Raw genomic sequence first — 44476 nt, 5'->3', positions numbered from 1 at the left:
GATGTCTCCGCACGTCTGTCAACCATGTCCCCGGTCTATACACGGCGGCAAAGAAAAGTAGGTGCCCCCCCGCACAGGGGGAACGCTAATAGACCACTAACAATTCAAGGAAAGGCCAAAGCCCTAAGAACACAGACAATAAGCGCCGCGCAGGCAAAAAAACCATCAATCTATAGCCCTCCCTGCAGTCTCCCTCATAAACGGCAACGGCAACAACGACACCACCCCACACCCAATCAAATACCAGGCAGGCGCCAAATTACTCCCCGACACCTGAATCAACCAGGTAGCAAAAAACTGCGCAAACCCACCAAAAATCGAAACCCCTAAACAATAAACAATCGACATCCCGGTAGCGCGAATCTCCCGCGGAAACATCTCCGGCAACATGACGATATTAGGCACCGCGGTAAACGCGACAAACACAGCCAGCACAGCAACAACAGACAACAAAACCGGCACCGTGGGCAAAGCATTAATAATCATGAAGGCCGGATACACGGCAACAATCAACATCACCCGCGAAATCCACAAAACGCGTTTGCGCCCCACGCGATCAGATAACGATCCCGCAAATGGCGAGCAAATCACCGTCACAATCGCCGCCGTCCAAGCGGCCCACAACGCCGACGACATCGGGAAATGCAAAATCCGAATCGCGTAGGTCGACAGATAAAACAGCACGATGTAGTTCGCGGCCGTGCCGCCAATCGTCGTCAACACACCCGTCGTGATCACGCGCGAATGCTCGCGGAACAACTTGCGAACCGGCTGCGCATCAGGCGCCTGGGCCGCAGAAACCGTACCGTCTTCCACGCCCGGCAAGGTTTCGTCCAGATGCCGCCGGATGTAAATGCCAATCGGACCCATCGCCATGCCGATCACAAACGGCACACGCCAGCCCCAGCTCTCCAACGCGGCAGTGGACAGCGCCGCCGCCAACGCAACACCCAGCAGCGAGCCACAAACCGTGTTCAAGCCCTGGCTCACGAACTGCCAGCTTCCGTAAAATCCACGCGTCTTATCGCTGCCATATTCAAGCAACAACGATGTCGATGCACCAATCTCGCCGCCCAGCGCGAAGCCCTGAATCAAGCGCGCAAGGATCACCAGTAGCGGCGCGGCGATGCCGATCGCCGCGTACGTCGGCGCGAACGCGATGATCGCCGAGCCGAGTGTCATCAGCCACAGTGTGAGACTCATTGCGGCCTTGCGGCCGGCGCGGTCGGCATAGGCGCCGAGCACAATGCCGCCCACCGGACGCATGATGAATCCCACGCCGAACGTGCCGACCGCCAGCATCAGTTGCGCAAGCTGCCCTTCCACCGGGAAATACAGCTTGCCGATGATCGTCGCGAAGAAACTGTAGATCGTGAAATCAAAAAACTCGAGACCGTTGCCGAGCGTGATCGCAGCAATCGCCTTGGCGTGACTCGTGCGTTTGGCCGGCGGCATGGCCGACACGTCACCGAGATTCAACGCGTCGGTGCCTGCGGGTTGCGGTGTAGCGGAATAGTCCATCTGTCTCTCCATGGTGTCCTTCCTGCCAATGCGCGGACCTGCAGCCTTGCGCGCCTGAAAGCGATGGACGGTCTGACTGGCCCCAACACGGCCTTGATGGCCCCGCTGGTCTTCGTGACCCTCGGAGCCTTGCATGGCCTCAGTTCAACGCGATGCCGCCTGCCTCAGACGAGGAACGTCTGCGCAAGCCGCACCCAATACGCCGCGCCGGTAGCGAGGCAGTCGTCATTGAAGTCATAGCCCGGGTTGTGGACCATGCAACCGCCCTCGCCGTCGCCATTGCCGATGATCAGGTAGCTGCCCGGGCAACGCTCCAGCAGGAACGCGAAGTCTTCACTGCCGGTCAACGGTTGCATGTCGGCGATCAAGCCGTCTTCGCCGAGCCAGTCGAGCGCGACCTGCCGTGCGAGACCGGTCATCTGCGCATCGTTGACGAGCACCGGATAACGTCGTTGATAGTCGACGTGCGCACGCGCGCCGAACACCGCCGCCTGTCCGCAGGCGACCGCCGTGATGCGCTCCTGCAAATAGTTGCGAACCTCAGGCTTCAGCGCGCGCACGGACAAGCGCATCTCCGCGGTTTCAGGAATCACGTTCGGTGCTTCGCCGGCGTGGATGGCGCCGACCGTGATGATCGCCATGTCGAGCGGCGCAATGTTGCGCGATACGATCGACTGCAAGGCCAGCACGATCTGCGCGCACACCACCACGGGATCGACCGCCTTGTGCGGCACCGCGCCATGACCGCCGCGGCCGGTTACCTTGATGATCACCGTATCGGATGAAGCCATGAACGAGCCCGGCAGGAAGCCGAACTTGCCGGTAGGGAAGCCCGGCATGTTGTGCATCGCGAAGACCGCGTCGCACGGGAATTTGTCGAACAGGCCGTCTTCGAGCATTTTCTTCGCGCCGGCCTGACCTTCTTCGGCGGGCTGGAAAATCAGGTTCAACGTGCCGTCGAAATTCTTTTCCTGCGCCAGATGCTTGGCGGCCGCCAGCAGGATCGCCGTGTGGCCGTCATGGCCGCATGCGTGCATCTTGCCGGGAACGGTGCTCGCGTACGGCAGGCCGGTGGTCTCGTGAATCGGCAGTGCGTCCATGTCGGCGCGCAGGCCGAGTTTGCGCGTGCCGCTGCCTACTTTCAGTTGCCCTACAACACCGGTCTGACCCAGCCCGCGATGCACGGTGTAGCCCCACTCCTGCAAGCGTTCCGCGACCAGGTCGCCAGTGGCGAACTCTTCGTAAGCCAGTTCGGGCTGCGCGTGGATGCGGCGGCGCAGCGCGATCATTTCGTCTTCGAGTTCGGCGATGCCCGCCGGGATGGCCATGGTGTTCACGATGTTGTCTCCGTCGATGAAAGCGTGAACCGAGCATAACCACGCCGATTTTCCAGCGGCAGGCGTAGAATCGTTGCGCCAGCAACCAGCGGTTGCCACCCATGTACGGGTTTTCCAGATGAAACTGCATCAACTCAGCACCTTAGCGGCCATTGCGGATACCGGCAGTATCCGGGCCGCCGCCCGTTCGCTCGACCTTTCGCCGGCCGCCGTGACCAAGGCCATGCGCGAACTGGAGGCCGATCTGCAAGCGCCATTGCTGGTGCGCGGCGCGAGCGGCGTCGCGTTCACGGAGTTCGGCCGCGCGCTGGTCGTGCATGCGCGGCTGGTGCTCGGCCAGTTGCAGCGCGCGGAAGCAGAGATCGAGGCGATGCGCGGCGCGGCGGCCGGCAAACTGTCGATCGGCGTCACGCCGTGGGTGGCGCTGACTTTTCTGCCGCCCACAGTGCAGCGGTTCCGGCAGCACATGCCGGAAGTCCAACTGGAATTTTTTGAGGGGCTGCTGGGCGTCGTGCAACCACGCCTGCGTGACGGCAGCCTCGACTTCTCGATCGGCCGTCCGCCGCCCGCTTCGCCGCAATCGGAGTTTCACAACGTACCGCTGTTTTCAACGCATTCGGCGGTGTGCGCGCGGCGCGATCATCCCAAGGCGGGTTGCCGCACGCTGCTCGAACTGGAAGACGCCGAATGGGTGCTGAACTGGGACCCGGCAAGCCGCGAGTCGATCTCGGACAATCTGTTTCGCAAGCGCGGCATGAAGGTGCCGCACACGATCCATCTTGCGCACTCGCTCTCGGTCGTGCTCGGCCTGCTCGCACGAACGGACATGGTCAGCATTTTCCCGTGGCCGCTCGTCGAAGTGCTCATCGCAAAGGAGAACCTGTGGGCGCTCCCCTTGCGCGAGACGGTGGATGAAACCATCGTCAGTATCACGTCACGCCGCGGCGCGCCGACGAGTCCGGCGGCCACGTGTTTTCTGGAGTGTTTGCGCGAAGTCGTCGACGAAGGCTCGCGCTCGCAAGACCCTGAACTGCGCCGCCTGTTTCATTCGATCGAACTGCTGCTGTAGTGATGTGGTGGGGGTGGCGGACCCGCGGCGCTGTAAGCTGAATCGCATGCATGCCCGCTATGCTTCGAGTGCGCAGCGGCGCGTCGCCCTGCCGTTATCCCGAGCGACCGTGATCCAGAATCCTGACAACGAAGCCGACCGCAAGGCACAGCCTCCGGGCACGTCAGCGGAGTATGCCGACGACAGCGCCTCGCTCGATCCGTCCCATCACCGCGCGCTCGCTGAAGCGCGACGCGCCGACGGCGACGAACTGGCCGCGGTCGCGCATCTGATCGCCGCCCACACGCTGGACGCCTACACCGCTGCGGCACCCAACGCCAGTGCCGCGAATCTCTGCGATGTCGCGACCGGATATTTCATGAAAAGCGATCATGAGATCGCCGAATACTGGTACCGCCTCGTTCTGAAGCTTGATCCGCATGTCGCCGTTGCTTGCCAGAATCTGGCCGCCATCCTCGCAGGCAGCGGACGCGCGAGCGAAGCCGCCGCATATCGGGAACGTGCCTACCGGATCCAGCGTGTCTTTATCGAGGGACGCGGCGCCGGGCAGCGCCGTGTGCTGATCCTCTGCGCGGCACACACCGCCGGCAATGTGCCGTTCGATGCTCTACTGCCCAGCACGACCTGCTGTCGCATCAAATACGCGATCGACTACGCCGCCGACGAAGAAGACCAGCAGTTGCCGCCCTACGACCTCGTGTTCAACGCGATTGGCGATGCGGATATCGCCGCCCCGCTTTCCGGGCGACTCGCGCGCTTCGTCTTGCGCTGTGCGCGGCCCGTGCTCAATCCGCCCGACGCTATCGCCCGAACCCAGCGGCATCGTACCGCGAGCCTGTTCGACGGATTGCCGGACGTGCAGGCGGCGCCTTGCGTACGCAGCGAAACCGCACCGGCTTCACGCAATGCGCTTGACGCGCTGCTCGCGGCGGACGGCATCGACTTTCCGGTCCTCGCGCGTCCTGCCGCGACACACGGCGGCGAGGGGCTGACCTTATGCGAGAGTCCCACCGCGCTTGAATCGTGGCGCTCGGCACAAACCGACATTTGCTACCTCGCAGCGTTTCGCGACTATCGCAGCGCCGACGGCTTCTACCGCAAATACCGGATCATTTTTGTCGACCGGGAGCCGTTTCCCTACCATCTGGCGATTTCGCCACACTGGATGGTGCATTACTACTCCGCCGACATGGAACAGTATCCGTGGAAGCTGGAGGAAGAGCGGCGCTTCCTCGACAATCCGCACACTGCGCTCGGCGAGCGCGTCATGAATGCGATCGCGGCGATCGGCAGACGGCTCGATCTCGACTACGGCGGAATCGACTTCACGGTGCTGCCCGACGGACAGGTGCTGGTCTTCGAAGCGAACGCGACCATGCTGGCCCACTTCGAGCGCGCAACCGGCACTCTCGCCCACAAGAATCCGTACGTGCAGCGTATCGTCGATGCATTCGAACGGATGATGTCGCGCCACTCCGCGACCTGAAGGTTCATCCGAAGGTTCGTCCGTTACTGGCTGGATAGATGCTGCTGAAGATACGGCACGAAGCCGTTTTGCGTCGGACCGATCTGCTTGACGCAATCATCGTAGTCGGAGCCCATCGCGCGATCCTGGCCGTACATGCCACGGCACTGCGCGTACAGCGTGATCGTCGCCCCGCTGCCCTTGGTCACGCGCGTGGCCGAATAGACCGCATGTCCCGAGCGGCTCGGCACGTCGGTCTCGATCGCCACCGCGTCCGCGCGGACGATCGACGTGTAAGAATGCGCCGCCACGTAGTCCTTCGTGAGCGACCAGGCCTTGTCACACTGCGCCTGATCCGCGCACCCGACAGCGGCGTTACGCTGGGCGCTATCGAGCAGGCTCTCTGAGCGGGTAAAGTCGCGCGCCTGAGCTTCCTGTTTTTCTGTGGATGAACAGCCGCCCAGGGCAAGCGCAGCAAGCGCAATAGCGATAGTCTTTTTCACTGGTTCAAGATCCGATGGCGAATTCCGGCAAAGATTATAGACGCCCGCCAACAGCGTTCGCAGATTGGAACCGCCATCGAAAAACTGCCGGTGCGTTGGGGTCTCTCACCGCCCGGCCGTCGCGCAGCGTCAACTTGCGTAACCCACCACGCCTTTGATCTCCAGAAAATCTTCCAGACCGAACTCGCCGTACTCACGGCCGTTGCCCGATTGCTTGAAGCCGCCGAACGGTGCATCGGGGCTGTAGTCCGCGTAGTTCAGATAGATCGTGCCGGTACGCAGGCGCTTCGCCACGGCATGCGCATGCTCGATCGAGGCGGATTGCACATAGCCCGCGAGGCCGTAGAGGCTGTCGTTGGCCATCGCGATCGCGTCATCTTCCGAGTCGTAGCCGAGAATCGACAGCACCGGGCCGAAGATCTCTTCGCGCGCGATCGTCATGTTCGGCGTGACGTTGCCGAACACCGTCGGGCGCACGAAGTAACCATCCTTCAATCCCTCAGGCCGGCCCGGGCCGCCGGCCACCAGCGTGGCGCCCTCTTCGACGCCCACACCGATCAGCCGCTGGATCTTGTCGAACTGCTGCTCGCTGATGACCGGCCCGAGGTCGATGCCCTTCGCATCCGCGGGACCGACGACCAGGGCTTCAGCCGCTTCTTTCGCATAGCCCAATGCCTCGGCGAGGCGTGCGCGCGGCACGAACATGCGCGTGGGCGCATCGCACGACTGGCCGCTGTTGTCGAAACATGCACGGGCGCCGCGCATCACCGCCTGCTTCAGATCGGCATCTTCGAGAATCAGGTTGGCCGATTTGCCGCCCAGCTCCTGGTGCACGCGCTTGACCGTATCCGCCGCGGCCTTCGCGACTTGCACGCCTGCACGCGTCGAGCCGGTGAACGACATCATGTCGATGTCCGGATGACGCGACATCGCCTCGCCCACCGTTGCGCCTTCACCGTTGACGAGGTTGAACACGCCGGCCGGCACACCCGCCTCGTCGAGGATCTCGGCGAAGATGATGCCGGAGAGCGGCGCCAGTTCCGAAGGCTTGAGCACCATCGTGCAACCGGCCGCGAGCGCGGGCACGACCTTGGTGGCGATCTGCAAGGCCGGCCAGTTCCACGGCGTAATCAGCCCGCACACGCCGACCGCCTCCTTGCGAATCAGAATGCTGCTCTTCACGTACTCGAATTCGAACGTGTCGAGCGTGCGGATCATCGTTTCCAGATGCGCGACGCCGGTCCATGCCTGAGCATCGTTCGCATACTGCAGCGGTGCGCCCATCTCGCGGCTGATCGCGTGCACCATGTCGTCGTAGCGCTTGCGGTAGACGTCGAGAATCGCTTGCAGCAAATCGATTCGCTGCGCGATCGTGGTCTCGCTGTAGGCCGGAAAGGCACGCTTCGCCGCAGCCACGGCACGGTCGACATCGGCCGCGCTGCCGAGCGAAATCTGCGCGAACGCGGTAGCCGTGGACGGGTCGATCACGTCGAGCGTGGCAGCGCCTGCCGGGTTTTGCGGATCGACCCATTGTCCGTCGATATAAAACTGTTTGGCGTGTTGCATGGGCTTGTCCTTTACATGAATGGTTGGGTCAGACCTTGGGCCGAGAAAGCGCCCGGGAGCGGTATCGAATGCTTTACATCGACGCCGCTCAATCTGAATGTCTTCAAATCGAAATTCATCGCTACGCAGCTTTGGCTCAGACTCCGGTTCTGCTTCGATTCCGTCTTCGAATCACTTGTTTTCGACCACATAACCAGGAGAGACACATGAGCACCATCACTTTCACCCGCATCGACGCTAAAGGCCCCGGCGCTTCCGGCCTGAACCCCGCCCTGCACGATCCCGCCGACGTCATTCTCGAAGGCGCCACGGCGCCGCACGCCCTCAACGCCTTCTCCGACGCGAGCAACATGCTGTCCGCAGGCGTATGGCAATGCGATGCGGGCACGCTGAAGCTGGCCGACCTGCCGATCCACGAAGTCTGCGTGCTGATCGAAGGCGAAGTCGTCATTACCAGCGACGACGGCCGCAGCGAACGCTATGCCGCCGGCGACGCCTTCATCCTGCACAAGGGCTTCTCGGGCACGTGGCATATGCCGGTGGCGACCAAGAAGTACAGCATCGTCTACTGCGGTTGATTCATACTGCATCGCAGCGTTGCTTCAACAAGAACCGCACCCCTTAAGGTGCGGTTTTTTTATTCTGGCGGCAATCAAAAAAAACCGCCGGACACATCGACACCTACCGCAGCAACTACATCGGGAAGCCCAGCGCCTTGATCGAATTGATCCAGAGACGCCGCCAGCCGCCGCGATCGTCGGCCCCGTCGAATGCGTTGAAGGTAATCTTCGCGGCGATCCAGCGCAATGGTTCCGGCGGAATATACGACGGCCCCTTGCGCGAAATATCCAGCGACGTAATCAACGTCTCGCGATTCCACAGCATGTCGAGCCCCATCTTCGCACCAAAGCGGCTGCCCGCCACGCCGAACCCCGTATAGCCCGCGACGAACACGCTCTTGCCACCGTGATAGCGGCGCGCGAACACGGCGCCACGCGAGCAGTAGTCGATCGGACCACCCCATGCATGGGTGAAGCGCACGTCGTCCAGTTGCGGGAACGTACGGTAGAAGGCTTCGGCGAGCTTGTAGTATGTGCTCTCGTCACGATCCGCGGCCGGATTTGGATCGCCGCCGAAGTGATAGCTCACACGGCCGCCGAAAATGATCCGGTTGTCTTTGGTGAGACGGAAATAATTGAGCTGCGTGCGCGTATCGTAGATGCCCTGGCGATTGTTCCAGCCGATCCGTGCCATCTGCTCGTCGCTCAACGGCGCAGTCGCGATGATGTGATCGCGCACCTGCATCACGCGGCGCTTGATGTCGGTCACGCCCACATCCGCCGTGCCGGTGCCAAGCAGCACGCGTGGCGTTTCGATGCTGCCCGCCTGGGTGTGCACCATCATCGTTGCGCCGCGATCTTCCATGCGCGTGATCGGCGAGTGTTCGTGCAAACGCACACCGAGTTTCAGCGCGGCGGCCTTAAGGCCCCACGCGAGTTTCGCCGGATGAATCGTGCCGCTGCGATTGCGCGACCACATCGCGGCTGCGAACAGCGGTGAATCGAGTTGTTCGCGGGCGCCTTTGCTGTCGAGCAAAACGACATCATGCCCGTGGGCTACGTGCAGTTCGTAATCGCCTTTCAGATGATCGAGGTGGCCCGGATCGACCGCGACCGTCATCTCGCCATTCCATTCGACGTCCGCTTCAATGCCGTAACGCGTCAACGACTCCTTGAAGCCGTCGAGATTCTCCTGGCCCAGCTTTTCCAGCACGTCGAGGTCTTGTGGAAAGACGCGCGTCGCATTCGGCAGACCATGCATCACCGACGTGGAAATGATCCCGCCCGGACGGCCCGATGCGCCGTAAGCCACCTTCCCTGCTTCGACCAGCACGACGTCGAGTGATGGGTCTGCTTCTTTCGCCTGAATCGCGGCCCACAAACCGGTGAACCCACCGCCAACGATCACCAGATCCGCGGAAGTCGGTCCGATCAATTCCCGTTCGACAGCCGGTGCACGCGGATTGTCCAGCCAGAACGGAAACAGCTTTACACCTTCAAACGCGCGCTTTACTGACTCGCTCATTTTGTTTGCCTACTCAACTTGAATACCATTGCATTTACTGCGCGACTGTTGCTTCGGTGCGGTCTTGGTGACACTTGAACGCAGCTTCTAATGCCACCTCGATGCTGCGTTCGGCGCCGTGTCCCTGCGCCTTGCATTGAACACCTCGAACCGCACGATTCAACCCGCGTCCTGCGTGTCCAGCACTTCTTCGCGTTCACGTCGTACGGCGTGCTGCTGCGGTTGCGTCTTCATTTGCGCGCCGCCGGCCTTAAGCCTGGTCACCGGCACCACCGGATGCACCGTCGCATTGCGCTGCGGACCGCTACGCAACCAACGTCGGCCAAGCGGCCCATACACGCCATCCGGTTCAGGAAAGCACTGCAGCAACGCGATGTACAACGCGCAGGCCAGCGTCAACGAAACCGGCATGCTGATGTCGAGACCACCGGCGAGCTGCCCGAGCGGACCGACGAACTGATCCGGCAGATTGACGAAGCACAGGCCGACCACCGCGCTCGGAATCCACGCGCCCATCGCGCGCCAGTTCCAGCCGTGCGTGAACCAGTAGTGACCGCCACGGCCGCCGCGATTGAATACCTGCAGATCGTCGGACAGATAGAAACCGCGTCGCGTCACGAAGCCGATGATCATGATCACCATCCACGGGCAACTGCAGACGTTGATCAGCACCGAGAACGTCGACACGCTTTCGACCAGATTAAAGGCGAAACGGCCGAGAAAAATGAAGCCGATGGCGAGGCTGCCGATCAGCAGCGTGGCGCGCACGCGGTTCAGAAACTTGGGGAACATGCTCGACATATCGAGCCCGGTGCCGTACAGCGCGGTGGTGCCCGTCGACATCCCGCCGATGATCGCAATCAGACACACCGGCAGAAAGAACCAGTTCGGCGAGATCGCCAGCAACCCGCCCACGTAGTTATTCGAGGCGATAAAATCCGGCGCCTTACTGGCAATGATTGTCGCCGTGGCGAGGCCGAAGAAGAACGGCACGAAGGTGGCCAGTTGCGCGAGCATCACCGCGAGGATCGTGCGCTTCTTCGGCGTGTTCTGCGGAATATAACGAGCCCAGTCGCCGAGCGTGCAGGCGAACGACACCGGATTGCTCATCGCAACCAGCACGGCGCTCACGAACGCCGGCCAGAAACCCACCGAACCGAGCGCCACCTTGCCGGCGTACGCGCTATTGAACGGCCCGGCGAACGCCACGATGCCGACCACGAACAGCAGACTCGCGGCCCACACGGCGATCTTGTTGACCCACAACATGAAGCGGAAACCGTAGACGCAAACGGTCAGTACCAGCACCGCAAAGAGACCGTACGCGAAGCTCAGCGTCATCCAGTTGACCGGCAGGCCGAGCAGATGATTCGCGCCGCCCACGAGCGCGTCGCCCGAACTCCACACCGCCAGCGAGAAGAACGCGACGGCGGTCAACACCGCCAGAAAGGAGCCGACGATCCGGCCATGAATGCCGAAATGCGCCCCCGACGAAACCGGATCGCTCGTACCGTTGCGCGGACCGAACAGGCCCATCGGCGCAAGAATGCACGAACCGATCACCACGCCAAGCACGATCGAATAAACGCCCGCCTTGAACGACAGACCGAGCAGCACGGGAAAACTGCCGAGCACCGAGGTGGAAAAGGTATTGCAACCGCCGAACAGCAAGCGGAACAGATCGATCGGCCGCGCATAACGCGAGCGATCCGGAATGCGTTCAAAACCGAATGTTTCGACTTGAGTGATGCTGTTGCTGCTCATTGTCTCCAACTCCTGTAACGGCCAGGTCAATCACAATGGCTCGCCACGAGGATGCGGCGTCCACTTTTCTCGGATATCTGGACGTCACTGTAAAGACAATCGGCGCGGGCAAAAATATCGCCCGCCCAACCTTTACTTCGATCGCGGGCGATGTAAGCTGAAATGCCCGTCCTATAAGGCTCTACGAATGAAACTGGAGACCGCGCGAGGACCTCCTCCGGGCTTGCTCTAACGCAAACGTCGAAGCGAATAGCGAGAATCCGCGCCTCAAATCGGGCTCGCTTCGCGCGCATCACGCGCCTGGCGGCGCCGTTTCGCGGCGGCGACAGTCGGCAGCGGGATCGGCACCGCGCCTGACATACCGTGCTCGATCAGAAAATCGCGGAACAGGCCAGCGACATGCGGCAGGCGTTTGTCGGACACATGCATCACGTACCAGTCGCGCTCGATTGGATTCGCGGGCAAAGGCAATAACGCCAGCAGACCCGCCTGAAATTCCAGCGAACACGCATGCAGCGACAGAAACGCGATGCCCAGCCCCGCCTCGACCAGTTGCTTGATCGCTTCGTTGCTCGAGAGCTCAGACCCGATATGCAGCTTGTGACCGGCGAGCCGAAACAGATTCTCGACCGTCGAGCGCGTGCCGGAGCCCCGCTCCCGCACGAACAGATTCGCGGTTTGCAGATCGTCCAGCGACAAGCGCTTTTTCTTCATCAACACGTGGGCAGGCGAGGCGACGAACGCCATCGGATGCTTGGCGAACGCCGTGGCCACTGTGCGCAATTCACGCGGCGCGCTACCCATCACCGCAAGATCGATCTCGTGCGTGGCCAGCATGCGGATGATGTCGGCGCGATTGCCGACCTTGAATTGCACCTTCACTTGCGGGCGCGATTCCGTGAAGCGCACCAGAAAAGGCGGGATCAGATATTCGGCGGTGGTGATCGCGCCAATGCGCAGTGTGCCGCCCTGCTCGCCATGCAAGGCGGCGAGATCATCCGCCGCGCCGTTCCACAGATCGAGGATTTCCAGCGCATAGCGCGCGAGGATTTCGCCCGCTGCAGTCAACTGCACGCCACGGCCCACCCGCTGCAATAGCGGCGCACCCGCTGCCTCTTCGAGCAGGCGCACCTGAAGCGACACCGCCGGCTGCGTGAGCTTCAATTCTTCCGCTGCGCGCGACACGCTGCCGAGCTTCGCGACCGTATGCAAGGCTTTCAATTGACGAAACGTGGCGGCTTTTAACATAAGTGAAAACCTATATGTTGTGCAGAAACATTAAATTGTGCTGCGGTTTCAGCCGATTCTATACTGGCCCTGACAGATGAGGCGAACGAATACCGGACATAGCCCCGAGACGCCTTCGCCGGCTCGGCACAGATAACTTCAGGAGGATACGGATCATGGCTGCAATCGATCAGCAGGGAGCCTCTACCGCGCAACGCAGGGAGCAAGGGCAACAAGCGGCGGCGCATCGCGTCGTGATCGTCGGCGGTGGGGTCGGCGGCCTTGGGCTCGCTACGCGACTCTCAGAAACGCTCGGACGCGCCGGTCTCGCACAGATCGTGCTGGTGGATCGTTGGCCGACGCATTTCTGGAAGCCCTTGCTGCACGAAGCCGCGTCGGGCCAACTCGACCCGGCCACGCATCAATTGCAATACGCCGTGCAGGCGCAACGGCACGGCTTTGAATTCGAACAGGGCGAACTCGCCGCGCTCGATCGCACGAACCGGCACATCACACTGAATGCGCTCCACGACGCCGACGGCCGCGAAATCCTGCCGTCACGGCAACTTGCATTCGATACGCTGGTGCTGGCCATGGGCAGCGTCACGCAATATTTCGGCGTGCCCGGCGCGGCCGAACACGCGTTGCCGCTCGAATCGGTCGCACATGCGGAAGCGTTTCGCCGCAAGCTGCTCGACGCCTGTCTGCGTGCGAATCATGCGCGACGCGCACGGACCGCGCAGGCGGACACGCCGGTGTCGATCAACATCATCGGTGCTGGAGCAACGGGCGTTGAACTCGCCGCTGCGTTGCGCGATACGGTGCGCCTGCTCAATCGCTATAGCCCCTTTTCGCTCGACCCCGTGCGCGACTTCCGCATCCGTCTGATCGAAAGCAGCGAGCGCGTGCTGCCTGCCCTCTCCGAAACGATCTCGGCGCGTGCACAAAAGATGCTCGGCAATCTCGGTGTCGACGTGTTGAACGCCACGCGTGTCACCGAAGTGCGCGCCGACGCCGTGCTGACGAATGAAGGCGCGCCGCTCGCCAGCGACATCGCGATCTGGACAGCCGGCATCGCCGGGCCGCCGGTGTTGCGCACGCTGGACGGCATCGCGGTAAATCGCAACGCACAGGTGCAGGTGAACCGCACGCTGCAATGCACGAACGACGCGAACATATTTGGACTCGGCGACTGCGCGGCCTGCCCTTCTTCGGAAAACGCGGACGCGTTCCTGGCGCCGCGCGCTCAGGTCGCGCACCAACAGGCGCAGTTTCTGGCGCGTGCGCTGAAGTGCAGAATCGAAGGCGAGCCTTTACCGGAGTTCGTCTATCGCGACGCGGGCACGTTAGTCGGCTTCGGCCGTGAAGGCACGATCGGCAGCCTGAGCAACAGCTTGCTGACGCAGCCGGTGTTCGTCGACGGCTGGCTGGCCACTGCCGTCTACAAGCTCATCTATCGCCGCCACGTGATGACATTGACGGGCTTCGCACGCATGGCGCTCGATTCCGCGAGCCACTGGTTGCGGCGACGCGTGCATCCGGTGATCCGGCTGCATTGAAATTGGCAAGCGCGGGCGGCGTTTTTCAGATTCTCCGATTCAGAAAACACCGCCCGCGCGACGCTCAATCGAGAAACTCCGTCGCCCGCTTGCGCAGCATCGCGCCGAAATCGTCGAGCCAGCCGATCGACAGGCGCCAGCTCTGCCAGTACAAATCCACATCGAGATGCTTGCCAGGCGCCACCTCGACTAACTCGCCGCTGGCCAGATGCGGTGCAATCATCCGTTCGGGACACATGCCCCAGCCCATTCCCGTCACGCAGGCGCGCAAAAAACCGGCGACGTGCGGAATCCAGTGCAAGGGCGGATCCAGGTCGGCCCGCGTGATGCGGCGCATGAAGCGCTTCTGCAACTGATCCTTCGGGTTGAAATCGACGCACGGCGCGCGCCGTAACGACTCGCGCGTGACACCGTCGGCAAAATGACGCTCGCGAAACGCCGGCGTGCAGACCGCCAGATAGCGCATCCGGCCGAGGCGGGTCGAGCGGCAGCCCTGCACGGGCTCGGCTTGCGTGGTGACCGCGCCTTGCACGCTGCCGTCGCGAATCCGCTCTGCGGTGTGATCCTGATCGTCGATCACCAGATCGAGCAGCATCTCCCGTTCCACGCAGAACTGGGCCACCGCGTCGATGAACCAGGTGCCTACGCTGTCGTCGTTGACAGCCACGCGCAGCGCCGGCCACGGTTCGACCAGCGCGCCGGGCAGCGCCGGCAGCCGGCCGCTCAGCTCCGCTTCCAGCAATAGCACGCGTTCGGTATGGCGGCACAGCAGCGCCCCCGAGGTGGTCGCGACACACGGCTGGCCGCGCTTCACGAGCACGCTCCCCACCCGTTCCTCCAGCAGCTTGACCCGCTGGGAGACGGCCGAGGGCGTCACATTCAGTTCGCTGGCCGCACGGTCGAACGAGCCGTGCCGCACCACGGCGGCTAGCGCATCGAGCAACGCATAATCGAGCATTAGCGTTCCTTAATCGGCATTAAGTAAATTAGCTTCTCTTATGAGTAGCAAAACCGCAGACTAGCCTCGTTCGCTTTCCCCGTCTACTGGATCGATTATGAATTGGCTGTCTTTTTCCCACGGTGCTGCCCTATGCGCGTCGCTGATCGTGACGATCGGTGCCCAGAATGCGTTCGTGCTCCGTCAGGGCATCATGCGCTCGCACGTCGGCAAGATCGTCGCTCTGTGTGCGCTGTCGGATTGCATCCTGATCGGTGCGGGCGTCGGTGGTGCATCGGTTCTGGTGGAGCGCTATCCGGTGTTCGTCCATACGATGCTGTATGTCGGGCTCGCTTATCTGGCGTGGTTCGGCATCAACGCGCTGCGCCGTGCGGTGCGCCCGGGCCATGCGGTACTGGACGCCAATGCGGACGGCACGAGCGCAGCAGCACCCGTGCAACGCGCACTGCCGATCATCCTGATGACGCTGGCCTTCACGTGGCTCAATCCGCACGTATATCTCGACACCTTCCTGCTGATCGGCACGGCCGGTGCGCGCGAACCGGACGGCGCACGGGTGGCGTTCGCGCTCGGCGCGATGGCGGTGAGCGGAATGTGGTTTATCGGTTTGGGTTATGGCGCCCGCGCGTTGGCACCGCTGTTTCGCCGTGCGACGGCGTGGCGCGTGCTGGATGGCGCGATCGGCAGCATGGTGTTGCTGCTGGCGGTGACGCAGTTGCGGTGATCGCCGGCGAGCGCCCTACTTCTGCACCTGCTGCATGCCGAGCAGATCCTGCACGAGTTGCGGCGACACGTAATGCGGTCCGTCGAAGAGATAGGTCCGGTAGCCGCGATACGCGAGCAATTGCGGCGACAGTTCAGCAGCCGTCGCCGCGCGGAACGCACCACCTTGCGCGGGACGAAATGCCTCGGCGATGATTCGCACACGGTCCTTGCCGAGCCGCGCCGCCAACGCATCCGCATACTCACGCGCAGCCGCTGGGCCGCGCGCATAGACACCGCAGCCATCCTGCAGAAACACGCCGACATCGCGCGGCAGCCAGCCGTCCAGCCACGCTGCCAGCGCCGTGCCGCCGATATTCGCGTTGTCGTAGACACTGATCCACAGCGGCCGTGGCAGCTTGTTTAGCAAGGGCGCGAGCGCGGCGGCATCCTTCCAGGTCGGGTCGACCTCCACCGGAAAGTAATAGCCATCGATGTGAACCGCAGGCCGCACGGCCGCCAGCTGCCTCGATTGCTCGACCAGTTGCGCCAACTGCGCACGGGCCGTGGTCTCGTCGAAACGTCCGGCGAGACCGACGATCACATTGCGCGCCCACGGTTCGCCCGCAATCCGTGTCCAGTCCGGCAGACGTCGAACCGTTTGCATGGCGGTGCCGGGCAGAAACGACATGCCGTCCACCGCCGTCCATTGCACCAGCAGCTCCGTCACGCCGAGGCGATTCCAGTCTCCGCGCGGGTCGACATGATCATCGTCGAGTTGCCACACCACGCCCTGCGCCAACGCGCCGGCGTCGCCCGCACCCGGCGCCGAGCAGCCGTACACGAGCGCGGCGCACGCACTCGCCGCCAGCAGCGCGCGGCGGCGTGGGGAGACCGGCTCGCCCTCTCGAGTCTGAACGTCGTGTGGATTACGCATTGTGCTGGCGCTGTGCTTTGAAATGAACGTCACGATAATCCTGAACAAGTTGCGCGCGATCGATCTTGACGTTGACCGATACCGGCAAGGACCGGCACGCGAGCAATTCTGATGGGATCATATACGACGGCAGGCGCGCGACATCGTCCTGAGTCAATACGAGTAGATCGCGCCGAAGAACACGCCACGCGCGCGTTCGTCACCCGTGATTTTCAGGCGGTACTGCACCGACAGATCGACATACGAGCGCGGTGCGTCGTATTTGCTGTCGCGAAACCAGTAACGCGTCGAAATCCCTACACCGGCTCCGAGCGGAATGCTGTGATTGACGCTCGAGTCGTAGTCCGCGCCGATCACGGCATACGGGAACACGGTCCACTTCGGGCTGTAACGGTCCATGCGGAAGGTGCGGCCCAGTTCGAGATTCGTGGTCGCATAGACCGATCCCGCGTTCAGATAGGCGCCCGTTTCGGCGTAGACCTGCGCGGTCCACCACGACGGCACGTCCACCCGGCGTTCGATGCCATAACCGCCCGAATACGCGAGCCGCGCGAGCCAGTCGGGATTGACCCGCGAGCCGATCGGAATGATCCGTTCGAAGGCGACGATCGCGTCGATCTGCGAGAACGGCTTGGCGCGCGCGCCGACGGTGGCCTGCAAGGTATCGATGCCGCTCGCGCCGCTGTTCTTCACACCGAAGCTTTCATAGCCGCGCGCGTAGAGTTCGAACATCCGGTCGCCGAGACTGCCGAACGGACGCCAGTAGGCTTCCACGCCGGCCTGCCAGTTGTTCGACGTGCCCGGCGTCGGCGACGACGCATAGCCCGGCTGCATGCCCGCGCCGCGATAGTTGAGCGATGTGTCGAAGCCCCAGTTGCGTGTAGCCTCGGCGTGCGCGCTGCGCATCTCGTTCAGTTGCGCCGGTGTGGCCGGCGGCGTGTCGTCCATTGGCGTGGCGCTTGCGTCGATCGCGCGCTCGAAGTACTGCGCCGCTTCGCGATTGCGGTGTGCCTGGACGGCCGCATAGCCCGCGTCGGCATACGCTCTGGCCGGCATGGTGCCGGCCTTGTCGGCCATGGTGAAGCGTTGGTACGCGACGCGGTTGTTGCCGGCCCGTCGCGCGATGTACGCGGCGGTCATGTCGGGCATCGCGTCGAGCATGCCGGCATCGACCATCTGCTGCGCTTCGCTCGCCGCGGCGCGGTCGTCGCCGGCGGCGCTCAGCGCATTGATCAGTTCAACGCGATGCTGTGGATCGTCAGGCGCGGCCTTCACGGCTTCGCGCGCATAGCCGACCGCGCCGGGTTTGTCGTTCGCGGCCGCCTCCGTCGCTGCTGCACGCGCCGCCGCGAAGCCGGGATCGGCAGCGTACACGTCGCAGCTCGCGCCGAACTGATCGACGACGCAGTCGAAGACCGGACGGCGTGCGGGATCAATCGGTGTGGTGGGGACGGGCGACATAGACGAAGCGGTCATGGCGGCCGTCGTGCTCGCGGCGCTGATCGCATCAGACGCGCTCGCAGCATGCGCTCCAACCGCCGGCGCTTGCGTCAACAACCGTCGTGCCTGCGCGCGGCGCAACGCAATCGGCGCATCAGTGTCATCGCCATTCGTCTTCAGCGGCGCGAGCAGATCGAGCGCGCGCTGCGGCTGCCCTTCCGCGATCCACACATCGGCGATGATCACGCGCGCCACGCGTTTGTTGCGCTGGGTCGCAGCGTTGGCGTGCAGCGCTTTGGCGAAGTCCGCCTCGGCTTCTGCCGTCTTGCCCTGCGCGGCCAGCGTATAACCACGCAGCGTAAGCGGCATGATTTCCGTATCGTCGGCGACAATGGCCGCACTCGCCGCCGCTTGCACGCCAGGCAGATCGTTCGCGGCGAACAGCGCGTCGATCAGCTGGATGCGGTAGCCGACCAAGTCCGGCGCATAGGCGACCGCCTCGCGCGCGAGCGCGGCGGCTTCCACGTAGTCGCCCTTCTTGCGCGCCGCGAACGACGCACTCGACGACTTCGGCGCCAGACGGCTGCCGATAAAGCTGCGCCTCACGCGCAGTTCGTCGTTGTCGCCGAAGCGTTTGCTTGCATCGAGATCGGCGTTCCATGCATCGGTGTCCTGACCGGCCGCGCTCGCCGCGTCGATCAGCAGCAAGCGCAGGCGCAGCAGATCGGGACGCAATGCGATCGCCTCGTTCGCGTACCGGACCGTGCCGGAAAAATCCTTCGCTGCGTACGCCTTGTAGGCATGCTGCGCGGCCGTCAACGCGGCGCCGGTCAGCGCGTCCGGGTCGCCCGGTTGCTGACGGCCGGCGCGTGAGGCCGCGCGGGTCGACACGTTTAACGCGTCGATCTGCTTGCGACGCGAGACCAGCGCCGGATCGCGGCCGATCTGCGCGATCGCGTCGCCGAGCGAGCGGCTTGCTTCGCCATAACGACGTTGCGCGGCAAGCGCGTTAGCAAGCAGCACGCGCAGCGACACGACATCGGGGCGCTGGCGAATCGCCTCGCGCGCCCGCGCGATCGCGCCGCTGTAGTCGCCGCGCCCATAGGCGGCATAGGCGTCCTGCGCCACCCGATACGCTGCGCCGCTCAACGGCAGCGCATTGTGTTCGGATGAGACCACCGCTGCGCTCTGCGCAAACGCCGCGGCGCTGCTCAAGCACAACGCGCCGGCCACCATTGCAGCGGTGACGCCACGCAACGTGAATGCGGAAGCCGCAATCGAAGCCGTAGTTAAAGTTGCCGTTGAAGCTGTCGTTGCAACGCACGAGGAAGCGGAAGCCACCGTTGAACCAGAAGCCGAAGCCCCCAAAGAAGCACGCGCCATCCACGCACGCCGGAAGAAAAAAGAATCGCTCATTCGGATGCCGCCAGAGCGCCCTGAAGGCGGCGCTGTTGCTCAATTACGTTCTCGAGTGCGGCACGCGAGATCACACCGCGCGCCACCATGTAGTCGCCGATGCGGCCATGGCGATCCGGGCGGTAGTCCTGCATCGCCGCTTCGAAGGCCTCGCGGCGCACGTGGCCATGCTCGATCAGCAGATCGCCGATCAGCGGCACGCTGCGTGCCGGCACGGGTTCGGCGCCCTCGGCCGACGATGCGCCCGCTGCCCCACCTTCCACGGCACCCATACCCAGTTGCCCGCCCTCGCCCGCCGGCGCCGCGATCTCGACGCCGCGCAATACGCGCAGCCCCGCGGCGATCTCGCCCTCACGAACGATCTCCTGAGAGACCGTTCCACCGACCAGCGCGCTCAGTTCCGCGAACACCGGTTCGGCGAGCGGACTCGCAGTCAGCAGAATCGTCCGGCGACCTGCAGCGTCGGCCTGCGGCAACACGCGATGGCGCACGATCGCTTCGAGCGGCAAGCGCTTTGCATCGTCCTTGATGCGTTCGAGCGCCACGTGGCCACGCGGCAAGTCAGACTGGAACGCAATAGCTTCCGCGAGGGTTTCCTCGTCGAGCCAGCCCTTGGCCATCAGCACGCGGCCGAGCGGCGCCTCACGCGCATGGCTTTCACCGAGCGCCTGTTCGAGCTTGTCCGGGTCGATGGCCTGCCACGACAGCAGCAATTCCCCAAGACGCTGACGGCGATTGTTAAAACCGTCGGCGGACGGGAAGTCATGCATGGTCTTGTCCCATGCCAGCCGCTTGCCGGTCACGAGGTGCGTGAGGAACATCTTCCACGCCCGCGAGACAGCCATGAAGTTGATGAAGTTGCCCACCACCATGCGCGGCACGGACAGCACCCCGTGCTCCCAGCCGTAGAGACGGGTCACGAAATAGATCCGCTGCCCCACGCGCAACAGCAACGCGCAACCGTTGGCCCACAGCAGCGCTTGCAGCCATGGCGAATCGGCGAACGGCGAAGCGATCAGCTCCGGCATCAAGCCGAGCAGATCCGCACCGGCGAAGAGCAGAAACTGGATCACCAGCGCATACGCAATGATGCCGACGAACGCGGTAACGATGCCTTTGCGGTCACGGAACAGCAGATAGCGATTGGCGAACGAGCCGCTCCAGCCGGTCTGCTTCCACCCTTGCAAGCCGATGCCGAGCGTCCAGCGCGCGCGCTGCCGATAGGCGGTGCGAAACGTATCCGGGAAGAATTCGCGCACGCAGAGCGGCATCGTCACGGTGATGTCGCGTTCGCGGCCAAGACCGAACCACGCCTTGCGGCGCGTGGCGAATTGCACCGGAAAGCGCGCGAAGATCGACTGCATGCCCATCTTGCCGAGGCGCGCACCGACGTCGTAGTCCTCGGTGAGGCTCTCGGTGTTAAACGGCTGGTTGTCGGTTTCAGCGTTCAGCGCGAGGAGCGCGCGCCGCGAAAAACACGTGCCGACGCCCGCTGAAGGCACCGAGCCGACCAGGCTCTCGCGCACCACCAGATCTTTCGCGTGCCATTCGGCGAACTCGTCCATATAGGTGCCGGCCACGAGTTCGAACCAGTTGCGCTCGAGCGAAGCCACCGGCAACTGGATCATGTCCTTGCGCGGCAGCAGATAATTGAAAAAGCGCAGCTCGACCGGATGCAGCACATCCTCGCTGTCGTGCAGCACCACGCCGGCGAATTCGACACCCGCTTCTGCCTCGTACTTAAAGATTGCCTGGATCACCCAGTTCAGACAGTCGGCCTTGCAGGTCGGACCGTCGTGCGGCACCTCCACGCGACGCAGCTGCTTATAGCGGCGGCGCATCCGTTCGACTTCGGCGATGGTCTGCGGGTCGTTCTGATAGGTGCCGACAAACACCACATAGTTGCGGTAATCCAGCACCCGCACCAGGTCTTCGATCATTGCCGCGACCACGTCGTACTCGTGCCACGCGGGCACCATGATCGCGATCGGCTGCTCGTCTCGCTGATACAGCTGCGCGCTGGTAAGCGGCTTGTAGGCGCGCTGCACCGTGAAGTGACGATAGAGCGTGCGGGTCCAGTACCAGAGGTCGATGAACAGATCGTCGAGGCTGGACAGCAGGATGACGAACGCCACCAGCGCCGCGACGTATTCGAGCCCCTGGTAATAGTGGGCTACCGCGTAGCCCGCATACCACTTGATTAGCGCGAAGCTCACGACTTGTCCTGATTCCTGCGACGCGCCACGCCGGCCACCAGCAGCAACACGATCAGCAAGCCGACGAGGCCGGCCGGGATGCCCCAACGCACCCAGCTCTGCATGAACCACGGACCTTCGACGTCGTCTGCGCCAACCACTTCGCCCGGATGACGCGTATCGAACTGGCGCAACGTGCCGCTGCCGTCGACGATCGCGACGTCGCCGCGCGACAGTTGCAGCGATGCAGGCAGAATCGCCGCCGTATCGCCCACCGTGCGATACACGATGCCCGATACGCTGCCCGACTTGACCGCTTCGATCACGCCGACGCGGTTCAAACCCGAAATATCCGCCAGCATCTTGCCGGATGCATCGGTGAGCGACAGACGGTCTTTCGACAGATGGGCGAGGCTCTTCTCATCGGCGAGCGTGACGTCGGCTGCGAGGAAGGCGCCCTTCGGGCTCGCCGCTTCGCCGTCACGTGTAACGCTGAAGGTCGCACGGGTCGGCGCGATGCCGCTTGCGTTCGCCAGTCGCGCGACGCGCGGCAGCACTCGTGTGGCGTCGTTCAGATACGAGGCCGGCACGATCACATTCGCTTCCGACGCGAAGCGCGCCACCATGCCGGTGAAGTCGTCGCCGACTTTCGCATCGGTGAGCGTGAGATGGCTGCTCGGCAGAACGGCAATCGGATGACCTTGGCCGCGCGCCTGGCAGCCGCCTTCCGGTTGACGCTGGAACTCCACGCGCAGCACGTTGTTCGGGGCGAGCGCGTAATGCGGCACGCGCGCAGTGATGCGCTGCGGTTTGCCGTTGGCGGTCAGCAATTGCGAGCCGATCAGCACGTCGTTGAAATAGATCGAGGCGGTTTGCGCGGTGTTGTTCAGCGCCGGCGACGCAGCCACGTCGAGCACCACGGTGCCCGGCAACTTGCCGTTGCCCGACGCCGCGCCCAGATCGAAACTCGCGTCCCAGGTGGCGCGGCCCTGCACGTCGAGCGTGCGCGGCTGGCCGCCCAGCAGCGATAGCGCGATTTCGTCGCCGCGCGTGTTCGGCGCGGTGTCGATCTGATGGACCACAAGACGGCTCGTCACGTCGATCGGACGCCACGAGCGCGCGAGGACCGCCACGCCGTCGTTATCGCCGATCACGATCGCGGTCTGGCCGCCGAGGTGAGCAAGGCGCACTTCGCCCGCGGCGAGCGGCTTGGCGATCGGATCAATCGCGCGAGCACGCCATGCATCGAATGCCTCGCTTGCACCCGGCGAGGCGCTGACGACCTGTTCGCGCAAGGCATCGAGGGATGTCTTCAGCGTGTTGCGCACCGTGTCGTCGGCGACGATCACGTCCGGCGCGAACGCCGGGCGCGGCGTGAGTGCGATCAAGGCGCCCGCTTCCGCCGGGTTCGCCAGCTTGTGCGAACCGCCCGCGGCCAGCGCCGCAAAAGCTGGAATCGCGCGCAGCGGCGCCGGCACCTCGGTGTCGCCCAGATCGACCGTATCGCCCACCGCCGGCCAGGTCCGCGTTGCCGGCGTGCGGCCTTCGCGTTGCAGCAGCGCTTCGACGCGCCAGCCTGCGTCGAACGCCGGCGCCGCGAGCGTGCTCGCGCCGAGCATCACCACCGGCTTTTGCGGCAAGGCGCTCCACGCGCTGCGCAGATCGACGATCGCGTCCGGATCGTAGCGATAGGTCAGGCGCGAAGTCGGCGCGATGCGCCAGACGTTGCCGATCGCGGTCTGATCGGTACAGACGTTATCGCTGAGCACCGACGACCAGTCGAGGCCCACGCGCACGAAGCCGCCCGGCCGCGCCGCGCCATCCACGCCGAGACTCGCCGACGCGTCGCCCTGGTCCTGCGTCGGACTGCGCGAGAGCACCGGTGCGCCGTCGAGCGATACCAGCATGGTCGTGCGGCCGCCATTGCCGCGCAGATAGCTGCCGTCGATCTGCAACGCCGCGTCGCTCAATGGCACACCGGCCGGCACGGGCAGATACAGTTCCTGACGGCCGTCCGGCGCGCGCAACACGACCGGATCACGCATTCCCAGTTCGGCCAGCGACACCGTACGCGTGGCGAGACGGCCGCTGCCGAGTTGCGCGAAGCTGCCGGCGACGTCGGCCGGCTGTTGAGCATGGGCCGTCGCGGCAAGCAGCAGCACGGCAAGTGCATTCAGGCGGGAGCGCGCGAGGCGGCGCATTGGCGTATGGGAGGTCACGTTGTCTTTTCTCTTAATTAGCGCGCAAACAGTGAAGCTGATTCGCACTGCATGGATTGTCTGGAACTGCGGCCCGCGCGGCGCTATTGCACGGCTTTTGCGCATTGTGTGTGCGGAACCTGCCCCGTCCCATCGATGCCGCCACTCACGAACTCGTCAAACGGACGCCCGGTCAACGCCGCGACAATCCGTTGGGATGCATGGCCGTCGCCGTATGGGTTGACGCGATGCGCGAAATCGCCGCGCTCGCCTGCGTCGTCAAGTAAGCCCGTCACCGCGCGGACGATCGCTTCGCGCTCCGTGCCGACGAGGCGTACCGTGCCGGCCGCCACCGCTTCCGGACGCTCAGTCACGTCGCGCATCACCAGCACCGGTTTGCCGAGCGCGGGCGCTTCTTCCTGCACGCCGCCAGAGTCCGTGAGAATGATCGAGGCGCGCTGCATCAGACGCACAAAACCCAGATAGTCGAGCGGATCGATCAGATGCACGTTGCGCGCCGTGCCGAGGGTTTCCTGCACCGGCCCGCGCACGTTCGGATTCAAATGCACCGGATAGACGATCTGGACCTTGTTAGTCTTCGCCAGATCCGCGAGTGCCGCGCAGATATTCGCGAAGCCCGCACCGAAGCTCTCGCGGCGATGGCCCGTGACGAGCAACACCGGCAGCGCGCCGTCGAGGAACGGCAAGCGCGCGTCCAGCTCGGCGCGCAGCGCCGCGTCGCTGTCGATGCGCGAGGTGGTGAGGTTCAGTGCGTCGATCACCGTATTGCCGGTTACGAGGATCCTGCCATGCAGCGCTTCGTGCGCGAGGTTCGCTTTCGAACTCGCGGTGGGCGCAAACATCAGATCGCTCATTACGTCGACCACGCGGCGGTTCATTTCTTCCGGCCAAGGCTGCATCAGGTTGCCGGTCCGCAGGCCCGCTTCGACATGACCGATCGGAATCCGCCGATGAAACGAGGCCAGCGCCGCCGCGGACGCGGTGGTCGTATCGCCGTGCACCAGCACACGATCCGGTTGAACGCTTGCGAGCACGTCGTCGAGCGACGCGATGAGACGCGAAGCCAGACCGTTGAGCGTCTGGTTGCCGGTCATCAGGGCGAGGTTGTGATGCGGTTTGATCTGGAACAGATCGAGTACCTGATCGAGCATCTGCTGATGCTGCCCTGTCACGCAGACCACCGACTCGATGCCGGCATCGGCTTCCAGTTGTTTGAGCAGCGGCGCCATTTTGATGGCTTCCGGCCGCGTGCCGAAAATCGACAGAACCCTCGTTGGCATATGCCCTCGATCTTTATTTGAATGTTTTATTGGCGACAGGTAATGCGAAGCACGCGTTAACATCGCGCCCCGATATTTACAGATCCGACTTGCCCATCGCCGATAATTACTGGCAGTTCCCATATGCGCCGGGAACGATTCGATCGGATGCAATAACTGCCGACTGGATTCACGTGAGCGTCGTTTGAGCGAGCAGCCATTGATGGTGAATCGACGCGCATTCTAACGCGTATTTCACCTTATCTCACAATGGATTTTCCCCAATGTGGCGGCTCCGCGGCGGCCATGGCAGCCGTGAAGCGGGGTTGTTGCCGCCCAAGCCGGGGGATTAAACCGGCGCAAACGTTTTCCGAATGTTTATGAAAGCGTTAAATTTTAGCCAATCATTTTTAAAATCTGTAAATGTTAAATTATAATTAACATTTTTCCTGCTTCATTCGCTCAAGTGGCATAGCCCGCAGATTAAGGCCGCGCAAACGTTATCGGTGGATTCGACGTGGTGCGGGCAATATCATGAACTACCCGTTCAAATTGACTGTGTATGTCTGCCTTGCTGGATTGGGATTTCGATTTCCGTGATCAGTCCGGCGTTCTGCGACTCTGCGGATACGCGGATGCCGTGTTGTTGCAGCAACGCGACAGTGACGCCGGTGGCGGGATGGGTTTCGTCGTGGAGCGTGCCCGTTCAACGCACGCTGAATTCCCCAAATCAAGCCAATCACGAGCCAAACGAATCGGCATCGATCAATCGCTTTATAAGGGTTCCGAATTATATGAGGCGGCGGCACGACGAAGCGCGTTTCCAGAACGCGTTCGAAGATCATCAGCTGATTGAGTTCCAGCTCGCGGATCAGGAGCGGCCCTGTTCCTCCTGCTGCTGGGCACACCTATTGCTGTATATCGCTCGCCGGCAACAACCCGTCAAAGCACGCAGTGCCCACAACGAGTAGCCGTTTTCAACTTCGATCCAGCAATCCATCGGTGGGAGGCCCCATGCTTCGATACGCTGTAATCTTCTTCATCATCGCGATCATCGCCGCGGTATTCGGCTTCGGCGGCATTGCCGCAGGCGCGACGGAAATCGCCAAGGTCCTGTTCTTCATCTTCGTGGTGATCTTCCTCGTCACCTTGCTGATGGGCGTGATGCGACGCTGACCTCCGCATCGAACAGGTAAGAAGAAACACCCGCCCCGGTGCGTGGATCAGCAGCGCGTTGCAATACTTGCCACACGGTATTGCAATAGTTGCTGCCCGCACCGGGGTTTTTATCGCCAGCGCACCTTCATCATGCCGCGCGCGCGATCCTCGTCGGTACGGTCAATCTGTGCGACCAGTTCGCGAGCGTGCGCGTCGCTACCGGCGGCTTGCTCAAGATCGCGCTGTCGTAGTGCTTGCCGTCAAAGCGTACGAAATCGACAATGCGAAACCCCTGCCCTCTGTAAAACGTAATGAGATGTGCAGCCGGCTGCGGCGTATCGAGCGCGAGCTCCGCGTAGCCGCGCGTCGCGGCCCAGTGATCGGCGAAAGCGATCAACAGCGTACCGATGCCACGCGCCTGCCATACCGGCTCCACGCCGAACTGGCGCAAGCTGGCAATATCGTCGCGCCTGTATAGATCGCACAACGACTCACGGTCCGGTGCATACAGCGTCATCGTGCCGACAATGCGTCCTTCGCAGACCGCCACATAGCAATCGCCCCGCGTCGCGCGAGAGCGTGTCGTCTCCACCGTTTGATCCACACAGGTGCAATTCAGCCCCATCGAACCGAGTCGGGTGAAAGCACGATGCAGCAGCGCGGTCAATGCAACATACGAATCGCGCGACGGATCGAAGCGGCGCAGTTCGACACGGCCTACGCCGTGACATACGTAATCGATACGGACGGATTGCTGCGTCGTTGCACGTCGCTTCACGTTGAGCACCTCGCGCTATCAAGATGCACGAAGTGTAGATTTCACGCGTAGGCGTCTCAAGAAAAAATGTCGTAAAAACTCACATGGGATGTGCCTGCCGACCTGCGTGCCAGCATGTTGTCGACGCAGCTTGTCCGCGCTCTAACCCACCGGAGCCACAAGCGGCTCGCTCTCGCGCAAGCCAAGATGCAATTCCTCGCACAGGAACGTCTGCAATGTCTGCACAGCGGCCGCCTGCGCACCGGAAACCGGTCGCATGAAGAGTCCAAAATCGGCGGTTGGCGCATCGGGCAATCCATCGGCCTGGCCGAGCACGCGCATCGACTCCGAGCGGATATTGCCATCGAGCAGCACCGACACACCGAGTCCCGCTTCCACGGCCGACTGCACCGCCGGCAAACTGGTGCTGGTGCACACAATGCGCCACGCAATCCCCGCGCGCCGCAGCGCCGTCAACACCTGTTGCTGCCACAGACACGCGCCGCCGAACGCAACCACCGGCAGCACGGCGTCACCGTCGCGGCTGAACCCGCGTGCGCCGACCCAGAAGAGCGGCTGCGTCCACGTCAGCAGCGGTACCGACTCGACCAGCGCGGGGTCTCCCACCACCACGTCGAGGCTGCCGTCCGCAAGCCGGCTCGACAACGCCGAGCTGGTATCGACCACGATCTCCAGCGCCACCTGCGGATAAGCGATCGAAAAGCGCCGCAACGCGCGCGGCAGCCGACCAACCGCGATGTCTTCCAGCATGCCGAGCCGCACCGTGCCGGACACCTGCCCCGCGCTCAGCGCCCGCCGCGCATCGGCGCCCGCGCCGAGGATCGTATGCGCGAACGGCAGCAGCAGATGCCCTGCTTCGGTGAGTTGCACGCCACGCGGCGAGCGGTCGAGCAAACGCTGCCCCAACTCTTCTTCGAGCCGGCGCAATTGCATGCTCACCGCCGCCTGGGTGCGGGCCAGGCGGGCCGCCGCCACACCCACGGCGCCGGCTTCCGCCACGGTGACGAACGCGCGCAGGAGACTGCTGTCGAGATCTCGGGTCATCACGTTTCTTGAAGTGGTCATAAGAAATATCAACTTATCTTAATACCGCCTGCACCGATAAGATAGCTGCCACCCCATCCGAAGAGCGGTAACGAGGCCAAGATGCAGGACACCACCATCAAACCGGCGCTGAATCCTGTGCCAACATCAGCATCCGTGAAGCCCGCCAGTGCCGCAGCCGGCGCAGCCCTCCTGTGCGTGCTGTCCATGTCGAGCGTGCAGTTCGGCGCCGCGCTCTCCGCGCCGACGATGGCCGAGTACGGCTCGCTCAGCACCACCTGGTTGCGTCTTTGCTGGGCGGCCGTCGTGCTTGCGTTGCTGGTGCGCCCGCGTTTCTTCACCTACTCGCGCTCGCATTGGCTCGCGGCCGGTGCGTTGGGCGCCGCGATGGCCGGCATGACGCTGTGCTTTTTCGCGGCGCTTCAGCGGATTCCATTGGGGCTCGCCGTCGCGATCGATTTTCTCGGGCCGCTCGCCGTAGCGACTTTCGCGGTACGCCGCGCGCGAGCGTTACTGTGGCCTGCATTGGCGATTGCCGGCGTGCTGCTGCTCTCGCGCGATCGCGCGGGCTGGATCGGCGAGCCGCTCGGCGTATTGCTCGCGTTCGGGGCCGCGCTCGGCTGGGGCAGCTATATCGTGTTGATGAAAAAGACCGGCACGCTGTTCGCCGGACTCGAAGGATTGTCTGTGTCGCTGATCGCAGCGGCACTGGTTGCCACGCCGTTTGGCTTTGCGCAAAGCGGCATACACATCGCCGCAGGACAGATCGCCGCAACCGCGGGCCTCGCGTTGCTGGTCCCGCTGTTACCCTACGCGCTGGAAATGGTGGCGTTACGGCATATGCCAGCCTCATCGTTCGGGATACTGATGAGTGTCGAACCGGCGATCGGCGCGCTGGCCGGCTTCGTGGTCCTGCATCAACCGATGGGAGTGTTGCAGATCGCAGGCACGCTGCTGGTGGTTACGGCAAGCGTGGGCGCCGTGGTGGCGACACGCTGAACAAGGCGTTGAACCGCTGCGTGCGCATGTCAATGAGCATGTGCATGCGCAGCGCTCAGGCGATATTTTCCGCCTCGTAAAGACGCCGGCCCGCTGCGTCCTTCGCGCCGAGGATCGGCTCGATTTCAATTGGCCAGTCGATACCGATGTCAGGATCGCTCCACAAGATGCAGCGCTCGAGTTCGGGGAACCAGTATTCGGTGGTCTTCCACAGGCATTCGGCGACGTCGGACAGCACGACGAAACCGTGTGCGAAGCCCGGCGGCACCCACACCTGCCGATGATTGGCCGCGCTCAGGTATGCGCCGCTCCATTTGCCGAAGGTCGGCGAATTGAGCCGCACGTCCACGGCGACGTCGAACACCTCTCCCACCACCACGCGCACGAGCCGACCTTGCGGCCGATGCACCTGATAGTGCAAGCCGCGCAACACGCCACGCACTGCCCGCAAATGACGGTCTTGCACGAAATTGAAACCTTGCGAGACGTCGTCGGTAAACTCATCCGCGCTGAAGCTCTCGAAACAGAAGCCAAATTCGTCGCAAAACACCTCGGGCTCGATGAGTTTCACCTCCGGCAATGCTGTCGCCATTACCTTGTTGCCCATGGCCACTATGCTCGTAAGAAGCCAGCCAGCAGAAAACACGACCGCCGACGCACGCACCGGTGCACGCACGGCTACACACGCCGCAGCGCACGCCGTTGCACACGCGCCCGCCCGCTCCAGGTCGCACCCTGAGTTGCACCATCTGCACGGCGCCTGCTCAAGCTTACGCCTCTGTCGCCACCCGGCTGCGCGCGCGATATTCGGTGGGCGACAGCGCCATACGCTTGCGGAATATCTTCGCGAGGCGATCGCCGTTGCCGGTGCCGCTGCGGCGCGCGATCTTGTCGACCGGTAGTTCGGTTTCGGTCAGGAAGTTGCAGGCAATACGCAGCCTCACCTGCAGCAGATAATCAGAAGGCGTGACCTGCATTTCATGCTTGAAACGCCGCAGAAAATTGCGTTCGCTCATCGCCGCCACTTGCGCTGCGTCGGCAACTGACACCGGACGATCGCAATTCGCCTCCATCCAGCGCGCGGCGGCACGGATTTTCTCGGCGACGCTGAGCGTGCCGCCCTCAGCCGGCAGTGGCACCCAGGTCGCGGCCATACCCGGCATCACCCGATCGGCGACGCTGCGCGCCAGCTCCGCGCCAAGATCGCGTTTGATGAACATCAGCGCGCTGCGCGCGCAGTCGTTACGATCGTTGGCTGCGCTACGCACGGCATCGGCCGCGGCACTGCCCAGATAGCGATTCACCTGCAAGCCGTCATGCTCCGCGGGACCCGCTGCTTCCAGCACGAGACGGCCCTCGCCGATCGTCTCGATCGCACGGGTGCGCGTTTGCACCGATCGCAACCAGCCCAGCAAGCGTTCGTCGAGCGCGGCCTCGTGCGCGCCGTAGCCCCCTGCGATGAACAGCACGTCGAAACCGCTGCCATAACGTGTGTCGATACGATCGGTCCAGATCCGCGCCGACGAAGAACTCGCGACGCTGCCCCCGTCCATCGACAGAAACTGCACTTCGTAAGGCGGCTCTTCGCCAGCCCGCGAGCCCGAGAGTTCGTTGGCGGTCTGGAACATCTCGACTACCGTGCCAGGCCCGAGCAGCCAGAAGCCGTCGAACAGCAACACGCCGATTCGCCGCGCTGCACTACGCACGTTTAGCGTCGGCGTATGTAACCAGGTAATCCTCGCAGTATCCAGATGCAAGTGCGGCATGATCTTCCCCAAGCTGTCGTACATTGTAGACCCCGCTGCCCCGTCGGCCGGACGATATGGACGAATTGAATTACGGCGGATGAAAACCACCGGCAACGCCGCTTAACGGATTATGCGTGATGTTAGCTGAATGCCGCCCTATAGTAAATTTGAAAAACAAATCCGTATTGAGAAATTCGATGTACGACGAAATCCATTATTGTGTGTTTCATATGACCGTCGGCATATGAGTCGGCATAGCAACGGGCCGCAGCAGCCTGTCTGACCATCAGAAGGTCGAAGAACCTTGCACAGAGCCACGCTCAAGGCTTCTACTCGGGCGCGCCGACGCAGCACGGCTTGCCGGATTCGCGATGGCGATTCATCGAAATCACATACAGAAATGTTTCAAACGTGAAATCGAAACCTCGCAAATAATGAACATTCAATCAGGCTTTTATTCGCAAATCGGGAATTTATCGGCAGTGCCAATGCGGCAAACCGCACACTTATCGAAACATTCCCGATTAAGCATTTCGACACTAATTTCCCACACGACTAAAAATGTTTCTATATTGAAACATCCGGCCTCTTTTACATATGACCAATGCACCGGTCATTGACCTGCGCGCAGGGAAAAACGTCAGACAATTGTCCGCAGCGGCGGAAATCGTGCCAGGCGGTCTCCTTAAACAAAGTTTCATCCCTTGATCGCGCTCTTTAAGACTTGGTTAAGAGAGGCGGAGCCATAATTTGCTCACCGTAAGAGCAGCAAGGAGCAGAGATATGTCGCGCCCCATGAGCATCGAGAGAGTCAACGAATACGGACAGAACGCGGTTCGCATCGCCATCGAGGACCGTGCGGTACTGCTCGAAACGGCCGATCTGGATGCCGTGATCGAGCACCTCAGCGCGCTGCGCGCCACGATGCGCCCGGAAGTACCGAAGGAACCCCTGCGCGCCCATCAGTACGTGATTGAAATCGATCCGTGCTGGCACGCCGAAAAACATCCGCTGCACGACGGCGCCGTGCTGTTCCTGCGGCATTCCGGCCTGGGCTGGGCCGGTTTTGCACTCCCCACCGAGAGTCTTGCCAGGCTGCATCACGCGTTGACCCAGCAGCTGGAAGCTTCGCTCGAAGTACACGGCATGCTCAATTGAATCGGCTGAACCGGCTGGATCAGTTGATTCAGCCGGTTCGCGAATGGCTACCGCTTGTTGCGTTTCGCGTAGCACTGCGTTTCAGAGAGCGCATGCACCTCGCGGCGCTCCGCATCTATACTTCCCCCGCCGCCCCATAGCGGTTACTTTCATTCAGGTCTCTTTCCGAAGCGCGGCTCTGGCCGCGCTCTTTTTTTGCGCGTCGCTTAGTCTTGCTGATCGTTCACGAACGCACCGGGATGCAGCTTTGCCCGCGCAGTTCATGAACATTGCACAAAATTAAAAAAGACTTAATCCACCTGGGCGTGCCGTTTTATCCGCGATCGCCGATGATGCAGCCATCGTCCTTCTCTACTGTTCCAACATGAACCAGCTACAAGCGATGCGTGTCTTCACACGGGTGGTCGATCTTGCCAGCTTCAATCTTGCGGCGAGACAGTTAGGCATGTCGGCGGCGGCGGTCACTCGCAGCGTCGGCACATTGGAAGCGCATCTGAACATGCGCCTGCTAAACCGCACTACACGCAGCCTTTCGCTGACCGATGTGGGCCGCGAGTATCTCGACGGCTGCCGCACGATCATCGAGAAGCTCGACGAGATGGAATCGAACCTGCTGGAGACCACACGCGATCCGCAGGGCACGTTGCGCATCGCCACGCCGATGACGTTCGCGACCGCCGGCCTGGGCACATTGCTGGCGGCGTATCGCACGCTGCATCCACGCGTGGATTTCGATGTGACAACGTTTGATACGCATATCGATCTCGTGGAAGGTGGCTTCGATGTGTGTTTCTCCGACGACCGCCGACTTGCCAACTCATCTTTGGTGAGTCGCACGCTGACCAGCGTCCATGAAATGACGGTCGCGTCCCCCGCCTATCTGGCGCGTCACGGCACCCCTCGCGATCCGTCGGCGTTGAACCGCCACGGCTTGTTGACGGTCTCCGACGGTTCGTCGCGTGCCTGGGAGTTCGCCGACGCCGACGGCATCTATCGCGTCAACACCGGCAGCGCGCTCACCGCCACCAGCAGCGCGATGGTGCGCGTGGCCGCGCTCAACCATATGGGTATCGCCTTGCTGCCGCTGCCGATCATCGCCGACGATCTTGCGCAAGGTTCGCTCGTCCCCGTGCTCGAACAGTTCGAAATCAACGGCGGCCCGCGCCAGGTGTCGATCCTCTACTCCGGCCGCAATTACCTGTCGATGCGTGTGCGCAGTTTCATCGACTTCGCGGTCAGCCAGTATCGCGCGCCGGACCGCCCGGTTGCCTTGCGGGCGGTGGCCTGAACCGGGCCCGCGCATCATGCCCAAAATACTGACGATCGAAGACGACGAGTTGATCGCCCACGACATCGTGCGCACGCTCAGCGCAAGCGGCTTCTCTGTTGACGTGGCGCGCACCGGCCGCGAAGGCATGGCGAAAGTGATGGCGGGCGACTACGACGTCGTCACACTCGACCGCATGCTCCCCGATCTCGACGGCCTGACCATCGTGGCGACGATGCGTGGCGTCGGCATGGAAACGCCAGTGCTCGTGATGAGTGCGATGTCCGACGTCGATCAACGCATTCAAGGTCTGCGCGCCGGCGGCGACGACTATCTGACCAAGCCATTCTCGCCCGAAGAAATGTTCGCACGCGTCGAGGTGCTGTTGCGCCGCCGCCCACGCCACGCCAAAGCTGAAACGCTGCTGCGCAACGGTGCGCTGGAGCTCGATCTCGTGCGCCGCAAAGTCACCTACCGGCAGCGCGAGCTCGATCTGCAGCCCACCGAATTCCGCGTGCTCGAATTCATGATGCGCCACGCCGGCCAGGTGCTCACGCGCACGATGATTTTTGAAGCCGTGTGGGGCTGCCGCTTCGATCCCGGCACCAACCTGATCGACGTACACGTCGGCCGTTTGCGCAAGAAAGTCGAGACGCCCGGCGAGCGGCCGTTGATCCGCACCATTCGAGGCTCAGGCTATCTGTTCGGCTGACGCCGCCCCATTCGCAGGTTTTCTGACGGAGTTTTAGCGCTGCATGCAGCGCTAAAGCCGTTGCGACGCGGCTTTCGATGCAATCGCGCACGTCCTCCAGGCTTCCTAAAACTAGTTTCATTTGTTTAGTCCGCGCCTGTTAGGACCCGCTCTCCAGAATGCCGTTACCGAGCCGCGCCATTGGTGCGAGCCCTAACCGCCACACGCCCGCGCAGATTCAATCGCGCCTCTGAACGGAGCAGCCTTCGATGTTAAAAATAGTCCGGTTGGCTTTGACCCGGCCCTACACGTTCATCGTGCTTGCGATGCTGATCCTGTTGATCGGCCCGCTTGCCGCGTTGCGCACGCCGACGGATATCTTTCCCGACATCCGCATTCCCGTGATCAGTGTGGTCTGGAACTACGCCGGCCTGCAACCGGACGACATGTCCGGACGCGTCGTCACCTACTACGAACGCACGCTCGGCACGACCGTCAACGACATCGAGCATATCGAGTCACAATCGTTTCGCGGCTACGGCATCGTCAAGATCTTCTTTCAGCCGACCGTGGATATCCGCACCGCCACCGCGCAGGTGACCTCGGTTTCACAGACGGTGCTCAAGCAGATGCCGCCCGGCACCACGCCGCCGCAGATTCTCAACTACAACGCGTCCACGGTGCCGGTGCTGCAACTGGCGCTGACCAGCAATACACTTGACGAGCAGAAACTCGCCGACTACGCGACCAACTTCATTCGCCCGCAATTGCTGAGCGTGCCTGGCGTGGCGATTCCGACGCCGTATGGCGGCAAGACCCGCGAAGTACAGATCGATCTCGATCCGCAAGCCTTGCAGGCAAAAAAGCTCTCGGCCAACGACGTCGCCACCGCCCTCGCCCAGCAGAATCAGATCATTCCGGCGGGTACCGAAAAGATCGGCCGCTTCGAATACAACATCAAGCTCAACAACAGCCCGCTCGCACTCGACGAACTGAACGCGCTACCGATCAAGACGGTGGACGGCGCCACGATCTATATCCGCGATGTGGCTCACGTGCGCGACGGCTATCCGCCGCAAGGCAACGTGGTGCGCGTGGACGGTCATCGTGCGGTGCTGATGAGTATTCTAAAGAACGGCTCGGCGTCGACGCTCGACATCATCGCCGGCGTCAAGGCGCAATTGCCGCGCATCGAGGCAACGCTGCCGCCCGGACTGAAGCTCGTGACGATGGGCGATCAATCGACCTTCGTGAAAGGCGCGGTGAGTGGCGTGGCGCGTGAAGGCGTGATCGCCGCCGCGCTCACTTCACTGATGATCCTGCTGTTCCTCGGCAGCTGGCGCTCGACACTGATCATCGCGGCGTCGATTCCGCTGGCGGTGCTGGCTGCGATTGCGGGCCTTGCCGCCATGGGCGAAACGCTCAACGTGATGACGCTCGGCGGTCTCGCGCTCGCGGTGGGGATTCTGGTCGACGACGCCACCGTCACGATCGAAAACATCAACTGGCATCTCGAACAGGGCAAGGACGTACGCAGCGCGATCATGGACGGCGCCGCTCAAATCGTTGCGCCCGCCTTCGTTTCGCTGCTCTGCATCTGCATCGTGTTTGTACCGATGCTGCTGCTCGACGGCATTGCGCGCTTCCTGTTCGTGCCGATGGCCGAAGCGGTGATCTTCGCGATGATCGCGTCGTTCATCCTCTCGCGCACCTTCGTGCCGATGCTGGCGCAATACCTGTTGCGTCCGCATGCATCGGGCGGTCACGCCTCCGGCGAACTGGCCGCGGTAATGGACACGCATGGCGGCCCCTTGCATCCGGCGCCGTCGCGCAATCCGCTGGTGCGCTTTCAACGCGGCTTCGAGCATCGTTTCGAGTGCGTGCGCAGCGTGTACCGGATCGTACTCGGCCTTGCGCTCACGCATCGCAAGCGTTTCGTCGCGGGCTTCCTGATCGTCGTGGGCGCGTCGTTCCTGCTCGCACCGTGGCTGGGACGCAATTTCTTCCCCAATATCGACTCCGGCGAAATTGCGATCCATGTGCGCGCACCGATCGGCACGCGGATCGAAGATACCGCCGCGCAATTCGATCTGATCGAGAACGCCGTGCGCCGCGCGATTCCGCCGGACCAGTTGCGCAGTATCGTCGACAACATCGGACTGCCCAATAGCGGCATCAACCTGACCTATAACAACAGCGGCACGACCGGACCGCAAGACGGCGACATTCTGATCTCGCTGAACGAGAACCACGCCCCCACCGCCGGCTTCGTGCACACCCTGCGCGAAACGCTGCCGCGTCAATTCCCGGGAACGACCTTCGCGTTCCTGCCGGCCGATATCGTCAGTCAGATTCTGAATTTCGGTGCCCCCGCGCCAATCGATTTGCAGGTGGCGGGGCCGAACCAGGCGGCCAATCATCGCTACGCCAGCGAAGTGATGCGACGCATGCGCATGATTCCCGGCATTGCCGATACGCGTATCCAGCAGGCGTCGACGTATCCGCAGTTCACCGTGTCGGTAGACCGCTCGCGCGCCGATCAACTCGGCATTACCGAACAGGACGTGACCAACTCCGTGGTAGCGAGTCTTTCCGGCACGAGCCAGGTATCGCCGACGTATTGGCTGAATCCGAAGAACGGCGTGTCGTATCCGATCGTCGCGCAGACCCCGCAATACCGCATGACGTCCCTGTCGAATCTCAACAACCTGCCCGTGACCGGCAAGAGCGGCCAGGCGCAGATTCTCGGCGGCATTGCGACCATTTCACGCGGCGTCGGCAATGCGGTGGTGTCGCACTACAACATCGAACCGCTCTACGACGTGTTCGCGACCACTCAAGGTCAGGATCTCGGCGCCGTTGCGGCGAAGATTCAGAACATCGTCCATGCAACCGCGAAAGATGTGCCGAAGGGCTCGATCGTCACGCTGCGCGGCCAGGTGCAAACGATGAACAGCGCGTTCCTCGGTTTGTCGCTAGGTCTGGTCGGCGCGATTCTGCTGATCTATCTGCTGATTGTCGTGAATTTCCATTCGTGGAGCGACGCGTTCGTAATCGTCACGGCGTTGCCCGCGGCGTTAGCCGGCATCGTGTGGATGCTGTTCACCACGCATACACCGCTCTCCGTGCCCGCGCTGACCGGTGCGATTCTCTGCATGGGCGTCGCGACCGCCAACAGCATTCTGGTGGTGAGCTTCGCCCGCGAACGGCTGGCGGTGACCGGCAATGCGCTGGTCGCCGCGATGGAGGCCGGCTTCACGCGCTTTCGGCCGGTGCTGATGACAGCGCTCGCGATGATTATCGGCATGGCGCCGATGGCGCTCGGCCTCGGCGACGGCGGCGAGCAGAACGCGCCGCTCGGCCGCGCGGTGATCGGCGGCCTGATCTGCGCGACGTTCGCCACGCTGCTGTTCGTACCGGTCGTGTTCAGCCTCGTGCATCGGCGCGATGCCGCTGGTCACGATCCATCGCACGGCCCGTCGCGCAACTCATCCAACGACCCCTCGCACGATCACTCATCATCCGAACCCGGAGTCCATCATGTCCACTGAGATCGAGATCAATTCGCCCAAGCGGCTGCGTCATCTGAAGCTGGTCGGCATCGTCGCGCTGCTGGTGGCAGCGGGCATTGTGACGAGCGGCATTGCCAGCCGCGTGCATGCGAAGCAGGAACTCACCACCTGGTCAGCCCAGCAAGCCGTGCCCACGGTGATTGCATACACACCCAAACACGACCTCGATGCGCAGGCGCTGGTGTTGCCCGGACGGCTGTCCGCCTTCGTCAACGCGCCGATTTACGCACGCGTGTCGGGTTATCTGCATGCGTGGTACGCCGATATCGGCACGCACGTCAAAGCCGGCCAGTTGCTTGGGGTGATCGACACGCCCGACCTCGATCAGCAATTGCTGCAGGCTCGCGCCGATTTGCAGAACTCGGTGGCTAACGAAAAACTCGCGGCCTCCACGGCAACCCGCTGGACCAGGATGCTGCAACAGGATTCGGTCTCGCAGCAGGACGCCGATGAAAAGACCAGCGACCTCGTGGCCAAGCAGGCAACCGTAGCTGCGGCGGAAGCCAATGTACGGCGTCTCGAAGCGCTCGAATCGTTCAAGCGCATCACTGCCCCATTCGACGGCATCGTCACCGCGCGCACCACCGATATCGGCGCGCTCATCAATGCGGGCGGCGGCAATGGACCCGAACTGTTTTCCGTGTCGGACGCACGTCAATTGCGCGTTTACGTGAGCGTGCCGCAGGACGAGGCCGCCGCCATCAGACCCGGCATGACCGCCACGCTCACCGTGCCCGAACGCCCCGGCGTGAAGTTCAACGCCAAACTCGTTGACACCGACGATGCGATCACGCCCTCCTCCGGCACGCTGCTGGTGCAACTCGCGGTCGACAATCAAAACGGTTTGCTGATCCCCGGCGAATACACCGAGGTGCATTTTGCGCTGCCGACCAACTCGCATGCCTTGTCGATCCCGGCCAGCTCGCTCATCTTCCGGCAGAACGGTTTGCAGGTCGCCGTGGTCGGCCACGACAACCGCGCGGTGCTCAAATCGGTATCGATCGCCACCGATCTCGGCACGCACGTCGAGATCGCCTCAGGTCTGAATCCAGCCGACCGTGTCATCGACAATCCGCCCGACTCGCTTGCCTCGGGCGATGAAGTGCGACTCGAAAGCAATCCGGCTAGTACGACGGACACGTCGCTCGCCGCACGCCGGCCAGCGGAGAGCGCTCATGGATAAACGCCGCATCTGCATCGCGTTGGCGGCCGCGGCGCTGATGAGCGGCTGCTCGTTCGCGCCGACCTACCAGGCGCCGGCCACCAGCATCCCAACGACGTTCAAGGAAGGTGGCGCATGGCAGCTCGCCCGACCCGCCGACCGCGTGCCGCGCGACGCGTGGTGGACGGTGTATCGCGATCCGGTACTCGACCATCTCGAGGTTAAGGTGGCCGCCGCCAACCCGGACGTGGCCGCGGCGATGGCGCGCCACGACGAGGCCACCGCCTATCTGTCGCAAGCCCGCTCGGGCTTGTTTCCGACCATCGGCGCCGAAGCGTCGGTCGAACGCCAAAGGCAATCGGACAACCGCCCGCTGCGTGGCGTGGGTCAGCCCGCGGTGTACGGCACGAATACGGTCGACGTCGGCATCGGCTATGACCTCGACCTGTGGGGCAAGATCCGCAACGAGGTGTCGGCGGGCCGCTCGGCGCTGCAGGCGAGCGAGGCCGATCTCCAATCGGTACGTTTGAGCTTGCAGGCGAATCTGGCAAGCGCGTACTTCAATCTGCGCGGGCTGGACGAACAGCAGCAACTGCTCAACGACACGATCGACACCTACCAGCACGCGCTCAAACTCACGTTAAGCCGTCACGCGGGTGGCATTGCATCCGACCTCGACGTCTCGCGCGCGCAGACACAACTCGACACCGCGCGCGCTTCCGCCGACGACATCACTGCTCGCCGCGCGCTGTACGAGCATGCGATCGCCAGCCTGACCGGCGCGCCCGCGTCGAATTTCACACTCGCGCCGGAGATCGAAACGGCGTATCTGCCGTCGATTCCAACGGGCCTGCCCGCAGCACTGCTGCAACGGCGTCCCGACATCGCGGCGGCCGAGCGGCGCGTTGCCGAGGCCAATGCGCAAATCGGCGTGGCCAAGGCCGCCTTCTTCCCAGACATTTCGCTCGGACTCGACGGTGGTTATCAGAGCGACACGCTTTCGCCGTGGCTGATGGCGCCGAATGAAATCTGGTCGGTCGGACCGAGCCTCGTGCTCACGCTATTCGACGGCGGCCGCCGTGAGGCGATCACGCAACAGGCGCGCGCCAAACTCGCCGAGAACGGCGCGAAGTACAAGGCCGCGGTATTGCTCGCCTTCCAGCAGGTCGAAGACAACCTCGCGCAATTGCATCATCTCGGCGACGAAGCCACGCAGCAGAACGAGGCGCTGGTCGCCGCGCAACGCACGTTGACGCTTTCGATGTCGCGCTATCGCGACGGCGTGGTCAGCTATCTGGATGTCGTGACCGCGCAGACCACCGAACTCACTACCCAGATCGACGCACTGAACCTCAATACGCGACGTCTGCTGGCCTCGGTGGGCTTGATTGAGGCCTTGGGCGGCGGTTGGTCGGCGGACGGCGCTACGGGCTCGCCTGCCGTTCAGGCGGCAAGTGCGCAAGCGGTGCATCCGAAGGTGCTCGCGTCCGCTGAGTGAAACTGCGGGTTGAATCTGTCAGTTGAATCCACCCATGCCGTTAAAAAACGTCGCCGGTTCTTCACCGGCGGCGTTTGCCTTCCATATACGCTTACGACACCCTTTCAACGCACATGCCGCGCTCAGAACTTATGCCGTATCCCCACCGCCACAACCGCCTGCCGATCGCTCGACGAAGCCGCTAGCGAATAGATCGACGCATTACCGAGCACCGCAATACCGTCCGCCCCCGACACATGTTGATAGACGCCCTCCAGATACAGATCGGTTCGGCGTGACAGGGCGTAATCTGCCTGCAGCATGAACTGATTCCACTTCGGTGCGACGCTCCTGCCGTCGTCGCTGAAATGTCCGTCGGTGAACGTGTACGAGCCGCCCAGCGTGAACGCCGGCGTGATGGCATAGCGCGCGTTCAGTTCGTAGTTATTGAAGGTCAGCATATCGCCGTTGAGCGTGGCATACGCGCCACCCTGCGTGATCTGATGCGGGTCGTCGAGCATGGTCCGCGTGAAAACTAGACCGACGGTCGCCGCGCCGAATGTATAGCGCCCTGCCGCGCCGAGGATGCGCTGGCGCGCGCCGGTGAAGGTCGCGTCGCCATCGCTGCTGCTCACCGCGCCACCGGTGTTGGCGGGTTGATTGACGCCGCCCGGCTGGTTCACCTGCAGGTACGCGAGCGCCAGATTGAACGGACCGCCCGCCCATTGCGCACCGAGGCTATAGGCGTTGTTATTGCTGAAGCCACCGGCCGCATTGCTGAACGCATAAGCGCCGCCGACTGTGAAGCCGTCATAAGTCGCGCTGCGGAATTTCAGCGCGTTGTTCATGCGCAGATCGTTGTTGAGGTTGTCGTTATCGAACGGATGATCGGCGATATTGCCGCCGAAGCCCGAACCTGTGGCCGAAAGCGGCGCGACGAAATCGACCAGGAAGTCGTATTGCCGCCCCATGGTCACCGTGCCCCACTGCTTACTCGCGATGCCGACCCATGCCTGCCGGCCGAATTCATCGCCGCCGTTGGAGAATTTGCCGCTGTCGATATTGAAACCGTTCTCCAGATCGAAGACCGCGCTTAAGCCCCCGCCCAGGTCCTCGTTACCACGCAGGCCCCAGCGGTCGGTACTGATATTGCCGCTTTCCATCATCCAGTTGCTTTTGCCGCCTGAGGCCGTTTTCTGATTGCTGATGTAGTCGATGCCGGTATCGAGTGTGCCGTAGAGCGTGACGCTGCTTTGTGCGTGCGCCGCTGCACCGAAGGTGCCGGCCAGCGCGACGAGTGTGGTTGCCAATGCTTTGTTCATGTTTGATTCCGGGTAAGAGAAGGCGCCGATCCGCGCATTGACGGACCGATCCCGCACACCGTGCGGGTAGCCGCAATGTAGATTTGCGTGGTGACATACCCGTGATCAAAACCGGTCGATTCATGAAACGTTTTTTATGTTCATGACATGTACCGGACAAGCCCAAGAATCATCGGATCGCCGGCGCTCCAACGGATAAATATCTTTTCATGCGCACACCGCCGATCCGCTAACGCCAGGTCACTATCCTTCTTATCAACCGATCCACGAATGCATTGCGGTTCGCGCATCGGTTCCATCCAATTTGATTTGTGAGGATTACGAACATGAAATCTCTGACGCTCGCCATCGCTTTCATCGGTGCAACCGCAACGGCCTCCGCTTTCGCTCAATCGACCACGGCGCCTTCGCCGGCGCAACAGAACGCCGCACCGACCATGCAGGTAGCAGCGACCAGCACCGCCGCGGTCAACGCGGCTGGGTCGTGGGTGCCGCCTTACGGTCAGGCGACCGGCGAGAAGACGCGTGCGCAGGTTTATCAGGAACTCGTTCATGCGGAGAAGGACGGACAGCTCGCCTATCTGAACTCGACGCTTTACGCACACTGAGATCTATCACTAAACGCAACACGCTGCATTTCTCGCCCTGACATCAATGACTCTTCGCACCGCGATCAAACGAACGGCCTCGTTTGCCGTTGCCGCTGCTGCATCCGGATTCCTGTTATCCGGATGCGCGACAACGTCGCCCTCCACCAGCGCCGACAACTGTGTCGGTCCACCGAGTTACTGCAATATCTATTTTGGTTCGTGAACAAAAAAGAGCGCGCTACCCCTTCGGGCAGCGCGCTCTTTCATCTGATTCTGATGCTTTAGAACGAGTGTCGAATGCCCACGCGTCCAACCACCTGCTTGCCGTCAGACGAAGGATCGAAGCCGGCGATCTGCGCGACGGCGCCGCCACTGGCTTTCTGTAGTGCGGCGAGCGCATAGACCGCCGTGCGCTTCGACAGTTCGTACTCTGCGCTCAGGTTGAGCTGCTGATACTTCGGTTCCTGATTGGTCGCGTGATCGCGGCCATCCGTGTAGGTGTAGCCTGCTGCGAGATTCAGCTGACCAGTTGCCGCGAAGGTACCGGCAATTTCATAGTTCTGGAATTTGACGTCCTGTCCTGCATCGCCCTGCTGGAAATTCACGTTCGTGAAGTTGCCCATCACCTTGAACTTGCCGATCTGATAGGACGCACCCGCGGCAAAGATGCCTTGACTGCGGGCATTGGCCAGATAGTTGCCGTACACCGCGTTGGTAAAGCCCGAGCCGTTCTGATAGCTCTGGATTGCCGTCTCCGGATCGTTGACGCGCAGATAGCCCGCCCCCATCGAGAACTGTCCGTTCGTATAGGACGCTGCCGCGCTATAGGCGGAGTCATTCGAGAACTGCCCGGTCTGGCCGCCGAACGAATAAAGGGCTTCGCCCGTAAAGCCCCCGATCGTGGGGCTCGTGTACTTGACCGAATTGCTGATGGCGAAGCCGTTATCGAGGTTGTCCATGTCATTGGGGTGGGAAAAATACCAGCCGCCGTAGCTATCGTTGAGCGAGAACGGCTCGATGAGATCGACGATCGGATCCCACTGCCGCCCGAGAGTGACCGTACCGGCCGTCTGACTGGCGAGGCCAACGTACGCATTACGGGAAAAAGCCAGACCACTTCCCAAGCTGCCGTTAGTCGAATTGAAGCCGCTTTCCAGGTCGAACACAGCGGAGAGCCCGGCACCGAGATCTTCCTTGCCTCTGAGGCCCCAGCGGCTGCCCGCGCTGACGCCGCTGGCCATTTGATAGAGATGGTTGCCGTTGACGTTGCTGGCGAAGTCGATACCCGTGTCGAGCAGCCCGTAGAGCGTGACGCTGCTTTGCGCATGGGCGGTGGAGACTGCGCCGACGCACAGTAGTGCCACGACCAAGTGGGTCAGCTTCATCTTCTGATTCATGAATCACCTTTCATTTAATTAAGGATGCCTGATAGCTGTGGAGACTTTCGATGTTGTGTGACCACTGGACGAATATATCGAGGTCAGAAATCATTGCATCTGCAATGCAGACTTTCAGTTTTTTTGTAGGGTTTTCATGAGCGAGTCGTTGACCTGACTTGCGGAGCGGGGTGTTGTCTGTTTGTCTACGGTGTTGGGATTTGCTTGAGGTTTTTTGCCTGTGCGGCGCTTTTTTGTCTGTGTTCTTAGGGCTTTGGCCTTTCCTTGTTCTGGCTTTCGTGCCTTTCCTTGCATTGTTAGTGGTCTATTAGCGTTGCCCCTGTGCGGGGCGGCACTTACTTTCTTTGCCGCCGCAAAGAAAGATAAGCAAAGAAAGCGGCTAGAAGCCCCTGCTAAGCGGGCACCGTGGTTTGCCTGGGGTAGTGGTGCGACTGGAATCCGTGTTCTCTCACATTCCGCGCTAGTGACAAAGGAGTCATCAGCTCCCACTCCGCACTACGTGCGTCGCGGACGGGTCTGCAGGGGAAACCACCGGCTTCGGTTTTGGTTTGTGGGGGCCGTCGGCTTCGCCTCGGCGACGCGTGAGCGCCGAAACGTAGCGGGTGGCTTTATGAACTGCTCTTCGGCGCGCGAAGCGCCGCCGGAAGTATGACGCCCTTGTCACAAGCTTATGCACGGGCACGAACACAGATTCCAGATGCACCACTACCGTGAGCGAGCTGCGGTGCCCGCTTAGCAGGGGCTTCTAGCCGCTTTCTTTGCTTATCTTTCTTTGCGGCGGCAAAGAAAGTAAGTGTGTAGTGGTCCAATGACTATGGACACCTCTAAAGGGGATAATTCTCCAAACGAGGTGAGAAATGAGCAGACGGAACATACCCGAAGAATTCAAGG

General features: G+C 62.4%; 34 protein-coding genes. 15 read left to right on the top strand and 19 right to left on the bottom strand.

Annotated features, from left to right (window positions below; translation table 11 throughout):
* Positions 1 to 165: 165 nt before the first annotated feature.
* Both BM438_RS42190 and BM438_RS42185 read right to left on the bottom strand, forming a co-directional pair.
* On the bottom strand, positions 166 to 1521 hold the full coding sequence (locus tag BM438_RS42190; protein ID WP_093647066.1) for an MFS transporter: 1356 nt from the start codon (positions 1519 to 1521) through the stop codon (positions 166 to 168).
* A gap of 164 nt (positions 1522 to 1685) precedes the next feature.
* Positions 1686 to 2858: a M20 aminoacylase family protein gene (locus tag BM438_RS42185; RefSeq protein WP_093647064.1), complete on the bottom strand. Its 1173-nt coding sequence runs from the start codon at positions 2856 to 2858 to the stop codon at positions 1686 to 1688.
* Positions 2859 to 2976: 118 nt separating this feature from the next.
* On the opposite strand from BM438_RS42185, the gene BM438_RS42180 reads away from it, so the two are divergent.
* Both BM438_RS42180 and BM438_RS42175 read left to right on the top strand, forming a co-directional pair.
* Positions 2977 to 3927 carry a LysR family transcriptional regulator gene (locus BM438_RS42180; RefSeq protein ID WP_093647062.1) on the top strand — a complete coding sequence of 317 codons (951 nt, stop codon included), beginning with the start codon at positions 2977 to 2979 and terminating at the stop codon, positions 3925 to 3927.
* Between the two features lie 109 nt (positions 3928 to 4036).
* Positions 4037 to 5413, top strand: coding sequence for an ATP-binding protein (locus tag BM438_RS42175; protein ID WP_167378541.1), 1377 nt, complete (start codon positions 4037 to 4039; stop codon positions 5411 to 5413).
* A gap of 23 nt (positions 5414 to 5436) precedes the next feature.
* Here the strand turns inward: BM438_RS42175 and BM438_RS42170 are convergent, their stop codons facing one another.
* Together BM438_RS42170 and BM438_RS42165 are read right to left on the bottom strand one after the other, a co-directional pair.
* Positions 5437 to 5895 carry a hypothetical protein gene (locus BM438_RS42170; protein WP_093647058.1) on the bottom strand — a complete coding sequence of 153 codons (459 nt, stop codon included), beginning with the start codon at positions 5893 to 5895 and terminating at the stop codon, positions 5437 to 5439.
* Between the two features lie 129 nt (positions 5896 to 6024).
* Positions 6025 to 7461 (bottom strand): aldehyde dehydrogenase family protein, encoded by a 1437-nt coding sequence (locus tag BM438_RS42165; RefSeq protein ID WP_093647055.1) that lies wholly within the window; start codon positions 7459 to 7461, stop codon positions 6025 to 6027.
* Between the two features lie 206 nt (positions 7462 to 7667).
* Here BM438_RS42165 and BM438_RS42160 point away from each other — a divergent pair, with 206 nt between their 5' ends.
* Complete coding sequence (locus tag BM438_RS42160) at positions 7668 to 8039, top strand: cupin domain-containing protein (protein ID WP_093647053.1); 372 nt, start codon at positions 7668 to 7670, stop codon at positions 8037 to 8039.
* A gap of 115 nt (positions 8040 to 8154) precedes the next feature.
* On the opposite strand, the gene BM438_RS42155 is transcribed toward BM438_RS42160, so the two are convergent.
* The 3 genes from BM438_RS42155 to BM438_RS42145 form a co-directional block, all read right to left on the bottom strand.
* Positions 8155 to 9546, bottom strand: coding sequence for an NAD(P)/FAD-dependent oxidoreductase (locus BM438_RS42155; protein ID WP_093647050.1), 1392 nt, complete (start codon positions 9544 to 9546; stop codon positions 8155 to 8157).
* Between the two features lie 159 nt (positions 9547 to 9705).
* Complete coding sequence (locus tag BM438_RS42150; protein ID WP_244179596.1) at positions 9706 to 11310, bottom strand: purine-cytosine permease family protein; 1605 nt, start codon at positions 11308 to 11310, stop codon at positions 9706 to 9708.
* A gap of 267 nt (positions 11311 to 11577) precedes the next feature.
* Positions 11578 to 12558 (bottom strand): LysR family transcriptional regulator, encoded by a 981-nt coding sequence (locus BM438_RS42145; RefSeq protein WP_093647048.1) that lies wholly within the window; start codon positions 12556 to 12558, stop codon positions 11578 to 11580.
* Between the two features lie 155 nt (positions 12559 to 12713).
* Between BM438_RS42145 and BM438_RS42140 the strand changes: the two genes are divergently transcribed.
* Positions 12714 to 14096 (top strand): NAD(P)/FAD-dependent oxidoreductase, encoded by a 1383-nt coding sequence (locus BM438_RS42140; RefSeq protein WP_093647045.1) that lies wholly within the window; start codon positions 12714 to 12716, stop codon positions 14094 to 14096.
* Between the two features lie 64 nt (positions 14097 to 14160).
* Here the strand turns inward: BM438_RS42140 and BM438_RS42135 are convergent, their stop codons facing one another.
* Entirely contained in the window at positions 14161 to 15054 is an 894-nt protein-coding gene (locus BM438_RS42135; protein WP_093647042.1) for a LysR family transcriptional regulator ArgP, read from the bottom strand.
* A gap of 97 nt (positions 15055 to 15151) precedes the next feature.
* Here BM438_RS42135 and BM438_RS42130 point away from each other — a divergent pair, with 97 nt between their 5' ends.
* Positions 15152 to 15778, top strand: coding sequence for a LysE/ArgO family amino acid transporter (locus BM438_RS42130; protein ID WP_093647040.1), 627 nt, complete (start codon positions 15152 to 15154; stop codon positions 15776 to 15778).
* 15 nt (positions 15779 to 15793) lie between these two features.
* On the opposite strand, the gene BM438_RS42125 is transcribed toward BM438_RS42130, so the two are convergent.
* The 5 genes from BM438_RS42125 to wecB all read right to left on the bottom strand — a co-directional run bounded on the left by BM438_RS42125 (position 15794) and on the right by wecB (position 25243).
* The gene (locus tag BM438_RS42125) at positions 15794 to 16693 is read right to left on the bottom strand and encodes an alpha-amylase family protein (protein WP_093647037.1); all 900 of its coding nucleotides are present in this window, start codon (positions 16691 to 16693) and stop codon (positions 15794 to 15796) included.
* 153 nt (positions 16694 to 16846) lie between these two features.
* Positions 16847 to 19549 carry an NfrA family protein gene (locus tag BM438_RS42120; protein WP_093647035.1) on the bottom strand — a complete coding sequence of 901 codons (2703 nt, stop codon included), beginning with the start codon at positions 19547 to 19549 and terminating at the stop codon, positions 16847 to 16849.
* Positions 19546 to 21765, bottom strand: a complete 2220-nt coding sequence (locus BM438_RS42115) for a glycosyl transferase family protein (protein WP_093647032.1) — start codon at positions 21763 to 21765, stop codon at positions 19546 to 19548. Before BM438_RS42115 ends, BM438_RS42120 begins: the two co-directional genes overlap by 4 nt.
* Complete coding sequence (locus tag BM438_RS42110) at positions 21762 to 23945, bottom strand: cellulose biosynthesis cyclic di-GMP-binding regulatory protein BcsB (RefSeq protein ID WP_143131860.1); 2184 nt, start codon at positions 23943 to 23945, stop codon at positions 21762 to 21764. Before BM438_RS42110 ends, BM438_RS42115 begins: the two co-directional genes overlap by 4 nt.
* A gap of 101 nt (positions 23946 to 24046) precedes the next feature.
* Entirely contained in the window at positions 24047 to 25243 is a 1197-nt protein-coding gene (wecB, locus tag BM438_RS42105; protein ID WP_093647030.1) for a non-hydrolyzing UDP-N-acetylglucosamine 2-epimerase, read from the bottom strand.
* A gap of 541 nt (positions 25244 to 25784) precedes the next feature.
* On the opposite strand from wecB, the gene BM438_RS45795 reads away from it, so the two are divergent.
* Entirely contained in the window at positions 25785 to 26078 is a 294-nt protein-coding gene (locus tag BM438_RS45795; protein WP_167378540.1) for a hypothetical protein, read from the top strand.
* Positions 26079 to 26236: 158 nt separating this feature from the next.
* Entirely contained in the window at positions 26237 to 26398 is a 162-nt protein-coding gene (locus BM438_RS42100) for a DUF1328 domain-containing protein (RefSeq protein ID WP_035551387.1), read from the top strand.
* Between the two features lie 130 nt (positions 26399 to 26528).
* On the opposite strand, the gene BM438_RS42095 is transcribed toward BM438_RS42100, so the two are convergent.
* Entirely contained in the window at positions 26529 to 27158 is a 630-nt protein-coding gene (locus BM438_RS42095) for a GNAT family N-acetyltransferase (protein ID WP_093647072.1), read from the bottom strand.
* A 141-nt stretch (positions 27159 to 27299) separates the two neighbouring features.
* Complete coding sequence (locus BM438_RS42090) at positions 27300 to 28202, bottom strand: LysR substrate-binding domain-containing protein (protein WP_093647028.1); 903 nt, start codon at positions 28200 to 28202, stop codon at positions 27300 to 27302.
* 102 nt (positions 28203 to 28304) lie between these two features.
* Here BM438_RS42090 and BM438_RS42085 point away from each other — a divergent pair, with 102 nt between their 5' ends.
* Complete coding sequence (locus BM438_RS42085) at positions 28305 to 29201, top strand: EamA family transporter (protein WP_093647025.1); 897 nt, start codon at positions 28305 to 28307, stop codon at positions 29199 to 29201.
* Between the two features lie 55 nt (positions 29202 to 29256).
* Here the strand turns inward: BM438_RS42085 and rfbC are convergent, their stop codons facing one another.
* Positions 29257 to 29808, bottom strand: a complete 552-nt coding sequence (rfbC, locus tag BM438_RS42080) for a dTDP-4-dehydrorhamnose 3,5-epimerase (RefSeq protein WP_093647023.1) — start codon at positions 29806 to 29808, stop codon at positions 29257 to 29259.
* Between the two features lie 163 nt (positions 29809 to 29971).
* Positions 29972 to 30967, bottom strand: a complete 996-nt coding sequence (locus BM438_RS42075; protein WP_093647069.1) for a GlxA family transcriptional regulator — start codon at positions 30965 to 30967, stop codon at positions 29972 to 29974.
* A gap of 765 nt (positions 30968 to 31732) precedes the next feature.
* On the opposite strand from BM438_RS42075, the gene BM438_RS42070 reads away from it, so the two are divergent.
* The 6 genes from BM438_RS42070 (at position 31733) to BM438_RS42045 (ending at position 40297) form a co-directional block, all read left to right on the top strand.
* Positions 31733 to 32107 carry a hypothetical protein gene (locus BM438_RS42070; RefSeq protein WP_093647021.1) on the top strand — a complete coding sequence of 125 codons (375 nt, stop codon included), beginning with the start codon at positions 31733 to 31735 and terminating at the stop codon, positions 32105 to 32107.
* A gap of 364 nt (positions 32108 to 32471) precedes the next feature.
* Complete coding sequence (locus tag BM438_RS42065; RefSeq protein ID WP_093647019.1) at positions 32472 to 33395, top strand: LysR family transcriptional regulator; 924 nt, start codon at positions 32472 to 32474, stop codon at positions 33393 to 33395.
* 16 nt (positions 33396 to 33411) lie between these two features.
* Positions 33412 to 34086 carry a response regulator transcription factor gene (locus BM438_RS42060; RefSeq protein ID WP_093647016.1) on the top strand — a complete coding sequence of 225 codons (675 nt, stop codon included), beginning with the start codon at positions 33412 to 33414 and terminating at the stop codon, positions 34084 to 34086.
* A 248-nt stretch (positions 34087 to 34334) separates the two neighbouring features.
* Positions 34335 to 37616 carry an efflux RND transporter permease subunit gene (locus tag BM438_RS42055; RefSeq protein ID WP_093647014.1) on the top strand — a complete coding sequence of 1094 codons (3282 nt, stop codon included), beginning with the start codon at positions 34335 to 34337 and terminating at the stop codon, positions 37614 to 37616.
* Positions 37606 to 38820, top strand: a complete 1215-nt coding sequence (locus tag BM438_RS42050) for an efflux RND transporter periplasmic adaptor subunit (protein ID WP_093647011.1) — start codon at positions 37606 to 37608, stop codon at positions 38818 to 38820. Before BM438_RS42055 ends, BM438_RS42050 begins: the two co-directional genes overlap by 11 nt.
* Positions 38813 to 40297 (top strand): efflux transporter outer membrane subunit, encoded by a 1485-nt coding sequence (locus BM438_RS42045; protein WP_093647009.1) that lies wholly within the window; start codon positions 38813 to 38815, stop codon positions 40295 to 40297. Before BM438_RS42050 ends, BM438_RS42045 begins: the two co-directional genes overlap by 8 nt.
* A 122-nt stretch (positions 40298 to 40419) precedes the next feature.
* Here the strand turns inward: BM438_RS42045 and BM438_RS42040 are convergent, their stop codons facing one another.
* Positions 40420 to 41598 carry a porin gene (locus BM438_RS42040; RefSeq protein WP_093647006.1) on the bottom strand — a complete coding sequence of 393 codons (1179 nt, stop codon included), beginning with the start codon at positions 41596 to 41598 and terminating at the stop codon, positions 40420 to 40422.
* Between the two features lie 326 nt (positions 41599 to 41924).
* On the opposite strand from BM438_RS42040, the gene BM438_RS42035 reads away from it, so the two are divergent.
* Positions 41925 to 42206, top strand: a complete 282-nt coding sequence (locus BM438_RS42035) for a DUF4148 domain-containing protein (protein WP_093647004.1) — start codon at positions 41925 to 41927, stop codon at positions 42204 to 42206.
* A gap of 263 nt (positions 42207 to 42469) precedes the next feature.
* On the opposite strand, the gene BM438_RS42030 is transcribed toward BM438_RS42035, so the two are convergent.
* The gene (locus tag BM438_RS42030; protein ID WP_167378542.1) at positions 42470 to 43567 is read right to left on the bottom strand and encodes a porin; all 1098 of its coding nucleotides are present in this window, start codon (positions 43565 to 43567) and stop codon (positions 42470 to 42472) included.
* Positions 43568 to 44476: the final 909 nt, after the last annotated feature.

Origin of the sequence: Paraburkholderia aspalathi (assembly GCF_900116445.1) — a bacterium.
Classification (GTDB): domain Bacteria; phylum Pseudomonadota; class Gammaproteobacteria; order Burkholderiales; family Burkholderiaceae; genus Paraburkholderia; species Paraburkholderia aspalathi.
The sequence above is the reverse complement of the archived record's forward strand: the minus strand, read 5'-3'. Positions and strand labels throughout refer to the sequence as shown.

Bases quoted from the DNA above. Each gene is read 5' to 3' on its own strand.
- BM438_RS42120 (WP_093647035.1), bottom strand. From the start codon at position 19,549: ATGAGCGATTCTTTTTTCTTCCGGCGTGCGTGGATGGCGCGTGCTTCT.
- BM438_RS42190 (WP_093647066.1), bottom strand. From the start codon at position 1,521: ATGGACTATTCCGCTACACCGCAACCCGCAGGCACCGACGCGTTGAAT.
- BM438_RS42060 (WP_093647016.1), top strand. From the start codon at position 33,412: ATGCCCAAAATACTGACGATCGAAGACGACGAGTTGATCGCCCACGAC.
- BM438_RS42045 (WP_093647009.1), top strand. From the start codon at position 38,813: ATGGATAAACGCCGCATCTGCATCGCGTTGGCGGCCGCGGCGCTGATG.
- BM438_RS42125 (WP_093647037.1), bottom strand. From the start codon at position 16,693: ATGCGTAATCCACACGACGTTCAGACTCGAGAGGGCGAGCCGGTCTCC.
- BM438_RS42130 (WP_093647040.1), top strand. From the start codon at position 15,152: ATGAATTGGCTGTCTTTTTCCCACGGTGCTGCCCTATGCGCGTCGCTG.
- BM438_RS42140 (WP_093647045.1), top strand. From the start codon at position 12,714: ATGGCTGCAATCGATCAGCAGGGAGCCTCTACCGCGCAACGCAGGGAG.
- BM438_RS42075 (WP_093647069.1), bottom strand. From the start codon at position 30,967: ATGCCGCACTTGCATCTGGATACTGCGAGGATTACCTGGTTACATACG.
- BM438_RS42055 (WP_093647014.1), top strand. From the start codon at position 34,335: ATGTTAAAAATAGTCCGGTTGGCTTTGACCCGGCCCTACACGTTCATC.
- BM438_RS42090 (WP_093647028.1), bottom strand. From the start codon at position 28,202: ATGACCCGAGATCTCGACAGCAGTCTCCTGCGCGCGTTCGTCACCGTG.
- BM438_RS42135 (WP_093647042.1), bottom strand. From the start codon at position 15,054: ATGCTCGATTATGCGTTGCTCGATGCGCTAGCCGCCGTGGTGCGGCAC.
- BM438_RS42065 (WP_093647019.1), top strand. From the start codon at position 32,472: ATGAACCAGCTACAAGCGATGCGTGTCTTCACACGGGTGGTCGATCTT.
- BM438_RS42035 (WP_093647004.1), top strand. From the start codon at position 41,925: ATGAAATCTCTGACGCTCGCCATCGCTTTCATCGGTGCAACCGCAACG.
- BM438_RS42110 (WP_143131860.1), bottom strand. From the start codon at position 23,945: ATGCGCCGCCTCGCGCGCTCCCGCCTGAATGCACTTGCCGTGCTGCTG.
- BM438_RS42180 (WP_093647062.1), top strand. From the start codon at position 2,977: ATGAAACTGCATCAACTCAGCACCTTAGCGGCCATTGCGGATACCGGC.
- BM438_RS42100 (WP_035551387.1), top strand. From the start codon at position 26,237: ATGCTTCGATACGCTGTAATCTTCTTCATCATCGCGATCATCGCCGCG.
- BM438_RS42085 (WP_093647025.1), top strand. From the start codon at position 28,305: ATGCAGGACACCACCATCAAACCGGCGCTGAATCCTGTGCCAACATCA.
- BM438_RS45795 (WP_167378540.1), top strand. From the start codon at position 25,785: ATGTCTGCCTTGCTGGATTGGGATTTCGATTTCCGTGATCAGTCCGGC.
- wecB (WP_093647030.1), bottom strand. From the start codon at position 25,243: ATGCCAACGAGGGTTCTGTCGATTTTCGGCACGCGGCCGGAAGCCATC.
- BM438_RS42165 (WP_093647055.1), bottom strand. From the start codon at position 7,461: ATGCAACACGCCAAACAGTTTTATATCGACGGACAATGGGTCGATCCG.
- BM438_RS42050 (WP_093647011.1), top strand. From the start codon at position 37,606: ATGTCCACTGAGATCGAGATCAATTCGCCCAAGCGGCTGCGTCATCTG.
- BM438_RS42040 (WP_093647006.1), bottom strand. From the start codon at position 41,598: ATGAACAAAGCATTGGCAACCACACTCGTCGCGCTGGCCGGCACCTTC.
- BM438_RS42155 (WP_093647050.1), bottom strand. From the start codon at position 9,546: ATGAGCGAGTCAGTAAAGCGCGCGTTTGAAGGTGTAAAGCTGTTTCCG.
- BM438_RS42150 (WP_244179596.1), bottom strand. From the start codon at position 11,310: ATGAGCAGCAACAGCATCACTCAAGTCGAAACATTCGGTTTTGAACGC.
- BM438_RS42145 (WP_093647048.1), bottom strand. From the start codon at position 12,558: ATGTTAAAAGCCGCCACGTTTCGTCAATTGAAAGCCTTGCATACGGTC.
- BM438_RS42160 (WP_093647053.1), top strand. From the start codon at position 7,668: ATGAGCACCATCACTTTCACCCGCATCGACGCTAAAGGCCCCGGCGCT.
- rfbC (WP_093647023.1), bottom strand. From the start codon at position 29,808: ATGGGCAACAAGGTAATGGCGACAGCATTGCCGGAGGTGAAACTCATC.
- BM438_RS42070 (WP_093647021.1), top strand. From the start codon at position 31,733: ATGTCGCGCCCCATGAGCATCGAGAGAGTCAACGAATACGGACAGAAC.